Source organism: Asticcacaulis biprosthecium C19, assembly GCF_000204015.1.
Lineage (GTDB): Bacteria > Pseudomonadota > Alphaproteobacteria > Caulobacterales > Caulobacteraceae > Asticcacaulis > Asticcacaulis biprosthecius.
The window spans coordinates 449,700-497,733 of sequence record NZ_GL883077.1; the positions used below are offsets into that span (position 1 = coordinate 449,700).

The 48,034-nt window shown below is 61.9% G+C and carries 44 protein-coding genes; 18 read left to right on the top strand and 26 right to left on the bottom strand.

Annotation, left to right across the window (positions count from 1 at the left end; translation table 11 throughout):
- The first annotated feature begins 204 nt into the window (after positions 1-204).
- Positions 205-669 carry a hypothetical protein gene (locus ABI_RS02415; RefSeq protein WP_006271228.1) on the top strand — a complete coding sequence of 155 codons (465 nt, stop codon included), beginning with the start codon at positions 205-207 and terminating at the stop codon, positions 667-669.
- Positions 670-708: 39 nt separating this feature from the next.
- Here ABI_RS02415 and ABI_RS02420 read toward each other — a convergent pair whose 3' ends face one another.
- The 3 genes from ABI_RS02420 to mutS form a co-directional block, all read right to left on the bottom strand.
- The gene (locus ABI_RS02420) at positions 709-2,082 is read right to left on the bottom strand and encodes a cytochrome P450 (protein ID WP_006271229.1); all 1,374 of its coding nucleotides are present in this window, start codon (positions 2,080-2,082) and stop codon (positions 709-711) included.
- An 80-nt stretch (positions 2,083-2,162) separates the two neighbouring features.
- The gene (locus tag ABI_RS02425) at positions 2,163-5,009 is read right to left on the bottom strand and encodes a [protein-PII] uridylyltransferase (RefSeq protein WP_006271230.1); all 2,847 of its coding nucleotides are present in this window, start codon (positions 5,007-5,009) and stop codon (positions 2,163-2,165) included.
- 24 nt (positions 5,010-5,033) lie between these two features.
- Positions 5,034-7,742, bottom strand: a complete 2,709-nt coding sequence (gene mutS, locus ABI_RS02430; RefSeq protein WP_006271231.1) for a DNA mismatch repair protein MutS — start codon at positions 7,740-7,742, stop codon at positions 5,034-5,036.
- 375 nt (positions 7,743-8,117) lie between these two features.
- Here mutS and ABI_RS02435 point away from each other — a divergent pair, with 375 nt between their 5' ends.
- Positions 8,118-10,400, top strand: a complete 2,283-nt coding sequence (locus ABI_RS02435) for an NADP-dependent malic enzyme (RefSeq protein ID WP_006271232.1) — start codon at positions 8,118-8,120, stop codon at positions 10,398-10,400.
- Between the two features lie 107 nt (positions 10,401-10,507).
- On the opposite strand, the gene ABI_RS02440 is transcribed toward ABI_RS02435, so the two are convergent.
- The 8 genes from ABI_RS02440 to rdgB all read right to left on the bottom strand — a co-directional run bounded on the left by ABI_RS02440 (position 10,508) and on the right by rdgB (position 19,873).
- Complete coding sequence (locus ABI_RS02440; protein WP_006271233.1) at positions 10,508-12,316, bottom strand: AmpG family muropeptide MFS transporter; 1,809 nt, start codon at positions 12,314-12,316, stop codon at positions 10,508-10,510.
- A 58-nt stretch (positions 12,317-12,374) separates the two neighbouring features.
- Positions 12,375-13,889, bottom strand: coding sequence for a response regulator (locus ABI_RS02445; RefSeq protein WP_006271234.1), 1,515 nt, complete (start codon positions 13,887-13,889; stop codon positions 12,375-12,377).
- Positions 13,890-13,949: 60 nt separating this feature from the next.
- Positions 13,950-15,527, bottom strand: a complete 1,578-nt coding sequence (locus ABI_RS02450; protein WP_006271235.1) for a YifB family Mg chelatase-like AAA ATPase — start codon at positions 15,525-15,527, stop codon at positions 13,950-13,952.
- 188 nt (positions 15,528-15,715) lie between these two features.
- Positions 15,716-16,663, bottom strand: coding sequence for a glutathione synthase (gene gshB / locus ABI_RS02455; RefSeq protein WP_006271236.1), 948 nt, complete (start codon positions 16,661-16,663; stop codon positions 15,716-15,718).
- 57 nt (positions 16,664-16,720) lie between these two features.
- Positions 16,721-17,098, bottom strand: coding sequence for a YraN family protein (locus ABI_RS02460; RefSeq protein WP_040308512.1), 378 nt, complete (start codon positions 17,096-17,098; stop codon positions 16,721-16,723).
- Positions 17,095-17,952 (bottom strand): 16S rRNA (cytidine(1402)-2'-O)-methyltransferase, encoded by an 858-nt coding sequence (gene rsmI / locus ABI_RS02465; RefSeq protein ID WP_006271238.1) that lies wholly within the window; start codon positions 17,950-17,952, stop codon positions 17,095-17,097. Before rsmI ends, ABI_RS02460 begins: the two co-directional genes overlap by 4 nt.
- 3 nt (positions 17,953-17,955) lie before the next feature.
- Positions 17,956-19,092 (bottom strand): radical SAM family heme chaperone HemW, encoded by a 1,137-nt coding sequence (gene hemW, locus ABI_RS02470; protein WP_006271239.1) that lies wholly within the window; start codon positions 19,090-19,092, stop codon positions 17,956-17,958.
- 166 nt (positions 19,093-19,258) lie between these two features.
- Positions 19,259-19,873 carry an RdgB/HAM1 family non-canonical purine NTP pyrophosphatase gene (gene rdgB, locus ABI_RS02475; protein WP_006271240.1) on the bottom strand — a complete coding sequence of 205 codons (615 nt, stop codon included), beginning with the start codon at positions 19,871-19,873 and terminating at the stop codon, positions 19,259-19,261.
- A gap of 92 nt (positions 19,874-19,965) precedes the next feature.
- Here rdgB and ABI_RS02480 point away from each other — a divergent pair, with 92 nt between their 5' ends.
- Both ABI_RS02480 and ABI_RS02485 read left to right on the top strand, forming a co-directional pair.
- A complete protein-coding gene (locus ABI_RS02480) occupies positions 19,966-20,487 on the top strand; it encodes a DUF2975 domain-containing protein (RefSeq protein WP_006271241.1) in 522 nt (173 codons plus the stop codon).
- 29 nt (positions 20,488-20,516) lie between these two features.
- Positions 20,517-20,705: a helix-turn-helix domain-containing protein gene (locus ABI_RS02485; protein WP_006271242.1), complete on the top strand. Its 189-nt coding sequence runs from the start codon at positions 20,517-20,519 to the stop codon at positions 20,703-20,705.
- A gap of 7 nt (positions 20,706-20,712) precedes the next feature.
- Here the strand turns inward: ABI_RS02485 and rph are convergent, their stop codons facing one another.
- The 3 genes from rph to ABI_RS02500 are packed head-to-tail and all read right to left on the bottom strand — an operon-like array spanning position 20,713 to position 22,122.
- Entirely contained in the window at positions 20,713-21,465 is a 753-nt protein-coding gene (rph, locus tag ABI_RS02490) for a ribonuclease PH (protein ID WP_006271243.1), read from the bottom strand.
- Positions 21,466-21,524: 59 nt separating this feature from the next.
- Positions 21,525-21,824: a hypothetical protein gene (locus tag ABI_RS02495; protein ID WP_006271244.1), complete on the bottom strand. Its 300-nt coding sequence runs from the start codon at positions 21,822-21,824 to the stop codon at positions 21,525-21,527.
- A 1-nt stretch (position 21,825) separates the two neighbouring features.
- Entirely contained in the window at positions 21,826-22,122 is a 297-nt protein-coding gene (locus ABI_RS02500; protein ID WP_006271245.1) for a hypothetical protein, read from the bottom strand.
- A gap of 106 nt (positions 22,123-22,228) precedes the next feature.
- On the opposite strand from ABI_RS02500, the gene hrcA reads away from it, so the two are divergent.
- The 3 genes from hrcA (at position 22,229) to ABI_RS02515 (ending at position 25,509) form a co-directional block, all read left to right on the top strand.
- Positions 22,229-23,323, top strand: coding sequence for a heat-inducible transcriptional repressor HrcA (gene hrcA, locus ABI_RS02505; protein ID WP_006271246.1), 1,095 nt, complete (start codon positions 22,229-22,231; stop codon positions 23,321-23,323).
- A gap of 27 nt (positions 23,324-23,350) precedes the next feature.
- Positions 23,351-23,968 carry a nucleotide exchange factor GrpE gene (gene grpE, locus ABI_RS02510; protein ID WP_006271247.1) on the top strand — a complete coding sequence of 206 codons (618 nt, stop codon included), beginning with the start codon at positions 23,351-23,353 and terminating at the stop codon, positions 23,966-23,968.
- 179 nt (positions 23,969-24,147) lie between these two features.
- Entirely contained in the window at positions 24,148-25,509 is a 1,362-nt protein-coding gene (locus tag ABI_RS02515) for a M28 family metallopeptidase (RefSeq protein WP_006271248.1), read from the top strand.
- 60 nt (positions 25,510-25,569) lie between these two features.
- Here the strand turns inward: ABI_RS02515 and ABI_RS24840 are convergent, their stop codons facing one another.
- Both ABI_RS24840 and ABI_RS24845 read right to left on the bottom strand, forming a co-directional pair.
- Positions 25,570-25,818 (bottom strand): dienelactone hydrolase family protein, encoded by a 249-nt coding sequence (locus ABI_RS24840; RefSeq protein ID WP_050808175.1) that lies wholly within the window; start codon positions 25,816-25,818, stop codon positions 25,570-25,572.
- Positions 25,797-26,510, bottom strand: a complete 714-nt coding sequence (locus ABI_RS24845) for a dienelactone hydrolase family protein (RefSeq protein WP_050808176.1) — start codon at positions 26,508-26,510, stop codon at positions 25,797-25,799. The genes ABI_RS24840 and ABI_RS24845 overlap by 22 nt, the downstream gene beginning before the upstream one ends.
- Before the next feature lie 433 nt (positions 26,511-26,943).
- On the opposite strand from ABI_RS24845, the gene dnaK reads away from it, so the two are divergent.
- Both dnaK and dnaJ read left to right on the top strand, forming a co-directional pair.
- The gene (gene dnaK, locus ABI_RS02525) at positions 26,944-28,848 is read left to right on the top strand and encodes a molecular chaperone DnaK (RefSeq protein ID WP_006271249.1); all 1,905 of its coding nucleotides are present in this window, start codon (positions 26,944-26,946) and stop codon (positions 28,846-28,848) included.
- Between the two features lie 201 nt (positions 28,849-29,049).
- Complete coding sequence (dnaJ, locus tag ABI_RS02530) at positions 29,050-30,216, top strand: molecular chaperone DnaJ (RefSeq protein WP_006271250.1); 1,167 nt, start codon at positions 29,050-29,052, stop codon at positions 30,214-30,216.
- A gap of 109 nt (positions 30,217-30,325) precedes the next feature.
- On the opposite strand, the gene ABI_RS02535 is transcribed toward dnaJ, so the two are convergent.
- Complete coding sequence (locus ABI_RS02535; RefSeq protein ID WP_006271251.1) at positions 30,326-31,132, bottom strand: CHAD domain-containing protein; 807 nt, start codon at positions 31,130-31,132, stop codon at positions 30,326-30,328.
- A gap of 159 nt (positions 31,133-31,291) precedes the next feature.
- Between ABI_RS02535 and dapB the strand changes: the two genes are divergently transcribed.
- Positions 31,292-32,047 carry a 4-hydroxy-tetrahydrodipicolinate reductase gene (dapB, locus tag ABI_RS02540; RefSeq protein ID WP_006271252.1) on the top strand — a complete coding sequence of 252 codons (756 nt, stop codon included), beginning with the start codon at positions 31,292-31,294 and terminating at the stop codon, positions 32,045-32,047.
- Between the two features lie 37 nt (positions 32,048-32,084).
- Here dapB and ABI_RS02545 read toward each other — a convergent pair whose 3' ends face one another.
- The 4 genes from ABI_RS02545 to coaBC all read right to left on the bottom strand — a co-directional run bounded on the left by ABI_RS02545 (position 32,085) and on the right by coaBC (position 35,049).
- Positions 32,085-32,423 (bottom strand): hypothetical protein, encoded by a 339-nt coding sequence (locus ABI_RS02545; RefSeq protein WP_006271253.1) that lies wholly within the window; start codon positions 32,421-32,423, stop codon positions 32,085-32,087.
- A 325-nt stretch (positions 32,424-32,748) separates the two neighbouring features.
- Positions 32,749-33,123 (bottom strand): hypothetical protein, encoded by a 375-nt coding sequence (locus ABI_RS02550; RefSeq protein ID WP_006271255.1) that lies wholly within the window; start codon positions 33,121-33,123, stop codon positions 32,749-32,751.
- Positions 33,124-33,342: 219 nt separating this feature from the next.
- Positions 33,343-33,804 carry a dUTP diphosphatase gene (gene dut, locus ABI_RS02555; protein WP_006271256.1) on the bottom strand — a complete coding sequence of 154 codons (462 nt, stop codon included), beginning with the start codon at positions 33,802-33,804 and terminating at the stop codon, positions 33,343-33,345.
- 54 nt (positions 33,805-33,858) lie between these two features.
- A complete protein-coding gene (gene coaBC, locus ABI_RS02560; RefSeq protein WP_006271257.1) occupies positions 33,859-35,049 on the bottom strand; it encodes a bifunctional phosphopantothenoylcysteine decarboxylase/phosphopantothenate--cysteine ligase CoaBC in 1,191 nt (396 codons plus the stop codon).
- Between the two features lie 79 nt (positions 35,050-35,128).
- Here coaBC and ABI_RS02565 point away from each other — a divergent pair, with 79 nt between their 5' ends.
- Both ABI_RS02565 and ABI_RS02570 read left to right on the top strand, forming a co-directional pair.
- A complete protein-coding gene (locus tag ABI_RS02565) occupies positions 35,129-35,767 on the top strand; it encodes a hypothetical protein (RefSeq protein WP_006271258.1) in 639 nt (212 codons plus the stop codon).
- The gene (locus ABI_RS02570; RefSeq protein ID WP_006271259.1) at positions 35,757-36,239 is read left to right on the top strand and encodes a hypothetical protein; all 483 of its coding nucleotides are present in this window, start codon (positions 35,757-35,759) and stop codon (positions 36,237-36,239) included. Before ABI_RS02565 ends, ABI_RS02570 begins: the two co-directional genes overlap by 11 nt.
- Before the next feature lie 6 nt (positions 36,240-36,245).
- Here ABI_RS02570 and ubiB read toward each other — a convergent pair whose 3' ends face one another.
- The 4 genes from ubiB to ABI_RS02590 form a co-directional block, all read right to left on the bottom strand.
- Positions 36,246-37,763 carry a 2-polyprenylphenol 6-hydroxylase gene (ubiB, locus tag ABI_RS02575; RefSeq protein WP_040308515.1) on the bottom strand — a complete coding sequence of 506 codons (1,518 nt, stop codon included), beginning with the start codon at positions 37,761-37,763 and terminating at the stop codon, positions 36,246-36,248.
- Positions 37,764-37,765: 2 nt separating this feature from the next.
- Positions 37,766-38,554: a class I SAM-dependent methyltransferase gene (locus ABI_RS02580; protein WP_006271261.1), complete on the bottom strand. Its 789-nt coding sequence runs from the start codon at positions 38,552-38,554 to the stop codon at positions 37,766-37,768.
- Positions 38,555-38,695: 141 nt separating this feature from the next.
- Entirely contained in the window at positions 38,696-39,070 is a 375-nt protein-coding gene (locus ABI_RS02585) for a GxxExxY protein (RefSeq protein ID WP_006271262.1), read from the bottom strand.
- Between the two features lie 81 nt (positions 39,071-39,151).
- On the bottom strand, positions 39,152-39,745 hold the full coding sequence (locus ABI_RS02590) for a TetR/AcrR family transcriptional regulator (RefSeq protein ID WP_050808248.1): 594 nt from the start codon (positions 39,743-39,745) through the stop codon (positions 39,152-39,154).
- A 147-nt stretch (positions 39,746-39,892) separates the two neighbouring features.
- Here ABI_RS02590 and ABI_RS02595 point away from each other — a divergent pair, with 147 nt between their 5' ends.
- Complete coding sequence (locus ABI_RS02595; RefSeq protein ID WP_006271264.1) at positions 39,893-40,603, top strand: DUF4386 family protein; 711 nt, start codon at positions 39,893-39,895, stop codon at positions 40,601-40,603.
- Between the two features lie 9 nt (positions 40,604-40,612).
- On the opposite strand, the gene ABI_RS02600 is transcribed toward ABI_RS02595, so the two are convergent.
- Positions 40,613-41,389, bottom strand: a complete 777-nt coding sequence (locus ABI_RS02600) for a LytTR family DNA-binding domain-containing protein (RefSeq protein WP_006271265.1) — start codon at positions 41,387-41,389, stop codon at positions 40,613-40,615.
- Between the two features lie 97 nt (positions 41,390-41,486).
- Between ABI_RS02600 and ABI_RS02605 the strand changes: the two genes are divergently transcribed.
- The 5 genes from ABI_RS02605 to ABI_RS02625 form a co-directional block, all read left to right on the top strand.
- Positions 41,487-41,915 carry a DUF2306 domain-containing protein gene (locus ABI_RS02605; protein ID WP_006271266.1) on the top strand — a complete coding sequence of 143 codons (429 nt, stop codon included), beginning with the start codon at positions 41,487-41,489 and terminating at the stop codon, positions 41,913-41,915.
- A gap of 274 nt (positions 41,916-42,189) precedes the next feature.
- Positions 42,190-43,395: an ADP-forming succinate--CoA ligase subunit beta gene (sucC, locus tag ABI_RS02610; protein ID WP_006271267.1), complete on the top strand. Its 1,206-nt coding sequence runs from the start codon at positions 42,190-42,192 to the stop codon at positions 43,393-43,395.
- 5 nt (positions 43,396-43,400) lie between these two features.
- On the top strand, positions 43,401-44,288 hold the full coding sequence (gene sucD, locus ABI_RS02615) for a succinate--CoA ligase subunit alpha (RefSeq protein WP_006271268.1): 888 nt from the start codon (positions 43,401-43,403) through the stop codon (positions 44,286-44,288).
- Positions 44,289-44,564: 276 nt separating this feature from the next.
- Positions 44,565-47,546, top strand: coding sequence for a 2-oxoglutarate dehydrogenase E1 component (locus ABI_RS02620; RefSeq protein WP_006271269.1), 2,982 nt, complete (start codon positions 44,565-44,567; stop codon positions 47,544-47,546).
- Between the two features lie 87 nt (positions 47,547-47,633).
- Positions 47,634-48,034: biotin/lipoyl-containing protein (locus tag ABI_RS02625; protein ID WP_040308516.1), on the top strand; the 401-nt coding region annotated here is incomplete at its 3' end.

Genomic DNA, 48,034 nt, shown 5'->3' on the forward strand with positions numbered 1-48,034 from the left:
TGAAGCGCAATCCGATAAAGTGTGCAGCACTTTTCGGTAAAATTGCGCGACACAACAAAAACCTAGAGCGGGCTTTTGATTCCATCAAAACGCAGCCCGCTCTAGCGGCAAGTCCCTAGGACCAAAACTCGACAGCGCTGATTCCGGGGATTGCCGCAACTGGCTGTGTGGGTATAGTGGCCTTGCACATCAGAGGGGCAAACCATGAGACTGAAACTCGGCGCCATCGCGTTCGCAGCGGCATTTTTGGGAACGGCGCCCGCGCACGCCGGCGCCTACAGCGACGAACTGACCAAATGTCTGGTGGCATCGGCCACCGCCGACGACCAGAAGAGCCTGATGCTGTGGGTATTTTCAGCCCTGGCGCTGCATCCCGACATCAAAGCCTATTCGAACATCACGTCCGAACAGAGAGACGGTTTCGACAAGAAGACCGGCCAGCTTTTCACCCGGCTGATCACGGTCGATTGCCGCAAGCAAACGATCGACGCCGTCAAGCACGAAGGCGAGGAATCCATCCAATCCAGCTTCAACGTTCTGGGTCAGGTCGCATCAAAAGGGCTGTTTTCGGCACCCGAAGTGTCCCAGGGCATGGCCGGCCTCATCAAGCACCTCGACCTGAATGCGCTGGCGGCCGTCCTCATGGAAGGTGGCGTTACACCCAAGTGACCTGAGGGTTGCAAGCCGTACCATTGAAACGCCGTCTATCTATGCTGCTGGCAAGGCTTGAGTCAGGCGAAACAGTGGATCTCGGTCTGGCACGGTGGTAACCCGGAATACCGGCAGGACCGGTTGGTTATCTGTGGCTGTGACCGTGAATCGCGACAAGAGGTGCGCCAGCAGGATCTGGCCCTCCACCATGGCAAAGCTGGCGCCGATACAGATGCGCGGCCCGGCGCCAAAAGGCAGATAGCCTTCCATCGTCGTCCAGGGCGCATTCACGCCGGCGAATCGATCCGGCATAAATGCCGTTGGCTGATCCCAGAATTTGCGATGACGATGCAGCACGAAGGGGCTGATCCAGATTTCGGTGCCGGCGGAAATCTGGTGACCGTCGATCACATCCGCGCCCATGGCCCGGCGGGTCACGTAGGCGGCCGGCGGATAAAATCGCAGCGCCTCCAGCAAGGTGTTGCGCAGTCGTGGCCAGTGGGCCAGATCCTCCATGCGGGTAACGCGATCGGGGGTGAATGCCGCGATTTCCGCCCGCAGACGGTCCTGCTCTGCCGTATCAAGCGATAGAAGATAACTGGCCCAGAACAGCATCCGCGACGTCGTCTCGAAACCGGCCGCCAGCATGGTCGAGCACTGATCGCGGATTTCGGCGTCAGTGAGACCTTCGCCGGTTTGCGGATCGCGGGCGCTGAGCAACAGGTCGAGCAGGTCGCCGCGGGCGTGGGCCTGATCCCCGCCGGCCGTACGGCGTTCGGCGATCACACCGTCCACCATGGCGGTCCATTTGCGGCTGAAGGCCTTGCGCGACGCCTGAGCCCAGCCGAAGTCGTCTTCTGTCCGGGCCATGCCGTCCAGCGGATTGGGCCGGCCAGCGCCACCCAAATATTGACGCACCATAACCGGAATATCGGCATGGTGGCCCTCGGCCTTGAGCGAAAACAGTGCTTTCAGCACGGCATCCAGAGCGGCTCGGTGAAACACTTCCGACAGCCGGACATTCCCGCCCTGACCCAGACGCGACAGCATCTGTTCGCCGGCCGTCTGGAAATGCGGGATCAGGTCGTTGATCGCGGCGGGGCTGAACAGGGGTGCCAGCATCCGCCTTTGCCGCCGCCACTCCGTCCCCTCTGCCAGAAAAACGCCCCGGCCCATGGCCGGCCGGAATAGCCGCGCCAGCACCACCGGCCGTTCATAATTGGCCATGTTGTCGAGCAGGACGTGCTTGATCCCGGCGGGATCATTGATCGACAAGGTGTCGATACCGAAAGCCTCGGAGCGCGCATACAGGCTTTCGAAGGCCTGTTCGGAATAGATAGACAGCGGATTGATGAAAAACTGCGGCAACCACCGCCATTTCGGCAGCGGGCGGGGATGGATCTTGTGGGCCGGCGGATGGATCAGTGCCATGGCGGCATAGTCTGCCGCTTTTGTGCCGGTATCAAGGCGCGGAATGCCGCAGCTCGATAGAAACAGGGCGTCACAACGCTCTATCGTGCCAGAGACGCCCGCGCCTGGGTCAGGGGCTTCTTCGGCGGCTGTTCGGCGCGCTCCAGGACCTGGAGCAACTGCTTTTTCAGCACCTGTTTCTGGCCGGCGGTCAGCTGCGACTTTTTGAAGTGATCCGTGACGTAAAAGGCGTCGACGGCGCGTTCGCCATAGCAGTCGATGTGCGCCGAAGCGATGTCCATGCGCAGGCGCGCCATAACATCGACCAGATCCGCCAGAAGACCCGGACGGTCACGGCCCGACACCTCAATAATCGTCGCATTGGCCTTGCTGGCGTCGTCGAAGGCTACGGTCGGCGCAATGGCAAAGGCCGCGGTGCGCCCGGCCAGTGCAGACCGGTAGGCCACCGGCGGCGGCAGATGGCCCAGAGCGGCCTGTTCCAACTGCTGTTCGGCCTGTTTCATGCGCTGCGCATCGTCGTGGCCAAAGGGCAGGCCCTGGCTGTCCTGAACGTAGAAGACGTCCAGGGCGTGGCCGCTGGAGGAGGTAAAGACCTGGGCGCCGACGACGTTGCCGCCCATATTGGCAAAGGCGCGCGACAGGTCAGCGAACAGGCCCGGCCGGTCATCGGCCGAGATCGAAAAGGCGGTGGCGTTGCGGCCGATGTCGATGCGGGCCTTGGCCGCCGGTTCGGAATCGAAGGTCGACCACACCAGGGCGGCATGGCTCTTGATGTCGTCGGCCGAAAACGAGAACAGATAGGATTCGTCCATGGTCTCAAGCCAGGCGGCCATGTCGTCGTTCTTGTCACTCAGTGACGCGCGGCGCTCCTGAGCGCGGCTGCTCAGTTCCTGGCGCACCTGGGCGACGGCATCATTGCCGCGGCCGCCGCGGAAGGCGCTTTCGGTGGCGGAGACCAGGTCGCGCATCAGCTGGCCCTTCCAGGCGTTCCACACGCCCGGCCCGACGGCGCGGATATCGGCCACGGTCAAGATCAGCAACAGACGCAGACGTTCCGGCGTTTCGACGATCTGGGCAAACGCCGCCACGGTTTCGGGATCGGAGACGTCTCGCTTCTGAGCGTAGTCGCTGAGTACCAGGTGATGGCGGACCAGCCACGCGACCTGCTCGATCTTCCAGTCGGGCATTCCGAGACGTTCGCACGCCTTCTTGGCCGCGATCTCGCCGCCGATTTCCTGGCCGTGCTCGCCGCCCTTGCCGGTGTCGTGCAGCAACATGGCCAAGTACAGGCTCTCCTTGTCGACCAGTTGCGGCATGATCAGGGTGGCCAGCGGATGTTCGTCCTTATACCGGCCGGTATCAATGCCATGGATGACATCAACGGCACGCAGGGTGTGCTCATCGACCGTATAGGCATGATACATGTTGAACTGGGTCTGGGCGACGATGCGGCCAAATTCCGGGATATAACGCCCGAGCAGTCCAGTCTCCGACATCATGCTCAGCGTCTTGTACGGATTGCGGCCGCGCACCAGCAGGTCGAGAAAAAGCCGTGCCGCCTCAGGGTTTCGCCGCAGAGACGGCGTCACCAGTTTCAGGTTGCGCGCGATCGCCGTGAAGGCGTCCGGGTGCAGGTCCAGCATCAGGCGGTCGGCCATCTTGAACAGCAGGAACATGGCCACGGGTGACTTCTGGAAGATGTCGGGGCTGTTGACGCTGAGACGGCCCTGCGTGACGACGAAGCCCGGATGGTCGGCCTTGTTAAGGTTCATCAACCCCGACTGCAGCATGTTGGACAGGCGGGCCAGGGGTTTGGCCTGCTGGGCTTCCAACTTCGTGCAGAAGGTGCGTGTCAGGGCGCCGACTTCCTTGGACGTCACGAAATATCGGCGCATGAAACGCTCGACGTTCGGTTCACCCTGACGATCGACAAAGCCCATGCGGCGGGCGATTTCGGGTTGCAGGTCAAAGCTGAGCCGTTCTTCGGCCCGTCCGGCGGCCTGGTGCATCAGGATGCGCACCTTCCACAGGAAGTCGAAGGCACGCAGGAAGATATCGCGTTCCTTGTCGGTCAGCAGGCGGTCCAGTACCCCCCAATCGGCCTTGCGCTTTTCCCCGACGATGCGCGGCTTGGTCTGGCCGGCATCCGCTGCAGCCATGTATTGCGCGACCCAGAACAGGGTGTGCAGGTCGCGCAGGCCGCCCTTGCCTTCCTTGATGTTCGGTTCCACCACGTAGCGCGTTGCACCGGCTTTGAAATGGCGGCTGTCACGCTCTTCCAGCTTGGCGGCGACAAAGTCGAACATGTTCGACTTGAGCCCTTCCGACGCCATGCGGTCTTCCAGTTGCTGGACCAATTCGCTGTCGCCGGCAATGTGGCGGCGTTCCAGCAGGGCGGTCATGATGGTGTGGTCGCTGCGGGCGAATTTCAGTGTCTCGTCGACCGTGCGCGACGAATGGCCGACCTTTATGCCTAAGTCCCACAGGGTATAGAGGATGAACTCGATGACCGATTCCGAGTGCGAGGTTTCCTTCCAGGCGCGCAGAAACAGCAGGTCGAGATCGGATTGCGGCGCCAGTTCGCCGCGGCCGTAGCCGCCGACGGCGACCAGACTGAGGCGTTCGCCTTCGGTGGGGTTACGGGCGCGATAGACGTGGGTAAGGGTAAAATCCCACAGCGCTGAGACGACTTCGTCGGCCACCTTGGCCAGCGACCGGGCGGTGGCCAGGCCGCCCTTGCCCTCATCGATATGGCTCAGGATGCTGGCACGGCTCAGGTCCCACGCTTCTTTCAGGATACTGACCGCGCGACGGCGCAGGTCGGAGGTATCACCGCTGGACTCCTCGAACGCCTGGGTCAGGGACTGACGCAGGGCGCGGCCGTCGATACGATAGGCCGGCGCCGCCGGTGTAGTCAGGGTCAACATACGGTTCTTTTTACCTGGATTTACTCAGCCGTCGGTTTTAACCAACTTGTGTAAATTATAGATAACTTCCAAGGCTTCTTTAGGGCTTAAATCGTCAGGATTCAGCGATTTCAAAAGGGTTTCCGCCTTGGAGTGCTCACGCGAGACGGGTGCCGGGGCCCGGGTGTGCGAGAACAGCGGCAGATCGTCCAGGCGCAGCTTGGTCTGGTTGTCTTCTTCCAGGCGCGTCAGGATATCGCGGGCGCGGGTAACCACCCCGCCGGGCATGCCGGCCAGGCGCGCCACCTGCACGCCGTAGGAGCGGTCGGCCGAACCGGCGCGGACCTCATGCAGGAAGATCAGCTCGCCATTGTGCTCGCGTGCCTGGAGGCTGAGATTGCTGAGCGCCTTCAGGCGTTTATCCAGCACGGCCATCTCGTGATAGTGGGTGGCGAACAGGGCACGGCACTGGATGCGGTCGTGCAGGTCCTCGGCACAGGCCCAGGCGATGGCCAGGCCGTCATAGGTGGCCGTGCCGCGGCCGATTTCATCCAGGATGACGAAGGACCGCGTCGTCGCCTGCTGCAGGATGGCGGCGGTTTCGACCATCTCCATCATGAAGGTCGAGCGGCCCTGGGCCAGGTCGTCACCAGCGCCGACCCGCGAAAACAGACGGTCGACGACGCCCAGATGCATGGCCTTGGCCGGCACGAAAAGTCCGGCCTGGGACATGACGATCAGCAGCGCGTTCTGGCGCAGGAAGGTCGACTTACCCGCCATGTTCGGGCCGGTGACAAGCGACAGCCGCGCCGATATCGCGCCTTCGGCATCGAGGGCCACATCGTTGGGTGTAAACGGCTTACCCTGGGACTTGAGCACGGCGCAGACCACGGGGTGGCGGCCTCGGCTGATCTCGAGGCGTTGAGTATCGTCGATGACCGGGCGGGTGGCGTCGAACTCTTCGGCCCAGCACGCATTGGCGCAGGCAACGTCCAGGGCGCAGATGGCGTCGTGGGCGGCCTGGATCTGCGGCGCGACGGAACGGACCTCGTCACGAAGGGTCTCAAAAAGTTCCATTTCGAGGCCGAGCGCGCTGGCGGCGGCGCGCTGGATGCGCGAGTCGAGGTCGACCAGTTCGGTGGTGACGAAGCGGACCTGATTGGCGAGGGATTGCCGGTGGATGAACTGTTTCGCCGTATCCTGCGCCACCAACTGTTCGGCCAGCTTCTGGCTTAGCTCGATGAAATAGCCCAGGACGTTGTTGAACTTGATGCGGATGGCGATGCCGGTTTCGGCGGCCAGGCGTTGTTCCAGGTTCAGGACGATCTGGCGGCTGTCGTCGCGCAAGCCGCGCATTTCGTCCAGTTCGGCGCTGTAACCAGCGCGAATGAAACCGCCGTCCTTCAAGGAGAGCGCCGGCTCTTCGACCAGGGCGCGTTCCAACCGGGCGCGCAGGGCGGCCACGGGCGGGGAGGGGATCAGGGCGGTGATAACGCTGTCGATTTCCGCCGGCAGCACCGGGTCGATACCGTCATGGGCGGCATCGTTCAACGTCGCGGCCAGGGTTTCGCCGACGGTCAAGCCATTCTGGATGACGGTTAAGTCGCGCGGTCCGCCGCGGTTCAGCGACAGGCGCGACAGGGCGCGGACCTGGTCGCTTAAAGACCGCATCAGGTGGCGCAGGTCGTTGCGGGCATCGCGGCGCGGCAGCAGCCAGGCGACGGTGTCCAGCCGGGCATTGATGGCGTCGGGCTGGAACAGCGGCCGGGCCAGGCGCGCTGCCAGCAGACGGCCGCCGCCGGAGGTGACGGTCATATCGAGCGCAGCGATCAGCGAGCCTTCGCGCTTGCCCTGTTGCGTTCTGTCAATCTCGAGCGAATTACGCGTGGCGGCGTCGATCGCCAGGTGGTTGTGCGAGATTACCTTTGCCGGCGGTTTCAGGACCGGGCGTTTGCCGGCCTGGGTGACGTCGATATAGGCGGCCAGCATGCCGAGTGCCGACATTTCGGACGCCGAGAAACTACCGAAACCATCGAGCGTGGCCACGCCGTACAGGTAGAGCAGGCGCTGTTCGCCAGCGGAGGGATCGCTGAGCGACGACGGTTGCGGTTGCAGGACGCCGCCATATTGTTTGAGCAGCCCGAAAACGGCCTCGTCCTGCAGCAGCCGATCGGCGACCAGGGTTTCGGACGGCCGCAGCGCCGACAGGTGCGAGCTCAAGGTCTCGGGCTCGATTTCGAGGCATTCGACATCGCCGGTCGACAGTTCGACGCTGGCGATCGCCATCACGCCGCCGCGTGAGGACAGGGCGATCAGCCGGTTGGCGCCGCGGTCTTCCAGCAGGGTGTCTTCGGTCAGGGTGCCGGGCGTAACGACGCGGACAACGCCGCGTTTGACGACGGACTTGGAACCCCGTTTCTTGGCTTCGGCCGGGTCTTCGAGCTGGTCACAGACGGCAACGCGAAAGCCCAGGCGGATCAGCTTGGAGACGTAGGCGTCCAGGGCGTGGGCCGGTACGCCGGCCAGAGGTATGTCCTTGCCCTGATAGACACCGCGCTTGGTCAAAGCGAGCGACAGGGCCTGAGACGCCACCACGGCGTCATCGAAGAAGATTTCGTAGAAGTCGCCCATACGGAACAGCAACAGAGCGTCGGGATGTTCCTGCTTGGTCTTGAGATATTGCGCCATCACCGGCGTGGCGTCGGCGAAATCCGTGGCGTCTTTGGGCGAATCGATCGGGACCTGGGCGTTCATCGGATGAAATTAACCCTTGTTAACGCTTGTGGAAAGACGACAGGCAAAAACGTTCACAATTAACCATTAGAACAAAATAAGAACACAATCAAGTTCCGTTACGTTATGCCCGTTGGAAGTCACTGAGTCGCGGCGCATAGCGTCTTAAAAAATCAGCGTAGTTTCCATTGGGGTAAGGTGTCAGTGACTTTCCAACAAACCTTAGGGAAGAATTCGATCCCAAAAAGTCACACCTCGTGCGGCGTTTCACTTTCCGGTCTACAAAAATACACGCCAAAGGCAGTTGCGGCTTTATCCCTTGGTCATTGTGTTCTAGTAGCTTTAGCCAACAAAATCATAATCATAATACAAATTGCCACACAGAGTTCCGGACCCATGCCGAGCGAAAAACAGACTTTCAGCGACGACGAAGCCCTTTATCTGCACCAGTATCCGCAGCCCGGCAAGATCGCGCTCCTGCCGACCAAGCCGATGGCGACCCAACGCGACCTGGCCCTGGCCTATTCGCCGGGCGTGGCCGTTCCGGTGCGGCGCATCGCCGAAAATCCGGAGACTGCTTACGACTATACCGCCAAGGGCAATATGGTCGCGGTGATTTCCAACGGCACGGCCATTCTGGGTCTGGGCAATCTGGGGGCCTTGGCCTCCAAGCCGGTGATGGAGGGCAAGGCGGTTCTGTTCAAGCGTTTCGGTGATATCGACAGTTTCGATATCGAAGTCACGACGCAGGATCCGGACGAATTCATCACCGTGGTCAAGAACATTACGGCGTCGTTCGGCGGCATCAATCTGGAAGACATCAAGTCGCCAGAATGCTTCATCATCGAAGCGGCGCTGCAGGACCTGGCTGATATTCCGGTCTTCCACGACGATCAGCACGGCACGGCCATCATCGCTGCGGCCGGCCTGATCAACGCGCTGGAAATCACCGGAAAGCGCATCGAAGACGTCAAGGTGGTGCTGTGCGGCGCGGGTGCTGCGGGCCTGTCGTCCCTGTCGCTGATCAAGGCGCTGGGTGTGCGCCACGACAATACGACCGTCGTCGACATTCATGGCGTGGTTTTCGAAGGCCGCAAGGTCGATATGGATCAGTGGAAATCGGCCCACGCCACCCGGACCAACAAGCGCACTTTGGCTGAAGCCATGGTCGGCGCCGACGTGTTCCTGGGGCTGTCGGCCAGGGGTGTGCTGACCTCGGACATGGTGGCCACCATGGCCGCCAATCCGATCATCTTCGCCATGGCCAATCCGGACCCGGAAATCACGCCGGAAGATGTCGCCAAGGTGCGATCTGACGCCATCGTGGCGACGGGCCGGTCGGACTATCCGAACCAGGTCAATAACGTCCTGGGCTTCCCGTACATCTTCCGTGGCGCGCTGGACGTACGCGCGCGCCGGGTGAACCACGAGATGAAGCTGGCCGCCGCCAAGGCTCTGGCGATGCTGGCGCGTGAGGATGTGCCGGACGAGGTCGCTGCGGCGTATCAGGGCCGGCACCTGAAGTTCGGCAAGGACTACATCATCCCGTCGCCGTTCGATCCGCGTCTGTTGTGGTATGTGCCGCCCTTTGTCGCCCAGGCGGCGATGGATACGGGCGTGGCGCGCAAGCCGATCACCGACATGGACGCCTATCGCAAGTCACTTGAGCAGCGGCTTGACCCGTCGGCGGGCCTTTTGCAGAACATTACCTCGACGGTGCGGTCGCGTCCGGCCAAGCGCATCGTGTTTGCCGAAGGCGAGGACATTTCGGTTATCCGCGCGGCGCATGCCTTCAAACAGTCGGGTCTGGGGATTCCCTTGCTGTGCGGTCGGGAGAACCTGATCCGGGACAATATGCGCGTCGCCGGTCTGAACCCGGACGAAGAAGATATCGAGATCATCAACGCCCGCAAATCGCACCGGCGCGACGCTTACGCGCAACTGCTGTATGCGCGGTTGCAGCGCAAGGGCTATCTGAAGCGCGACGTCGAGCGGCTGATCAATCTGGATCGTAACTCGTTCGCCGCGGCCATGCTGATGTCGGGTCATGCCGACGGTATGGTGACAGGTGTGACGCGGGCCTTTGACCAGGCGTTCGAGGAAGTGATGCGCGTGGTCGACCCGGCGCCGGGCGGTCGGATCATGGGTATGTCGATCGTTCTGGCACGCGGCAAGACCCTGTTCATCGCTGACACAACGGTGTCGGAGCTGCCGTCACCTGAGGAATTGGGCGACATCGCCATCGAAGCGGCGACGGCGGTGCGCAATATGGGCCATACGCCCCGTGTGGCGTTTATGAGCTATTCCAACTTCGGCAATCCGGCGGGTGAGCGGTCGGAGCGGGTGTCGCAAGCCGTGCGGCTGCTGGAGCAGCGCGGGGTCGATTTCGAGTTCGAAGGCGAGATGTCGCCGGAGATCGCTTTGGATTCCGCCCGTTGGGTCAACTATCCGTTCCAGCGTTTGACGGCGCCGGCGAACGTGCTGATCATGCCGGCCATTCATTCGGCGTCGATCTCGACCAATCTGATCGAGGCGATTGGCGGGGCAACGGTGGTGGGACCGCTGTTGCTGGGCCTAAGTAAGCCGGTGCAGATCTGCCAACTGTCGGATTCGGTGAGCAAGATCCTGACCATGGCGACGTTTGCGGCATATGACATACGTGCGTCGGTCAAAGTGTAACGCTGTCGAGTTATGGGGTGAAGGGGCCCGAGGCCCCTTCTCTTAAATACAAGAAAAAGACCGGCCCACTTAGGGACCGGTCTTTTTCTTGTTCCTAAGGCAAGGGGTCACGACCCCTTGACCCCATCACCGTCCGTGTCATCCTTCTGTCGTTGCACCGTAATCAGCCACAAACTCAGCGCAATCGCGGCTATCCCGATCAGCGAAGAGTAGGTGAAAAACACGATGTAGCCGGTCCCCAAGGCTTCGCGGGTGACGCCCATAACCTGGGCCGGCTTGGCATAGGCGGCTTCCGGCAAAGCGCCAAACCAGCTTTTCAGGCTGAACCCGCCATTGTCCGCCGCCTTGGCCGAAGATTCCACGATCCGGCCGGACTGTGAGGCCAGAAGCTTACCCGGCAGGGCGTACAGCGAGGTAAACAGGGCATATTGCTGGGCGGCATAGCCCTTGGAAATCAAAGACGACATGTAGGCGATCAACACGGTGCCGGCGACGCCGCCGGAGGCGTTGTCGATGCCCAATGCGACCGAAAAGGCGACCGGGAACTCCCACACACTGCCCCACGGCATGGTGAGATGCACCATATCATTGCCCTGGGTCGCCAGCCAGGCATAGGCCAGGTTCGAGAACGACCCAACCACCGCGCCGAAGATCAGTGCCGTCTTCATACCGAAACGGGCCATCACGATCCCGCCCAGCGCCACGCCCAGCATGGTCATGATCACGCCGAATATCTTGCGGACCTCGGCAATGATCGCCAGGTTATAACCCAGGTCGACATAGAAGGCGCCGTTGACGTTCAGAAGGAAATCCGAAACGCGGTACACGCAGATGGTGGCGAACATCAGCCAGGCCAGGTTCTCATAACGCTCGAAAAAGGCCGCGACCGGCACGATAAAGGTCTGTTTCAGATAGGCGCCCGGCCGGGTCAGCCTGCGGTCGGCCCCAGGCTTCTCACCTTCCGATACGATCAACTTGCCGCGCAACGGGATACAGGCCAGCCCCACCAGACCCAACCCCGTTAGCACGGCCGGAACCTGGATAAAGACGCCCAGGGCCTTACTGGTCCACAGCCCTTTGGCGGCATCGAAGGCCTCCGGTGACGGGAACAGCCATTTAAACAGGTCGATATTGGCCGTCAGGCCACACCCTATCAGACAGATGCCAACCGCCATGACCGCAAGCCGCGCAACCCATTCCACCAGTTCGAGGCTTGGATTGGCCACGGCATTGCCGTAGTCGATGGGCCGAACCCGATGTTCCCCCTCCTTGGGTGCCAGGAGAACGCCGATGATTCCCAGAATCATCAGCGCTGCCATTATCGCATAGGCAACGCCCCACCCCCAACCCAGTCCCTTTTCTTCATCCGCAATCAGCAGCGGTATGACACCCGACACGAACGGCGCGATGCGCGCCCCCCAGGCGGTGGCAGTGGCCATGATTGCCTGGCGATCGTCGGACTCGCCGGCCGTTTCAATCCGCCAGGCGTCGATAACGATGTCCTGAGTGGCACCGGCAAAGCCGATGACGATGGCGGCTATGGCCATCAACCCCAACTGAGTCTGTGGGTTCATGGTTGAAATTGCCCACAGCCCCAGCATGATGACCGCCTGGCTGAGGAGGATCCAGCTACGGCGGTGGCCCAGCATGCGCGTCAGACCCGGCAGACCGACGCGGTCCAGCACCGGCGCCCAGACAAATTTCAGACTGTAGACAAAGGTGACCAGCGAGAAATAGCTGATCGTGGTCAGCGACAGGTCCGCCGTACGTAGCCACACCGACAGGGTGTCAAAGATCAGGGACAACGGCAGGCCGGACGAAAAGCCCAGCAGGATCATCACCAGGGCCGGCCGGGTAAAGAAGGGTTTCACGCTCTGGATGAACGTCTTCCTTTCCGCCTTTGGTGATTCGGACATATGGGCCTCCCAGTTACTTCGCCGGAGAGCCTAGACCAGTTTACCGAAACGGCAAGCCTTAGGCGCTTTTGACCTGAGGCCGGGCGCCGGTCCAGGTTTGCAATCGCGCCTTCAGCGCCACCAGCTCGATAGGTTTGGTGAGAAAGTCGTTCATACCGGCGGCCAGGCAGGCGCGGCGGTCTTCCTCGTAGGCATTGGCGGTCAGGGCGATAATCGGGGTGCGCACACCGAGGGCGCGGACCTCACGTGTCGTTCCCAGACCATCCAGGCCCGGCAAGCCTAGATCCATAAAGATCAGGTCGAACTTGCGGTCTTTCAGGACGTCGATGGCTTCTTCGCCCGATGATGCCCGCTCGACGCGGCAGCCTTCACGCTGGAGCAGAATCTGAGCCAGCAGGGCATTGACGGGGTTATCCTCGACCAGCAACACTGCCTTGTCCTGGCCGGACTCCGTGATGATGCGGTCGTCGTCATTGTGCGCCGGCGTGACGCCCTGGCCCTGGAGCGCTTCCAGCCGTTCAATCAGCGAGGCGCGACGCAGAGGCTTGATGAGATAGCCCGCCCAGCCGTGTTCGCGCCATTCGGCGATTTCGTCGCGTTGTTCTGGCGTAAGAAGGACAAGACTGCGCGGTGACGGTGCCATGACGGGGCCAGCAAAGGCCGCGCGGTCGGCCAGGATCAAACCCTGCGAAGCGTAACAATCTTCGACGCCCGGGACATCACGCAGTCGGACGTCGTGGGCTGCCAGGTGGCTGCGGGCGCCGTCGACCAGGACCGGATTGGCGCTGATCAGGGTGACGGTGCGCGGATGCTTCGGCGCCGCGCCGCGCAGACGCAGGCCATAGGACGCCCGGAATTCGACGCTGAAGGTCGACCCCTTGCCGATTTCGGACTCAAGGCTCAGCGTGCCGTCCATGACTTCGACCAGCTTCTTGACGACCACCAGGCCCAGGCCGGCGCCGCCATAACGGGTGGCGTGGGTGGGATGGACCTGGCCGTACTCCTCGAAGATGCGTTCGCGAGCTTCCGGTGGGATGCCCGGACCGGTGTCGCGGATGCTGAAGCGGATAAGGTCGTCGTCGGTCAGGCCGACCTGGATCAGAACCCCGCCGGTCGCGGTGAATTTGATGGCATTGCCGGCCAGGTTGAACAGAATCTGGCGCAGCCGGCCCTCGTCGGCCTGGATGAAGTCCAGGCGGGGGTCCAGGCTCCATGCGATCTCGATATGATTGGCGTGGGCGCGCGGCGACAAAAGTTCGGCGACGCTTTGTAGCAGGGGTTCGAGATGGACCTCGCCGGTTTCCAGTTCGATGCGGCCGGCATCGATGCGCGCATAGTCGAGCAGGTCGTTGACCAATGTCAGTAAATGCTCACCGGAATGGCGTGCGGTAGTAAGGTAGGAATTCTGATCGGGGCTCAGCGGCGTCTTGGCCATCAGGTCCAGCATGCCCATCAAACCATTGAGGGGGGTGCGGATTTCGTGGCTCATCAGCCGGAAGAAGTCCTCACGCGCCTTAAGCTTTTCTTCGGGCGAAGGTGTGTGGCTTTCTGAGTCGGTACGCAGGGGCGACATTCGGTCTGTACATCCATCGTTCTGATGGGCACCACATTAGGGTACAAAGATTAAGTTAGCTCAAAGACGCGACGACGCATGGACTGGCGCCTGTGCAAAACCGGCGGGCGAATCTTCGTTAAACGGCCCAGTGCGACGGTAGACCAGGGCTTCGGCGACGTGGCGGCGCAAGACGGAGCCCGATTGTTCCAGGTCGGCAATGGTTCGCGCCAGGCGAAGCGTCCGTGTCCAGCCGCGTGCCGACAGGCCCGTTTGCTGTGCGGCCTGGGTCAGTAGCGTCTTGGCTGTGGGGTCAAGATTGCAGATCTGCTCCAGGCCCGATCCGTGGGCGGTGGCATTCAGGGCATTCCCCGGGGCGAGGTCGAGGCGATGGGCGCGTTCGGCCTGAAGTTGGCGGGCGGATTCGACGCGGAGACGAACCTCGTCCGAGCCTTCAGCGGGGGCGGGCAGGGCCATGTCCATAGCGGTCACGGCGGGCACATCGATCTGCAGGTCGATCCGGTCCATCAGCGGTCCCGATACCCGGCCCTGATAATCCTTCAGGCAGCGCGGCGCCTTGCCGCAGGAACCGCGGCCGACCCCGCCGTGGCCGCACTTGCACGGATTCATGGCGGCGACCAGTTGCACGCGGGCTGGGTATTTGATGTGGTGATTGGCGCGGGCGACGACGATTTCGTTGGTTTCCAGCGGTTGGCGCAACGAATCCAAAGCCTGGGGCGAGAATTCGGGCAGTTCATCGAGGAACAGCACGCCATTATGCGCCAAGGACATTTCACCTGGCTTGGCGCGGACACCGCCACCGGTCAGGGCGGCCATCGACGCTGAATGGTGCGGGGCGCGAAACGGCCGTTCATTGGTCAGTTCGCCGCGGGCGATCAGTCCCGCCATCGACCAGATTTGCGAGGTTTCCAGCAGCTCCAGGTTTGACATCGACGGCAATATGCCCGGCAGGCGCTGGGCCAGCATCGACTTGCCAGAACCCGGCGGACCTACGAACAGCAGGTTGTGACCCCCGGCGGCAGCAATTTCCAGGGCGCGTTTGGGAACTTCCTGGCCCTTGACCTCCTTGAGGTCCATGGCCTTGTGAGGCTCGGCGCGTTTGCCGCGCACGGGCGGTTCGAGGACAAAATGGCCTTTGAAGTGGTTGATCAGGGCAATGATCGAGCGCGGGGCGAGAATTTTGACATCGCCGGCCCAGGCTGCCTCCGGACCATTGTCGAAAGGACAAATCAGTCCCATGCCGTAGCTCGAGGCGGCGATGGCGGCGGGTAAGGCGCCGGCGACCGGGGCGATGCTGCCATCCAGCTTCAACTCCCCCAGGACCACATACTCATTGAGGGCGTCTTCGGGGAGGATGCCCATGACAATCATCATGGCCAGGGCGATCGGCAGGTCGAAATGGGTGCCTTCCTTGGGCAGGTCGGCCGGTGACAGGTTGGCGACAATGCGTTTGCCCCCCGGCAAAGACAGGCCGACACCTGCAAAGGCGCCGCGGACGCGCTCACGGCTCTCGGCCACCGCCTTGTCACCCAGGCCGACGACCGAGAAGGCGACAGGTCCCTTGGTCAACACCACCTCGGCTTCGACTCGGCGGGCTTCTGCCCCTTCGAATGCGACAGTGGTGATCCTGGCGGGCATATCTTGTGGCTCCTGAGCGCTGAAACTCTAGACCTTGGGTAAGCAGGGGAAATTATCCACAAGCTATGGCAGAGTTTGAGACAAATCAAGAACAAAATGCAAACAAAACCGAAAACACGGTTTTTGACCTTCGTCAAATTTCCGCAAGATACGGATTGTTAACACTTTTGCGACGGTGAGCGATGTTCTCAGGAGGCGAGTTTGGCCTCAATCCGTTCCCACAGGGTCACGCCGACGTCGATGTTTTCGAAGGCTTTCAGCTGCACGGCGCCGGTCGGCGAAGTGACATTGATTTCGGTCAGAAAGTCGCCGATGACGTCGATGCCGACGAACATCAGTTCCTTCTCTTTCAGGACGGGTTTCAGTATTTCGCAGATTTCGCGATCGCGGTCGGTCAGGATCAGGGGCTCAGCGCGGCCGCCGACACGCAGGTTGGAGCGTACCCCGCCTTCGGCCGGGACACGATTGATACCACCGGCGATTTCGCCGTCGATCAGGATGATGCGTTTGTCGCCGGCGCTGACGGCCGGAATGAATTTCTGCAGGATGACCGGCTCGCGGCTGATATTGCCGAACAGCTCGACCAGGGAGTCAAGATTGCGGTCGCCGGCCTTCAGCTTGATAATGCCGTTGCCGGCGGCGCCGTGTAGCGGTTTCAGGATACAGTCGCCATGACGGTCGAAGAAGTCGTTCAACGCCTCGAAATCCGACGAGATGATGGTTGGCGGTTGCAGCCCTTCGAAACGGGTGGCCAGCAGCTTTTCCGGCGCGTCGCGGACCGAGGTCGGATTGTTGACCACCAGGGTCTTCGGATGGATGGTTTCGAGGAAATAGGTGGCGGTGATGTAAGCGATGTCGAAGGGCGGATCCTGACGCATCAGGACCACGTCGATATCGTCAGCTAAATCCAGCTTTTGGTAGTCGCCGGCGGTCACATGATCGCCCTTGACCGGGCGCAGGGTGACCTTGCGGCCGCGGGCGGAGACCCGGCCGTCTTCAAGGGTCAGGTGCTGCGGCTCATAGACCCAGAGTTCGTGACCACGGTCTTGCGCGGCCATCATCAGCAGGAAGGTGGTGTCCGAGGCGATGTTGATCTTCTCGATCGGGTCCATCTGTACGGCAACGCGGAGGGTCATGGGCGGCTTCCTGTCATATCCCGGCTCATATGTGGGGCGCGCTGCGGTAGCGCAAGCCTAAAAGCGTTCGACGGTCTCGAAGGCATCGATGATATGAACCGGCCACCGGCCCGGTGCCAAGGTGTAAAGATCAATACTGAGATCGAGGTGGCGCAGGTTGGGCCGGTTCTGTTGCAGGGCCAGGCCCGCCTGCCAAAGACGGTGCTGCTGTACGGACGATACGGCGATGGCGGCGTCTTCGTGCCGTTGGCGTTGTTTGACCTCGATGACGGCCAGGCGTTTGCCCTTGCGCGCCAGGATGTCGATCTCGCCCTGAGGCGTTTTCAGGCGAAAACCCAGGATGCGGTAGCCCTTCAGCATCAGGTGAACCATGGCAACGTATTCGGCCATGCGACCGGATGTGCGTGCCCTGGCTCCCCGGAGGCTGCGGTTCATTTGCCTTTGAGCTCCAGGGCCATCTGATAGATGACCTTGCGCGGCATACCGAAGACGTCCGCCAGTTGCCGGGCGGCATCCGAAGGTGAATAATGCTCCAGGGCCAGCTTCAGGGCGCCATCCAGCGACTCGGCCGATGGTTTTTCCTCGACCGGCGGAGCGATGACGATGACGATTTCGCCCCTGGGCTCCTGAAGCTTCGGATCGGCGGCCAGGGTGGACAAGGTGCCGCGATGGCCGGTCTCGTACAGCTTGGTCAGTTCGCGGCAGACACAGGCGTCACGGTCGCCAAGAACTGTCACCATGTCGGTCAGGGTATCGTGGACGCGTGGTCCGGTCTCAAAGAAAACCAGGGTCGTCCGTAGACTGACGAATTCACCCAGGAAGGTCTGGCGTGCCGCCGACTTGACGGGCAGAAAACCGGCGAACATGAAACGGTCAGTGGGGAGTCCGGCCAGGCACAGGGCCGCCAGGACGCTGCTGGCGCCGGGGATGGGGTGAATGTGTGCGCCGGCCTCACGCGCGGCTTCGACCAGACGGAAGCCGGGGTCGGAGATGAGGGGCGTCCCGGCATCGGAGATCTGGGCGATGATCTGACCGCTGCGCAGACGATCGAGGATTTCGGGCACCACCTGCGGGCCGGCATGGTCGTCGTATCGGATCAGCTTCTTCTTCAGGTCATAAGCCGAGAGGAGTTTGGCGGCGACACGGGTGTCCTCGGCCAGGACGACATCGGCGGCGCGCAGCACGTCGAGCGCTCGCAAGGTGATGTCGCGCAGGTTCCCGATGGGCGTGGCCACGATATAGAGGCCAGGACTGACGGGTTTGGGCGGCGGGGCGAAAAGGGATTCCATGACCTAGGATAGAAGCTCCATGAGCAGTCTGTCCAGCAGCACACGGCCTTTTGGCGTGGCGCGCAGATGCGTGGGAGTCAGTTCCATAAAGCCGCCGTCTATCAGAGGCGCGGCCTTGACGGGTAGATCCAGAAGTTTGAAGCGGCTTAAGGCCACGCCTTCGGCCATGCGCAGTCCCAGCATGGCCGCCTCTTCCTCAGCTTCCAGCGGAGTCAGGGTTTCGCTTTCGTGACCGACGCCAATGTCAGCGACACGGGCGGTATAGGCCTTCAGCTCGGACAGGGCGGTGGTGGCGTGGCGCTGGCCATCGATTGTCAGACGACCATGGGCACCTGGACCGACGCCGATATAGTCGACACCTCGCCAGATATGAACATTGTGCATCGCCTGAGCATTGATACCGCGAGCGTGATTGGAGACTTCGTAGGCGTCGAAGTTGAGGCGTTCCAAGGTGTCCTGAGTCTCGAAATAGAAGGCTTCGGCAAGGTCCTGGTCCGGTGGTGACCATCGACCGCGGCGCACCGCCCGCCCAAAGGCGGTGGTCTGTTCGATCGTCAATTGGTAGGGCGAGATATGTTCGATGGAGAGGGCTGCGGCGCGGGTCAGTTCTTCGCGCCAGTCATGCGTGGTTTGTTCGGGTCGGGCGTAGATCAGGTCCAGAGACACCCGTCCGAACACGGATTGGGCGGTTTCAATACCGGTAATGGCTTCGCGGGCGGAGTGGTTGCGGCCGAGGAATTTCAGGGCTTCGTCGTCGAGAGATTGGACGCCCAGGGAGAGCCGGTTGATGCCGGCATCGCGGAAGGCGCGGTAGCGGGCGATCTCGGCATCGGTCGGGTTGGCTTCCAGCGTGATTTCGATATCGTCCGTGGACGGAAAGAGCTGTTTGGCCGTGGCGATCAGTTCGGCGGTCCAGTCCGGGGGCAGCAGGGAGGGCGTGCCGCCGCCGAAAAAGAGGCTAACCAGGGTTCGTGGGCCGAGAAGGGCTGACTGGCTTTTCAGGTCGGACAGGATTGAGTCGAACAGGCTGCGTTGCGACGCCTGCCCGCGATCGCGCGTGACGTTGAAATCGCAATAGGGACAGATACGCGAACAGTAGGGCCAGTGGACGTAAAGGGCGATGAAATCTTGACGGATCATCTGCTTAGCCGGCGGCCAGCAAGGCTGAAAATGAAGTAAGAAACCCCACCACCGCACCTCACTCGTTCCGACCCTTGGCCTTTGGCCTCAGGTCTCCACTCATTCGAGCGGTCCCCCTCCCCAACAAGTGGGTAGGAGAAGGGAAAAGCGAGCACGTCTATTTTTCTCAAAACAACGCCGCCCGCAGTTGTTCGAAGGCCAGGTGACGGTGGCTGATGGCGTCCTTGGCGTTGGGGTCCATTTCGGCGAAGGTCGTGTCATAACCGTCCGGGCGGAAAATGGGATCGTAGCCAAAGCCCTTGTCGCCGCGGCCGGGCAGGACGATTTCGCCATGGACCACGCCCTCAAAAACCGCGGCCGGGCCTTCCGGCCAGGCGACCGCCAAGGCACAGGTGAACCAGGCCTTCAGCGTAAAGGCATCCCCTAGCTCTTCGCGGGCCTTGCGCAGCTTGTGGCCGATCACCTCGCCGGCGCGGGTAAAGTCCTTGTCCGGTCCAGCCCAGCGCGCGCTGTAAACGCCGGGATCGCCGTTCAGCGCGGCAATGCTGAGGCCGGAATCGTCGGCCAGGGCGGTCATGCCGGCCTTGGTGGCGGCGTGACGGGCCTTCAGTATGGCGTTGCCGATGAAGCTGACCTCGGTTTCGTCGGGTTCGGGCAGGTTCAGCGACGCGGCGGTCACGACCTCAAACCGGCCGTCGAGCAGGGCGGAAATCTCCCGCGCCTTGCCGGGATTGTGGGTGGCGGCGATCAATTTCTGACCGGGGATCAGGGAGAGGCTCATAGCCGTGCCTTGTACCCCATCAAGGCCAAATGAAAAGGTTGTTTTTTCGCTGCGAACTTGGGAAAAGGGAGGTTGTTCACAAGGGTCTGCCTATGCGATTTCTCGGGCCGCGTTCGATTTCCAGCCTGCTGAAGACGGCGCTCGACGTCGTCTATTACGGCCTGTACGCCATCATCTTCATTTTCGTGCTGGCGGCGATCTGCGTTCTGGTGGTACCCAATATCGCCGCCGAAGTCGTGCGCCAGATGAACATCAACACGGCCCTGAGCGCCGGCTCCCAGGCGGCGATGTTTGTCGCGGTGGCCTTGTCGCTGACCGGCTACCTGATGATCATGCACTGGACGCGCCAGGTGTTTCAGACCCTGGCCGAGGGCGACGTCTTCCACCCCGACAACACCCGCCGGCTACGCTGGATCGGATTCGGTCTGGGGGGGCTTGAGGTGTTCGGCTATGTCGTGCGCCTGTTTGCCGAAGGGATCTTTCAGCTCCATTTCGAGCCGGTCTACGGCCTGCGCGCGGTGACGACCTGGTTCTCGGTCCTGGTGGTGTTCGTGCTGGCCGAGGTGTTCAAGGAAGGCGCCCGCCTGCGCCGTGAAGCCGACCTGACGATCTGACCATGGCAATTCGAATCAAAATTTCAGACATGTTGGCGCGGCGACGGTTGTCGATTGTCGAGCTTTCGGATCGGACGGGGATTTCCGTGCGCGATCTCGAAATCCTGCGCGATCAGAAGGCGATGGCGCTGAGACTCAAGACGCTCGATGCGCTATGCCGCGCCCTGCATTGCGAACCGGCGGATCTGATTGCTTACGGTGAAAACGAGGTCGAGTGAGGGGCGATTAACGCCCCAACACCTGGTTCTGCAGTGCGAACAACTCGCTCGTGCCTTTCAGCGCCAGGTCGTACAAGGTGTCGAATTCCTGCCGGCTGAAACCGCGCTTTTCGCCGGTCGCCTGGATCTCAACGGCATGGCCCGAACCGGTGATAACGAAGTTGGCGTCGGTCTCGGCGTTGGAATCCTCATCGTAATCCAGGTCCAGCACCGGTACGGCCTCGAAGATGCCGCACGAAATGGCCGCCACCTGGTCCAGGAGTGGTGACTTTTCGATGATCTTGTCGGCGACCAGCTTGTCACAGGCCGCGGCTAAAGCCACCCAAGCGCCGGTGATCGACGCCGTGCGCGTGCCGCCGTCGGCCTGCAAGACGTCACAGTCAAGGGTAATCTGACGCTCGCCGAGGGCCTTTAGATCGATCACGGCGCGCATGGAACGACCGATGAGACGCTGGATTTCCTGAGTGCGGCCCGACTGCTTGCCGGTCGCGGCTTCGCGGCGCGAACGGGTGTGGGTCGAACGCGGTAGCATGCCGTATTCCGCCGTCACCCAACCCTGGCCCTTGCCCTTCAAAAACGACGGCACACCGGTCTCGACAGAAGCCGTTACCAGGACGCGGGTATGACCGAACGTCACCAGACACGAGCCTTCTGCATAACGAGTCACACCGGTTTCCAGGGTGACATTGCGCATCTGGTCGGGCTTGCGGTTGGACGGACGGATGGTCTTGAGCGCGGCCAAGGCATCGAAGTGTGACATGAAGAACCTCTTGAAAGCGCGCCTGCCCTAACAGGTCACGGGCCCCATGCAAACTCTTTTTAGAACTGCCGCGGCTTGTCCTGGGCGTTGGGTGGCGGAGAACTGCGTTCGCGTTGCGCCACCGTGCATTCCGGATTGGCACAGACCCAGGTCTCGCTGCCGCGTTTGCCCGTCCGTTCGCCTTCGTCGATGACCTTGTTCGCCGGCACATAAACCATGCTGTCGATTCCTGTGCCACGCGACGACGAGTCGTGCTCGGCGAGAACCGGCATGGGCGCCCGTGCTTCGTCATAGGCCAGATCGGCGCAAGCCGAAACCGACACAGCGAGCAGGGCGAGCAGGGGCAGGCCTTTGCGCATCTCAACTGCCTCCGAGGCGGCCTTGTTCCTGGTCCAAAGGGGTCCGCGTCGTGTAGACCGGCGTCGTGGTCTTGCATTTACGATCGGCGCAGGCAAAACCGCGGTGTTCGTCATCGCGTTCCTGGGTTTGCGCAACCCGCGCCGCAGGGCGAATCAGACCGGCGCGGGTGTCATAAACCTGTTTTCCATCCGACGTCTGAAGCGGCGCATAGGCCGCGGCTTGCGACGGTTGCGGGCCATAGGGTTGTTCCGGTGCGTCGCTGTTCAAAACGGCGGCGAGCAAGGCGGCTTCCAGCATGATAGTCCCTCCCAAGGTTGCCCTATCAACTTCCAACTTTATGGCGAATTAAAGACTCTTGGAAAGGCTATTGGCGTTCCACGCGGACCTTTGTAGAATAAGCCCTATGAAGACCTATCCGCCGCCCACCCTGTCCGGCCTGATGACGTCCGGCGCATCCTTAAGCGAGCTGGATTCCCGCGCCCGGGACATCTTCCGCCACGTCGTCGAAGCCTATCTCGAGACCGGCGAGCCCGTGGGGTCACGCACCCTGTCCAAGGGCGGTGTCCACCTGTCGCCGGCCTCGATCCGCAACACCATGCAGGACTTAAGCGCGCTGGGCCTGCTGTCGGCACCGCATACCAGCAGCGGCCGGATGCCGACGCATCAGGGACTGCGACTTTTCGTCGACGGCCTTCTTGAGGTCGGCGACATCAGCGACGACGACAAACGCGAGATCGAGGGGCGTCTGACCGGCCAGGGCCGCAGCTTCGATGCCGCCCTGCGCGAGGCCTCAAACCTGCTATCCGGCCTGGCCGGGGGCGCTGGATTGGTCACGACGCCGTCGCTGGAATCCGGGGTCAAGCACGTCGAATTCGTCGCCCTCAGCACCGAACAGACCTTGGCCGTCCTTGTCTTCGACGATGGCCGTGTGGAAAACCGCCTGATGCCGGCCCAGATCGGTATGACACCGTCGGTGCTGTCAGAAGCCTCCAACTATCTTAATACCCGTCTGAAGGGCCGTTCGCTGAGCGAGGCGCGGCTTTTTCTGAAGACCGAGTTGGACCAGGAACGCCTGCGTCTCAACGAAACCGCCGCGGCGCTGATTGAGGCCGGTCTCGCCGCCTGGTCTGGCGGCGCCGACGAAAAACGTGCCCTGATCGTGCGCGGCCAGGCCAACCTGTTGCAGGCCTCGGCACTGGAGGATCTGGAACGGGTGCGGTCCCTGTTCGAGGATCTGGAGCAGAAGGAAGAGCTGATCGACCTGCTGGACGACGTGCGTCAGGCCCAGGGGGTGAGAATTTTCATCGGATCGGAATCGAAACTGTTTTCTTTGTCGGGCTCGGCTGTTATTGCAGCGCCCTACATGGTGTCGCCCCGGGCGGGTGGACCCAAGGTCATGGGTGCGATCGGCGTGATCGGCCCGGCCCGGTTGAATTACGCTCGGATCATCCCACTTGTGGACTACACCGCGAAATTGCTGGGCCGCATGCTCGACTGAGCGCGCCCCTTTTGTGACGAGAGAGCTATGACTGACGAAACCGAAGTTCCCGAAACCGCCGGCGAAGGCGATGTGCCAGAAAACTTGAATCCGTCGCTGAAGGCGGCTTTTGACAAGCTGAGCGAGGAAAACACTGCACTGAAAGAACAGGCGCTGCGTTACGCCGCCGAAGCCGAAAACACCAAACGCCGCGCCGAGCGTGAAGCCAATGACGCCCGCGCCTTCGGCATCCAGCGCTTCGCCACCAGCCTGCTGGGCGTCGCCGACGTGCTGCAACGCGCCCTGTCGTCCGTTCCGGGCGAAGTCGCCGATCCGGCGTTCAAGAACTTCGTCGATGGCATCGCCATGACCGAGCGTGAACTGGCCGGCGCCTTCGACAAGAACGGCATCAAGAAGATCAGCCCGCTGAAGGGCGACAAGTTCGACCCGCACCTGCACCAGGCGGTGATGGAACAGCCCTCGACCGAGGTCGAAGGCGGCGCTGTCCTGTTCGTGATGCAGGCGGGTTATGAGCTGTTCGGCCGGGTCATCCGTCCGGCCATGGTGGCGGTAGCCGCCAAGACGGCTGCCGCGCCTACGAAGAACGGCTACGACTCCGGCGCCGGCGAGCCCACCGGCGAAGCGGTGAATACGCAGGCGGAATAATCTCTTTGAAGACTTTCCTTGCTTCTCCTCCCTACGAAGTGGGGAGGGGACCCGAAGGGGTGGAGGGGTATCTTTCTATCGAAAGACCATCCCCTAAGTTCCGCCATTTTAAGTACCGGTTGACGCTTTACCTTTCCGTTCCTAACACTGGGCGCTTCAATGGCTGTTGAGGCGCCCAAATGTTGTTCCGTACCTTCCTGTCCGTATCCGCCGCTTTAGTGATCGTTTCCACCCCGGCCCTGGCCGAACCGTGGAAAGTCAAACAGGAATGGGTCAGCAGCCATACCAGCTTCCTCGCCTCCGAAGCCCTGCAGGGCCGCACCAGCGCCACCCGTGACGAAGCCATCGCCGCCGCCTATATCGCGGCTCAGTTCGAAGCGTTCGGTCTGAAACCGGCGCCGGGCATGACGTCCTACATCCAGACGGCGGCCATCGACCATCCTGAGCTGGACGGCAAGGCGCGCCTGACCGCCGGCGGTGTCGATGTCGCCCAAGGCCAGGGCCTGACCCTCTACTATTCCCACGGCCAGACCATCACCGGCAAGATCGCCGTCGCAAAAAGTAGCGACCCGGCCCAGATGCCGGATGGCGATATCCTGATCATCACCCCCGACGCCAAGTTCACCCTGGGCGCCTGGTGGCGGGCCGCGGTGCAAAAGGGCGTGAAGCTGCTGATCGTGCGCGAAAGCGACGACACCAAAAAACGCATGGAAGGCATTGGCGGCGAGACCATGGTGCCGGCGCGCCTGGTCGAACAGCCGGTCGAAAAGCCCCGTGCCGACATTGCCTTTGTGGCGGCCGACGCCTTCGACAAGCTGATGAAAGCCGACGGTCAGGACATCACCTTTACGGTCGGCCAGGTGAAAAAGCCGCAGCAGATAACCAGCAACGCCATCGGCTGGCTGCAAGGCTCGGACCCGAACGCCGGGGTGATCCTGATTTCGGCCCACCTGGACGCCATCGGCGCCCATGACGATAAGGTGGTTTTGGGCGCCAACGACGATGCTTCGGGTGTGGCGGCGGTGCTGGAACTGGCGCGCGCCCTGTCGGCCGGTGGTCAGCCCAAGCGCAGCGTGATGTTCGTGGCCTATGGCGCGGAAGAGATCGGCCTTCTTGGCTCGCAGTATTTCGCTATGAAGCCCCCGGTGCCGCTGGAAAGCATCGTCGCCAACCTGGAGATCGAGATGATCGGCCAGCAGGATCCGAAAATGCCGGCCGGGGTGATGATGATGACGGGCTTCGACCGGTCGGACTTTGGCGAATCCCTGAAGGCCAAGGGCGCCCTGATCGCGCCGGACCTCTACCCCGAGCAGAATTTCTTCGAGCGTTCGGATAACTACCAGCTGGCCCTGCAGGGCATTGTCGCCCACACGGTGTCGGGCTGGGCGGTGACACCGACCTACCACTCGCCGGATGACAACATTGCCAACCTGAACCTGCCTTTCATGACCCAGGCCATCCAGTCCCTGGTCGAACCGGTGACGTGGCTGGCCAATGGCGACTATACGCCGAAGTGGAAAGAGGGCGGACGGCCGAAATAAGCGTTTGCGAAGTGAAGACGAAGGGGCCTCAGGCCCCTTCACCCCGACACACGACAGCGCTTACAAATACTTGCCAAACCACGCTGTCGCCTTCGCCCATCCGAGGTTCGCCTGTTCGGCGTTGTAACTGGCACGGTAATCGGCATGGAAGCCGTGGCTGGTGCCGGGTAAGATGTCGATATGTGACGGCGTCAGCCTTGCTGCGGCCAGGGCGTCGTTCATCCGCTGCACCGAGGCTACCGGGATGTTGCCGTCGTTTTCGGCATATAGCCCCAGGACCGGGCGGTTCAGTGATCCGGCGATCTCCACCGGCCAGGGACGATTCTCCCCCCCATAAACTGGTCCGGCGCTGGCTTTTCGAGCCGGCCGTACCACGCCACCCCGGCCTTGACGACAGGCATGGTCGCGGCCGCCATCCACACAATGGCGCCACCCCAGCAAAATCCGGTCACACCGACGGATTCCATGTCGGCAAAGCCCTTGTCGCTCAGGACCTTCTTCGGCTGACCGATGTCGGGTCGGCTGTCCAACCACATGCTGGCCGCTTTCAAATCGCCCATCACCTGCTGGTACGACGCGGCCTCGACCAAGGCCTTCACCGTATCGAAATCGGGCGCGGCGGCGGCATTGCCCTTGCGCGCGAAAAAATCGATCGCCAGGGCGCAGTAGCCCAACTGCGCCCAGCGGCGGCAGACATCGCGAATATACTCATGCAGCCCGAACACTTCCGACACCACCAGGATGACCTTGAACTGCCCCTTTTTGGCCGGCATAGCGACATAGCCCGGAATTTTGTACCCGCCCTCATCGCTCAGCGGTGGGATCAGCACATCCTTTGTAAACAAGCCATCTGCAGGGGTGGTGATGGCCTGGGCATTGACGGGGCCGGTGCTCAGCGCGTAGCCGGCAAAGAACAAACCGGCCAGGCCGCGGCGGCTGAGGTGGAAATCGGACGCGAGCGACCCTTCCGGGCGGGTCAGCGGCAATTGCGTATCGGCCATGGCGGTTTTCCTGAACAGTTTAAGCCCTATATACCCCTGCAACGGGTTTTACGCTTTCATTCGCTCAAGGCAAGCGCCGCGAGCCTGTTTTGAAAATTTGGCGGGTTGAGCCGAAAAGGGTTGGTTTCGAGAACCGGAGTGGAGCGTACTTCAGTACGTGAGCACCGGAAGCGCAGAAAACGACCCTTTGCAGGCCGGCCTGACGAATTTGCAATCAGGCGGGCAATAGCCCTAAAAAATTTACGCTATCCCTTGAAGGACAACCAGCCTTCACCATATCGGCTACAGCTTTCGAGCACCCGGTCACGCAGCCCGCTGCAATCGGGGACTTGAAATTTCGTTTGTATTCATCTTAACGGGGATGGACAAACGCGGCGCTTGATTTCAAAAGGCCGCAACGCCCATTCGCCTTAACGGAGCAGATTTAACACCCATGGCTAAAATCATCGGTATCGATTTAGGGACGACCAATTCCTGTGTGGCCGTCATGGACGGCAAAAACCCCAAGGTCATCGAAAACGCCGAGGGCGTGCGCACCACCCCGTCGGTCGTCGCGATCGTCGATGACAGCGAGCGTCTGGTCGGTCAGCCGGCCAAGCGCCAGGCCGTCACCAATCCCGGCAACACCTTCTTCGCCATCAAGCGCCTGATCGGCCGCGCCTATACGGATCCGATGGTCCAGAAGGACAAGGGCATGGTGCCCTACGACATCACCAAGGGTCCCAATGGCGACGCCTGGGTCCGCGCCCATGGCAAGGACTACAGCCCGCAGCAGATTTCGGCCTTCATCCTGCAAAAGATGAAAGAAGACGCCGAAGCCTATCTGGGCGAAACGGTCACACAAGCCGTCATCACCGTCCCGGCCTACTTCAACGACGCCCAGCGTCAGGCCACCAAGGATGCCGGCAAGATCGCCGGCCTGGAAGTGCTGCGCATCATCAACGAGCCGACTGCGGCTGCCCTGGCCTATGGCCTGGACAAGGATACCAACAAGAAGATCGCCGTCTATGACCTCGGTGGCGGTACCTTCGACGTCTCGATCCTCGAAATCGGCGATGGCGTTTTCGAAGTGAAGTCGACCAACGGCGACACCTTCCTGGGTGGTGAAGACTTCGACATGCGCATCGTCGATTACCTGGCCGACGAGTTCAAGAAAGAGAACGGCGTCGACCTGCGTTCCGACAAGCTGGCCCTGCAACGCCTCAAGGAAGAGGCGGAAAAGGCCAAGAAGGAACTTTCGACGGTTGCCCAGTACGACCTGAACCTGCCTTTCATTTCGATGAACGCTTCGGGCCCGCTGCACCTGAATCTGAAGATGACCCGCGCCAAGCTGGAAAGCCTGGTCGAGGACCTGATCTCCAAGACGATCGGCCCCTGCCAGCAGGCCCTCAAGGACGCCGGCCTCAAGGCTTCGGACATCGATGAAGTGGTCCTGGTCGGCGGTATGACCCGCATGCCCAAGGTTCAGGACGCGGTGAAGACCTTCTTCGGCCGCGAACCGCACAAGGGCGTCAACCCGGATGAAGTGGTCGCCCTGGGCGCCGCCATCCAGGCCGGCGTTCTGCAAGGCGACGTCAAGGACGTCCTGCTGCTCGACGTCACCCCGCTGACGCTCGGCATCGAGACTCTGGGCGGTGTCTTCACCCCGCTGATCGAACGCAACACCACCATCCCGACCAAGAAGTCCCAGGTCTTCTCGACCGCCGACGACAATCAGTCGGCCGTGACCATCCGCTGCTTCCAGGGTGAACGCCCGATGGCGGCGGACAACAAGATCCTTGGTCAGTTCGACCTGACCGGCATCCCGCCCGCACCGCGCGGCGTGCCGCAGATCGAAGTCACCTTTGACATCGACGCTAACGGCATCGTCCATGTCAACGCCAAGGACAAGGCGACCAACAAGGAGCACTCGATCCGTATCCAGGCCAATGGCGGCCTCTCGGATAACGACATCGAGGACATGATTAAGCAGGCCGAAGCCAACAAGGGCGAAGACGAGAAGCGCAAGGCGCTGATCGAGGCGCGCAACCACGCCGACGCCCTTATCCACTCGACCGAAAAGTCGCTGAAGGAATTCGGCGACAAGGTCGGCGCCCCGGAGAAGACGGCGATCGAAACCGCCCTGGCCGACCTCAAGGCGGCCAAGGACGGTGAAGACGCCGACGACATCCGCACCAAGACCAACGCCCTGGCCCAGGCGTCGATGAAGCTGGGCGAGGCTATGTACGCCCAGGCCGGCGGTGACGACGACGGCGATGGCCCCAGCGCCCGCGCCGAGGATGACGGCGTCGTGGACGCCGACTTCGAGGAAGTCGACGACTCCAAGAAGAGCGCCTAAGGCACACAGAATGGACGCCCCGCTTACCTTTTCGGATGTAAACGGGGCGTCCACTTCTCTGCCCTGGCCGGCGAGTGGATTTGACTCCCCGCCGTCACTGCATCACAACATCATATCAACAAGTCGACATCAGGCCGTAGAGCCGGTAACGCGCGTGAAAGGCATTTCGCGTAGCGTCTGGCTGACATCGGGGCGTTAAGCATGAGCAAGCGTTGTTATTACGAGGTTCTGGGTGTTGAGCGCACCGCCGACGAGGCGTCGCTCAAGGCTGCCTTCCGCAAGAAGGCGATGGAACACCATCCCGACCGCAACCAGGGTGACGCCGCAGCCGAAGGCCGCTTCAAAGAGGTCAATGAGGCCTATGGCGTCCTTTCCGATGGGCAGAAGCGCGCCGCCTATGATCGCTATGGTCATGCCGGCATGAATGGTCAGTCCGCCGGTGGTGGTGGATTTCAGGGTGGCTCCCAGGGCTTTTCCAATGTCGAAGACATCTTTTCCGAGATGTTCGGTGACATTTTCGGCCAGCAGCGCCGTCCGTCCGGTCCGCAACGCGGTTCCGACGTCCGTTTCGATTACGAGATCACGCTCGAGCAGGCCTATAAGGGCGCCGAGGTCGAGATCACCGTCCCCACTACCTTCTCCTGTGAATCCTGCAAGGGATCCGGCGCCAAGGCTGGTACCAAGCCGTCGACCTGCATGACCTGCGGCGGCCAGGGCCGCGTGCGCACCTCCAACGGCTTCTTCGCCGTCGAACGCAGTTGCCCCGCCTGTAACGGTCAGGGCAGTGTGATCAAGGATCCGTGCCCGGATTGCCGTGGCCACGGCCAGGTTCGCCAGAACAAGACCATGAAGGTCAATATCCCGGCCGGCGTCGATGACGGCGCCCGTATCCTGTTGCGCGGCGAAGGCCAGGCCGGCGGCAAGGGCGGACCCAAGGGCGATCTGTATATTTTCCTGAGCGTCGCCGATCACGAAATTTTCGAGCGCGATGGCCTGGACCTGCATTGCTCGATCCCGGTGCCGATGACCACGGCCATATTGGGCGGGGTTCTGGAAGTGCCGTGCCTGATGGGTGGGCAGAACTGCGACGGCCAGTGCAAGCTGGAGGTGACGGTCCCTGAGGGCGCCCAGACCAACCATAAGGTCAAGCTGAAGGGTCGCGGCATGCCGGGCCTGAATTCGAAGCAGAAGGGTGATCTGATCGTCGAGCTGTTCGTCGAGACGCCGAAACACCTGAATCCGCGCCAGAAGGAGCTGATGAAGGAATTCGCCGCGATCTCTGAAGCGCAATCCTATGCGCAGTCGCAGGGCTTCATGCACAAGGCCCGCCGTTTCTGGGACGACATCACCGGCACCGCAGCTCAGTAAGGGCCGAAGGACCCTTAAACGGGACTCGCGACAGCGCTTTCTTTTCACCTCTCCCCGCCTGCGGGGAGAGGACGAGAGCGGAACGAAGTGAACGCGATCGGGTGAGGTGCTACTCCGAAAGCTCCCCCACCAACCCCTCCATAAATTCCCGCGGCTTGCGGCCATACAGTTCCTGGCCCAGATCCCGCGCCTTATCGGACAGCGCCACTTCCTGCCGCTCGATCACATCGAGAATCTCCACCACCGTCACGCCCGCCGCCCTGACCCGGTCCTGCAAAAGCGACAGGTCGTGATGATGTCCCAACACCTTGGCCAGCTTCTTCAAACGCTTGCGCCAGGCGGCATCCTCCGGCCCGGTCTCCTCCATTGCCGCCAGTGCAAAGCGTAGATACTTCACCTGCTTGCGCCATTCGTGCAGGTCATCAGCCGTCCGGCTGTCGACCGCCTGACCGAACAACCGGCACCCCTCACGGTACAGATGCTTGACCTCGCGCTCCATCCTGACCTTGCCGCGCGACGTATCGAGGAACCGCGCCTGGGCATCACTGACCGCTGCCATCACGGCGCTTAAGCTGGTCGCTGTCTCATCCTGCGGCGGCGCCACCTCCGCCACCTGGCGCAGGATATCAACCCCAAACCCAACCAGAAACGGCTGATCCTTCAGCAGCTTGTCGACGGTCGCCTGAGCCACTTCCGAATTCCGTACGGCGCCGAACGGCCGGCCCAGGTCGCGAAAGAAGCGGTTCTCGCGTTTGAAGCGCTTGACGCCCAGCACAGCCCGCAACAGCCGCAGATAGCTGCGCACCCGTTTGCAGCCCAGGTGAATGCGGTGCGCCCGGTCGTCATCCACGGTCGCGGCGGCGCGCAGAATGCCAGCCAGCTCATCCAGCACCAACCGGTGCAGGTCAAGGGTCACATTGGCGTCGGGATCAAGTCTCAGGAGTATGATGTATTCCGTATAAGGACGGTTTTGATAGTGTGATGCGGAAAATAAAGAAGCAATTTCTGAGATTCGCCTTGACCTGACGGGCACTTCCCCTATCGGTCGAAACCCGGATTTCAGGAGCTTTCTATCATGGCCGCACCCGCCACCCGTTTTGCTGTCAATGGCTACAAGGGCCGCATGGGTCAGGCTGTCATCAAGGTTCTGGACGAAACCAAACACACCATGTCGGCCAAGTACGAAAAGGGCGACATGTTCGACCTGACCCGCACCGATGCGGTGATCGACTTCTCGACGCCGGAAGCCTCGCTGTCTCTGCTGGAAGCCTGCGCCGGCGAAGGGCTGGCACGGCCGCGTCCCCTGGTCCATGTCATCGGCTCCACCGGCTTTACGCCGGAACAGCGCGATGAACTGATTCGCTTCGCCGACGAGGTGGTGATCATCCAGTCGGGCAATTTCTCGCTGGGGGTCAATCTGCTGATGGGGCTGCTGAAACAGGCCGCGGCACGCCTGGCGGCGGAAGACTGGGATATCGAAATCGTCGAAGCCCACCACAGGCGAAAGGTCGACGCCCCGTCGGGGACAGCCCTGATGCTGGGCGAAGCGGCCGCCTACGGTCGCAATGTCCGCCTGGACGAGGTCAAGGTAGCCGCCCGTGATGGCATTACGGGCGCGCGGCGGGCGGGTGACATCGGCTTTTCGGTGATCCGCGGCGGCGGCATTGTCGGCGAGCACAGTGCTGTGCTGGCGTCGGAAGACGAGATTCTGACCCTGTCGCACTCGGCCCGCGACCGGACCTTGTTTGCCCGCGGCGCCATCCAGGCCGCCCTGTGGGGCCGTACCCAAAAGGCCGGCTTCTACGATATGCAGGATGTATTGGGGCTGTAAGAAAAGGACCCGCCGGGTTCAGCGGGCCTAGCGGTCTTTAAGCTTTCTTGCCTTCGAATTTGAGGGCCGTTTTCAGCGAACCCAGCAGGCCTATCGTGCCGTAGGCGATGACCAGCAGGATGAAGAGCTGGACGATGGATTGCAGACGGCTGAAATCCGGGAAATTCATCGGACGACCCAGCAGCGCCGGCCACACGGCCTGAATGGCAAATGCCGCCACGACGGCCAGGGTCGCCTTGAGCAGGTAGCGATCCGGCTTGGGCTGGAGGAAGCCGATGATGATGCCGATAATCAGGACCGGAAGCGGATTGACGCCGTTCAGCGCCGCGTTCAGACCGTCGCTGAGGTCTTGGAAGAAGTTCCAGATATCATTCATTGAGCTGGTCCCTTGTCTGGTTTTAAACACATGGCCGGGTACGCGCCGTTAACTAGGATCGCGGTCGATTTCGGCAAAAAAGCGGCTGCGAGGCGTAAAGAAGCGATACGTTTTAGCGCCATAGGCGACAGAAACGGCCGATTTGCGAAAATTGTCAAAAAGAATCAACGACGTGTAAGCTTGCGGCGACAGGGCGGTGCCAAGAAATCCCCCACCGTCTCATTTGCTAACCGCAAATGATCCACCTCCCCGTATAACGGGGAGGGATAAGATGAGTATATTCAGTATATTAGCACTAACGATGGCGTAGCAATTCGGGAAGGAACTAGTGGCCGTTGGTGCGGGCTTCCGGCTCGCGGGTGCCGAGCGTCAGAGTGGCCTTAACCATATACAGCAGGCGGATGATGAGCCAGGCGATCATCAGCATGGTGAGAAGCTGGATCTGGGTTTCCATCTGGGTGACGTCCGGCCAGATCGGCGTATAGCCCTGGGTCACCGGCCACAGGGCGACCATCAGCACGGCGGGAACAAGGGCAACGAGCGCTTTGAAAATATACCATCCGCGCTGGGGCTGGACGATACCGAAAAAGGCGCTGGTGATCAGGACGGGAATGGGATTGAGCCCGACCAGACTGGCCCTGGCAGCATCCCATAGTGCGAAGCCGAACTGTACAGCGTCGCCGCCGAGATTGTCACTCATAACCCTGCCTCCTCCGCCCCCATGGCGGTCGCTTATCTGAAAGCCTTTGGGCCGGTTCAGCGTGCGTTCTGGCATCTGGCGTGTCGCCGCATCAAGATTCGATACGTTAAACGCGCCTTTCAGGCTGTCCTGCTTCGTTGCAATAGCCTAATGACATAATGTGGTTATGTGATCACAGTTGTGTGTCGGAAGGCGAGTGGTGTTCGCGTGCTTGGCGAGCTAACCTCTCCCCGTCGATCCGAAGCCGCCTTCGCCGCGGGCGGTGGTGTCGAGCGAGTCCTGAACCTCCCAGACGATGCGGGCGTGCTGGGCCACCACCATCTGGGCGATGCGGTCGCCGCGGTTGATGACAAAGTCCTCGCCGCCGAGATTGACCAGGATCACCCCGACTTCGCCACGATAGTCGCTGTCGATCGTGCCTGGCGAATTCAGGCAGGTAATGCCGAACTTGAGCGCCAGGCCCGAGCGCGGGCGGACCTGGACCTCATAGCCGAGCGGTACGGCGATCTTCAGGCCGGTCGGAATCAGGGCGCGGCCCAGCGGCTTAAGGGTCACCGGCGCATCGGCCGCAATGGCGGCACGCAGGTCCAGGCCAGCCGAGCCTTCGGTCTCATAGGCCGGCAGCGGCAGATCGGCGGCGTGCCCCAGTTGCTGGACGAAAGCGGTGGTCTCAACGGTCATGACGGCTCCTGTTACGTTATCACTGGCACGATTCCGCCGCGCGCCACAGGGCCGTCAGCCCAGACGCTTGTGGATATATCGCGCCACGAAGTTGGCGACATCGGCCTTGGTGGTGCCTGGAATGGCGGTGAAGCCGTCGAGATCGGCCAGGCTGACCTGGTTCTTCGCCGAGCCGAAGACATCGTCCGACACGTCATTGGCCAGGATGGCGTCGCAGCCCTTCGACGCCAGCTTGGCTCTGGCATAGGCTTCCAGTTCGCTGGTCTCGGCGGCAAAGCCGATCACCAGTTTCGGGCGGAAATCGAGGTGTTTCGACACGGTTTCCAGGATGTCCGGATTCTTGACGAAGGTGACGCTGAGTTCGGCGTCGGGGCCCTTCTTCTGCTTTTCCGTGGCGGCCTGCTTGGGGCGCCAATCGGCGACGGCGGCGACGGCGACAAAGACGTCGCACGGCAGGGCATTGAGCGAGGCTTCCAGCATCTGGTCTGCTGTTTCAACATCTATGCGGCGGACACCCCCGGGCGCCGGCAAAGCGACGGGACCTGAAATCAGGGTGACGTCGGCGCCCTTGCGGGCCAGGGCTTCGGCGATGGCGTAGCCCTGGCGGCCGGAGCTGCGGTTGGTCATGCCGCGCACAGGATCGAGAGGCTCGAACGTCGGGCCGGCGGTGACGACGATCCTGCGGCCGTTCAATGGGCCTTTATGTGGGCCCAACTGCGACTGGATGGCGCCGAAGATGGCGTCGGGTTCGCTCATCCGGCCCAGGCCGAACTCGCCGCAGGCCATGTCGCCTTCGTCGGGGCCAACGAATTCGACGCCATCCCTTTTGAGGGTCTCAAGATTGCGCTGCGTTGCCGGGTGGTGCCACATGCGGACATTCATTGCCGGCGCCATCAGGACCTTCTTGTCGGTGGCCAGCAAAAGTGTCGAGGCCAGGTCATTGGCCTGGCCGTGGGCCAGTTTCGCCATCAGGTCGGCGGTAGCCGGGGCGACGACGACAAGGTCGGCCTGGCGCGACAGGGTAATGTGGCCCATCTCGGCTTCGGTGGTCAGGTCGAACAAGTCCTGGTGGACCTTGTCATTGCTGAGCGCACCGGCCGTCAGGGGGGTCACGAACTGTTCGGCGGCCTTGGTCAGGACGACGCGGACCGCGATGCCGCCCTTGCGCAGCAGCCGGATCAGTTCGAGGGATTTGTAGGCTGCTATGCCGCCGCCGATGATCAGGAGGACTCGGGGTTCGCTCACGGGTAGCTCCTTTAGATCTGGCTTTTTTGGCGCCGCGCCTTGTGCCATAGGTAGGAAGGACGAGGCAAGGGGGCAAGATATGGGCGGACTTGGGGGCCGGTTCGGTCGCACATTACTGGCTTTGGTTGTCATCGCCGTGACGGTGGGCTGCGATGCCGGGCCGTCGGCGGTGTTGCCCGATGGCGGCGGCGAAACCGTCGTCGTCGAGGAGAAGAAGGCCCCGGTCTGGGCCGAGCGCCAAAAAAACGCCAAGGCCGAGCCGGAAGGGCTGGAACAGGCCTCGATGGCGGTGATCGATCCGCCGGCGGCTGAGTCGGAAGCGCAGAAAGCGTCGAAGGTTGTCATTACCGAGACGCGGTATGGCGACTGGCCGCTGTGGTCGAAGAACCGCAAATATTCGGCCTATGAGAACGCCACCTATCATTATGAAAAGCACGGCGCGGAGTTCGGCGCTGCCTCCTATGACGACTGGGTCGTGAAGGTCCACGGCTTTATCCATAGCCCCCCCAAGGGTACGCAGACGCTTAGGCGCAAGAACGGCGACACGCTGTTTTATGATCCAAAAGGCAATGTCTTTGCGGTGATGACCAAACAGGGCGCGCCGCGGACCATGTTCCGCCCGGATAATGGCGCGGCCTACTGGCAGAAACAGAAGCAGATCGAGGCCGACCGCAAGCTTGGCCGCGATCCGAGTGGAGATGGTGGCGATGGGCGCTGACATCTACTGCTTTATTGAAACCAGCTACGACGGTGAATACTGGTCAAGCTTCGGGAGCCTTTCACCTGCGCAGGACTATGACCTGTTCGGGCTGTTGGCCGGTGTACGCGGTAGCCGTCAGCCGATGATACCGCCACGCGGATTACCATTGGATCTGGCCGCGGAAGCGGCGGTTGCGACCTTCTTCTACATCACGGAAACTGGCGAAGGCGAAGGAGAAACGACGCGGAAAAAAGCTGCGGCTTGGGTGACGGCCGGCGTAAGCCAATGGCGAGACGAGGAGCAGGCGTGGGTCACGCATTACGGCCTGCGCGGCCACAGTTGGATGACGCCGACGGAGTGGCGACGGTGCATCGAACTACCCAGTACATTCGGAGGTTCGCGTGATCCTTCCTACTTTGCCGTCGCTGCCGCCATGGAAGAGTTCGAACGCCGTGGTTTGAAAGTCCGTGTCGTTTTCTGGTTCGACTGATAGTTGCTATCGTACAGCCACCCAAATAATCACGCCCAGCGAGATCACTGACACGATCAGCGCAATCAGGCCGAAGGTACGGCCTTGCTGGGCCACCACCTTCAGGGCCTCAAGCTCCAGGTATCCGCGGCGGGACGTCCCCGCTTCGCCGTCGTCGTCCAGGCGCAGCTTATGGACCAGGCGCTCGAACAGGCGCCGGGCTTCGACCACGGGGGACAGTTCGCGCGAGATCCAGGCGCGCACCACCGGGCGGGCGGCTTCCCACAGGTTATGTTCGGGGTAGATGCGGCGGGCTACGCCTTCGACGCTGACCATGGTCTTTTGCAGCAGCACCAGTTCCGGGCGCAGGTGCATCTCGAACTGGGCTGTGATTTCAAAGAGCTGCGACAATAGCCGGCCCATGGAGACTTCGGTGGCCTGGCGGCCGAGAACGGGTTCACCGACGGCGCGCAGGGCCTGGGCGAAGCTGTCGACATTCTGGTGCGCGGGCACGTAGCCGGCTTCGAAATGGACCTCGGCGACGCGTTTGTAGTCGCGGCGCAGGAAGCCCCACAGCATTTCCGCCAGATAGCGCCGCTCCTTGGGGCGCAGCCGGCCAATAATGCCGAAATCGATGGCGGTCAGCTTGGCCGGAGCGGCGACGAAGAGGTTGCCTTCGTGCAGGTCGGCGTGGAAGACGCCGTGGTCCAGGGCCTGGCTGAGGAAGGCGCGGATCAGATTGTCTGCCGTTTCCTTCTTGTCGAGACCGGGTAACTCCAGGGCTTCGGGACGGCTCAAGGGGATGCCGTCGGCCCATTCAATGACCAGGACTCGGCGCGAGACGTGATGCCACACGATTTTGGGCGCCTTCATCCACGGCTCTTTGTTGATGATCTGACCCAGTTCGTCGGCGGCCGAAGCCTCCAGACGCAGGTCCAGTTCCAGCAGCAGCGAGGTCGCCACGGTGGCCACGAAGGCCTCGGGCTCCAGGCGTTTGGCGGACGCGAAGAAGAAGGCAACGATGCCGGCGCCCAGGGTGAGCATGGCGATATCGGCGGCGATGATGCGTTCGATGTTCGGCCGCAGGATTTTGACGGCGACCTTGCGGCCGTCCTTCATCTTGGCTTCGTGGGCCTGGGCGATCGAGGCCGAACCGATGACATCGCCGAACTCGGCGAAGATTTCGCCGGGAGGGGCGCCCAAAGACTCGAGAATGGTGGCCTCGGCGACTGACTTCGGAAAGGGCGGCAGGCGGTCCTTCAGGTGGGCCAGGTCGCGGGTGAAGCGTTCGCCGAAGATATCGCCGCGCGTCGACAGGATCTGGCCCAGCTTGATAAAGGCCGGTCCCAGGTCGTGGAAGGCCTTGGCGTAGCGTTCGCCGGCGCGTTCCTTCGTTTTTTTCGCGAAGATTGCGCGTAAAGCGCCGGCCAGGAAGCGAGGTATCGGCGGCAGGAGGTGCTCGGTTTCCTTCGGCAGCAACGCATCATGGCGCAGCAGGATCATGCCGGTCCGGATCAGGCGTGCCCAGGAGTCCAGTGATGCCACGGTCAGGCGCGGCCTTCATGCAGGGCGCAGATGCCGCCGGAGAAGTTGCTATAGTTGACCCTGTCGAAGCCGGCGCGGATCATCATTTGCTTGAAGGTCTCCTGGTCGGGGAAGCGCTGGATGCTTTCGACCAGGTACTGGTAGCTGTCGCGATCATGGGCGATCATCTGGCCCATGAAGGGGATGACCTTGAAGCTGTAGGTCTCGTACACCTTGTTGATGACCGACGATTTCGGGTGGGAGAATTCGAGGCAGAAGAAGCGACCGCCCGGTTTCAGGACGCGTTTGGCCTCGTTCAGCGCGGATTGGACGTCGGCGACGTTGCGGATGCCGAAGCTGATGATGTAAGCGTCGGCGGTGTTGTCGTCGAGGGCCAGGCTCATAGCGTCGCCGACGGACCAGGATATTTCCGGTTCGTGCAGTTTGAGGCGTTCGGACTTTTCGCGGCCGGCCATGATCATGGCTTCGTTGTAGTCGATGATGCGGATATCGGCGTCGGTAGCCGAATTGCCGCGGCCGGCCCGGCGGGCCTTGGCGGCGCGTGCCAGCTTGGCCAGGCGACGGGCAATATCGCCGGTGCCGCCGGCGACATCGAGGATGACTTCGCCGGGTTGCGGGTTGAGCCGGGTGCAGGCAGCATCCTTCCACAAGTGGTGGATACCGCCGGACATGACGTCGTTCATCAGGTCATAGCTGGAGGCGACGCTTTTGAACACGCCGTGGACCATGGATACCTTGTCGCGGGCATCGACGTCCTTGAAACCAAACGGTGAAGTGGCTGTCTCGCTCATGCGATCGGTTCTAGCGCGAAGGTCTTAATTTGGCGAAACAAAAAACGGTAAAAGGGTTTTGGGATCTGCGGACATATCGTCGCGGGGGAACCTTATGAAGGTAAAGGGGATCCACAGATTACACAGATTTCACAGATTTTTTCAGAGCGAGAACCGGCGATGCAGGAGGCTCTGCGCACCAAAGTTAATCAAAAGGGCCCGGTTATGGCCGGAGGCCTTCAGATAATTGATGACTTGGGCGTCCTCATTGCCAGATAGGCTGGTCAAGGCTTTTAGCTCAAGCAAGACCGAATCGAAGCAGACAAAGTCGACACGGAAGGAACACGGAAGCAGCGTGCCTTTGTACATGATCGGTAATGGCGCTTCGCGCCGAAAGGGCAGGCCGCGGCCAGTTAGTTCTATGGCCAAGGCCTCATGGTAGACCGACTCGAGAAAACCGCACCCTAAAGTTCGATGAACCTCCATCGCAGCGCCAATGATAGCATAAGTTTCCGGGTCGCGAGTGTCGGTGTTCATAGTCAATAAATCCCTCTTAATCTGTGTAATCGGTGTAATCTGTGGACCCACTTTAAGAGGGTGGCCGCGAGTCGAGTCAACTTAAGAGTACAACCGTAATACAAGGCTGCGGAGACCGGCGCGCAGGTGGTCCCAGTCGGCGTCTTCGCGCAAAGGCAGGCCCGAGAAACTCCCCGAAACCGCCGCCGACAACACGAACTGCTGGATTGCCGCCACCAGCACCGCATTTATCAGACCCGCATCCGTCGGCATCTCTAGCTCGCCACGCGCGGCGGCCACCCACTGCATCATCGCCCGGCTGCGCGCTTGGGTGAGGGGTGCCAGCGTTCCCGGTGCCGCCGACAGCTCCCACAGGATGAGTTTTTGCAGAAGCGGGTTGGCGCGCAATGCCATCATGTAGGCATCGGCCAGATTGGCCGCCCACTCGCCATAGGTCGTACCCGGTACTGCCGTCGGCGGCGCGCCCAGCCACGTGGCGACGTCGCCGCCCATCGCCTCCAGCAAACCGTCCAGCCCGCCGAAATAACGATAGATCAACTGCTTGTCGCAGCCGGCCTGGCGCGCCACGGCATTGACGCCGAAGTTTTGAAAGCCCTGTTCGGCCAGGGTGATTTTCGCCGCTTCCAAAAGGGCAGCGTGGGTGGCTTCGCGGTTGCGGGTACGGGTTTCGACCATGATGAAATCCTTATACGGCAAGGCCATAGGCCGGTTTTGGGGCGGCGGCAATCAAATTATGTCACCGGGCGGTGATTTAATTGTTGACTCCGATAGGAGCGGCGCATAATCAGCATGTCACTCTCTGGTGACATAAAGGACGTGACGATGACGATTTCGAGCAAACTGACCGGCGCCGGCGCGGTCGCCCTGGCCGTGGTGTTCAACCTGCCTTACGGCTATCTGGCGCAGAACTTTGAGTATCCCGATATCCTGCGCCGCCCGTCGGCGGAGGTGCTGGCAGCGTTTGCCGCTGGTGGCGAAGGCCTGGTGTGGGCATGGTATGTTTTTGGCCTGTCGGCCCTGGCCTTTGTGCCACTCGCGATGGCTCTGTCGTTGACGCCGGAGCGGATTCACCGGTCACCGGGTGTAGCGATCGGCGCAGCCTTGGCCGGGGTGCTGGCCGGGCTGGTTCAGGCGATCGGGCTTTTCCGGTGGGTCTTCGTGGTGCCGGGTTTGGCGCGGCAGGAAGACCTGGGCGCGGCGGGTGCTCAATTCGACCTGATGAACGCGTTTGCCGGCGTCGCCATTGGCGAACATATGGGGCAGATTTTTACCGCGCTGTTCGTGGGCCTGGTGGCGGCCCTGCAGTGGGGAGAGCGGGCGCGTTTGAGCGCCGTCATTGGCACCGTGACCACGGGATTGATGGTAGCCGGCGCCGGCGGGGGGCTGGCCCTCGCCCAGGGTCAGTCTGACGAGATGTTCGCTATGCTGTCGATCGGCGCCTATCTCGGCCTGACGCTGTGGCTGATCACCACGGGGATCGGGCTGCTGGGTTTTGCCCGGGCGCGTCCCGCCAAGCCGGTGGTCTATGTCTGAGGTGCAGGGTTACAGCCAGCCATCGCCTTTCAATGCCTTGGCATAGCTGCGGCTGACAGGGGCGGCCACGCCGTTCTTCAGCGCCAGGGCAACGCGGCCGTCGTTGCGGCGCACGTCGGCGACGGCATCCTTTGCCACCCACCACGACCGGTGGATCTGCGAGCCTTCGATGCCGTCCAGCTCACGAATGGCATCGTACAGCCGCATCAGGATCAGAGTCTCGCCCGCCGAGGTATGGACCCGAAGGTAGTGGTCCTCTGCCGACAGGGCCAGGATGTCGGCGTGGCGGTATTTGAACCCCAGACGTTCACGGAACGTCTCGCCCGGCTCAGTGATCCGAGCTTCGGGATAGGTATGGCTCTGGACCGGGATGCGGTTCACCTGCATGTGCAGGAAGGTCATGACGGCGGAAATGATGGCGACCGGCGGGACGAAATAGGGCAGACGCCGCCACTGGGGTGTCTGCTGCTCGAAGGCTGCGGTAATCAGCCAAACCGTCACGCTGATCAGCGGGATGATGATCGCCAGCATGAAGGCGACCTCTTGCCAGGTGTTCAGCCGGGTTTGCCGCTCCAGGAAGATACCGACGACGCTTGACACCAGGCTGCCCGCCGCCATCACCGTCACCCAATAGGCCAGCCGCCACAGCCACGGCATGTCTCCCGTGCCGGCAGCGCTGAAATAGGTCAGGAAACCGGCCATGGCCAGGGCGATCAGCACGCCGCGTACCCACGACGATGCGTAGGCGGGCGCCGCTGACGAAGCGCGAACGGCAGGGTTGGGCATTTCACGAAGGGAAGGAGTCGAGTCGCGCATCGGGCCGGACAAGGATGAGGGTGTGGGGTGGTTATGCGGCATCCCATCTGAAAAAGGAAGCCGCCTCATGGACCTGCTCGACGCCTTTGCTCACCCGCACGCACCCGACTTCAGCGTCATCGCCCGTTTGTCTCCGGTGATCCAGATTCACCTGCTGGCGGCATTGGCTGCCTTCGCGGTGGCTACCTGGCAACTGATCGGGCCCAAGGGCACCATCCCCCATCGCGTCATCGGTTGGGCCTGGGTCGTCGCCATGTTCACTGTGGCCGTCTCGAGCTTCTTCATCCAGGAGATCAATCCCGGCAGCTTGAGCTTCATCCATATCCTGTCGGTCCTGACCCTGATCGGTCTGGTGCGATTGGTGTGGGAAGCGCGCCGACACAACATCAAGGGGCATCGCGGTCAGGCCCTGGGGCTGTACATCGGCGGACTGGTTGTCGCGGGCGTTTTCACCTTTCTGCCCGGCCGCGCCATGTGGCATATCTTTTTTGCCTGACAGCGCTGTCTTGGCTTAGCGAGCAATAGTTAGCGCTACCATCGCTTATAAAATATGGACTCGCGTCGTGGAGAAAATTCATGGTGCGGGTCAATTTTCTGTGACTGAGCGGTTGCACAAAGCCCCCCATCTCATTATAAAGCGCGCGATCGATGGACGAGCAACGGCGTTCGCCCTGATGTCTAACCACAACATCAGAGCCCCTCACGCTCAATTTGTATGAATTGGACGGGCGGGCTCTGCCGTTCATTCACACTCTGTCAAGACCGGTTCCATGAACATTCACGAACACCAAGCCAAGGCCGTCCTCAAGGAGTTCGGCGTCGCCGTTCCGCGCGGCTTCCCCGCCTATTCACCTCAGGAAGCCAAGAAGGCCGCCGAAACCCTTGCCAAGGAGGCCGGCTCGAAGGTGTTCGTGGTGAAGTCGCAGATCCACGCCGGTGGCCGCGGCAAGGGCCGCTTCGAAGGCCTGGGCCCCGACGCCAAGGGCGGCGTCCGCGTCGTCAAGACGCCGGACGATGTCAAGAGCAATGCCGATGAGATGCTGGGCCGTGTCCTGGTGACCATCCAGACCGGCCCCGCCGGCAAGCAGGTCAATCGCCTGTACATCGAAGAAGGCGCCGACATTGCGAAGGAACTGTACCTGTCGCTGCTGGTTGACCGGGTATCGTCCAAGGTTTCGGTCGTTGCCTCGACCGAAGGTGGGATGAGCATCGAAGACGTCGCTCACGACACCCCCGAAAAGATTCACTCCTTCACCATCGACCCGGCGACCGGCGTATGGCCGACCCACGCCCGTGCCCTGGCCCAAGCCCTGAACCTGAAGGGCGACCTGGCCAAGCAAGGCGCCAAGCTGCTGTCGCAGCTTTATGCCGCCTTCACGGCCAAGGACATGGATATGCTGGAGATCAACCCGCTGATCGTCACGGGTGATGACAAGCTGCTGGTCCTGGACGCCAAGTGCTCGTTCGACAGCAACGCCCTGTTCCGTCATCCGGACATGGTTGAGCTGCGCGACGTCACCGAAGAGGACGAGAAGGAAATCGAAGCCTCCAAGTACGACCTCAGCTACATCGCCTTGGACGGCGAAATCGGCTGCATGGTCAATGGCGCCGGGCTGGCCATGGCCACGTTGGACATCATCAAGCTGTACGGTTCCGAACCGGCCAACTTCCTCGACGTCGGCGGCGGCGCCACGACCGAAAAGGTGACAGCGGCCTTCAAGATCATTACGTCCGACCCCAAGGTGAAGGGCATCCTGGTCAACATCTTTGGTGGCATCATGAAGTGCGACATCATCGCCCAGGGCGTGATCGTGGCCGTCAAGGAAGTCGGGCTGAAGGTGCCGCTGGTCGTGCGCCTGGAAGGCACCAATGTCGAACTCGGCAAGAAAATTCTCAATGAAAGCGGCCTGAACGTCATTGCCGCCGACGACCTGGCCGATGCCGCGGCCAAGATCGTCAAGGCTGTGAAGGGTTAAGTTTAATGTCCGTTCTGATCAATTCCGAAACCAAGGTCATCTGCCAGGGCCTCACCGGCTCGCAAGGCACCTTCCACACCGAACAGGCCATCGCCTACGGCACCAAGATGGTCGGCGGCGTCACGCCCGGCAAGGGCGGCCAGACCCATGTCGGCCTGCCGGTCTATGACACCGTCGCCGAGGCGAAGGATCGCACTGGCGCCACCGCCACCGCCATCTACGTCCCGCCCCCCTTCGCCGCTGACTCGATCCTCGAAGCGATCGAAGCGGAGATGGAACTGATTGTCTGCATCACCGAAGGCATTCCGGTGCTGGACATGGTCAAGGTCAAGAAGGCTTTGCAGGGTTCCAAGTCGCGCCTGATCGGGCCGAACTGCCCCGGCGTTCTGACGCCCAACCAGTGCAAGATCGGCATCATGCCGGGAAATATCTTTAGCCCGGGCAGCGTCGGTGTGGTATCACGGTCCGGCACGCTCACCTATGAAGCGGTGTTCCAGACGACCAATGCCGGCCTCGGCCAGACGACGGCTGTGGGCATCGGCGGCGACCCCGTCAAGGGCACCGAATTCATCGACGTGCTCGAGATGTTCCTGGCCGATGACGCCACCAAGTCGATCATCATGATCGGTGAAATTGGCGGCCAGGCGGAAGAAGACGCGGCGCAGTTCCTGCGCGACGAAGCCAAGAGGGGCCGTATCAAGCCCATGGCCGGCTTCATCGCGGGCCGCACGGCGCCTCCGGGCCGCCGCATGGGCCATGCCGGCGCCATCATTTCCGGTGGCAAGGGTGGGGCCGAAGACAAGATCGCGGCTATGGAAGCCGCGGGCATCCGCGTCGCGCCGTCGCCGGCCGCGCTGGGTGAGACCCTGCTGAACGTCCTGAAAGGACTGTAGGCAAAAAGACTTCGCCCGGGTGGGGTTTCCACGTGAAATCCCGCCGGGCACAATGAAGACTACTTCGCAGAGGGATCGTGAGGAGTCTCGCGTTCCTTAAGCGAGACCCTCCGCAGCGCAGCTGCGGTAAGGGCGACTGCCCGCCCGAGCTTATGCGAGGAAAGCCCTCGCGGCGCTTGAGCGAAAACTAACCAGGGTGTCGTAATTGGCCCTGGTCACATTTTAGAAATGGAAAGGCAGACGGTGTCGTAGTTGGCCGTCTGGGCGGTACATAACATGGCGGATGATTCCGGCCGGCTGAACCAGGTCTTCGCGGAGACCTCCTTCCTCTACGGCGCCAATGCGGTGTTCATAGAGATGATGCAGGAGAAGTGGGCACAAGACCCCAACTCCGTGCCCCCCGAGTGGCGGGCCTTCTTCGACTCCCTGATGGACAAGCCCGATACGGTCAAGGCCAATGCCGAGGCCGGTTCGTGGGCCACCGATGTCACCGCCCCGCGCGATGAGAACATCTCCGCCATGGACGGCTTCTGGCCAGCGGTGCAGGCCAAGGTCGAAAAAGGCATTGCCCAGAAGGCCGAAGCGTCGGGCAAGCCGGCGTCGCAAGCCGAACTGCAGGCCGCGTCGCGCGATTCGATCCGCGCCCTGATGCTGATCCGCGCCTTCCGTATTCGCGGTCACCTGCAGGCCAATCTCGACCCGCTGGGTATCGAACAGCCCGCCCAGAACCCCGAATTGACCCCCGAATACTGGGGCTTCTCGGCCGCCGACATGGACCGCCCGATCTTCATCGACGGTGTGCTGGGCCTGGAATCGGCGAGCCTGCGTGAAATCATCCAGATCGTGCGCCGCACCTACTGCGGCAATATCGGCGTCCAGTACATGCACATCGCCGACCCGGCTGAAAAGGCCTGGGTCCAGGAGCGCATCGAAGGCCGCGACAAGGAAATCACCTTCACCAAGGAAGGCAAGATCGCCATCCTGAAGAAGCTGATCGAAACCGAAGGTTTCGAACGTTTCTGCCATCGCCGCTTCCCTGGCACCAAGCGCTTCGGCCTCGATGGCGGCGAAGCCATGATCCCGGCGCTGGAGCAGATCATCAAGCGCGGCGGCGCCCTGGGCGTCAAGGACATCATCTTCGGCATGGCCCACCGCGGCCGCCTCAACACCCTGGCCGGGGTGATGGGTAAGCCGTATCGCGCCATCTTCCACGAATTCCAGGGTGGTTCGACCCTGCCGACGGACATCGAAGGTTCGTCGGACGTGAAGTACCACATGGGCGCTTCGTCTGACCGCGCCTTCGACGGCAACACCGTCCACCTGTCGCTGACCGCCAACCCGTCGCACCTGGAAATCGTCAACCCGGTCGTTCTGGGCAAGACTCGCGCCAAGCAGTCCTTCCACCACAAGGCCAATCCGGCCCTGCTGGCCGGCGAAAAAGGCCCGGATCGCGGCAGCGCCGTCGGCCTGCTGATCCACGGCGATGCGGCCTTTGCTGGCCAGGGCGTCGGCATGGAGTGCTTGGCGCTGGCGGACCTCAAGGGGTACAAGACCGGCGGTACGATCCACTTCATCATCAACAACCAGATCGGCTTCACCACCAGCCCGCGCTTCTCGCGTTCGTCGCCCTATCCGTCCGACGTCGCGCTGATGGCTCAGGCGCCGATCCTGCACTGTAACGGCGACGACCCCGAAGCCGTGGTGTTTTCGGCCAAGATGGCGACCGAGTTCCGCCAGAAGTTTGCCAAGGACGTCGTCATCGACATGTTCTGCTACCGGCGCTTCGGCCACAACGAAGGTGACGATCCGACCTTCACCCAGCCGATCATGTACGCCAGGATCAAGGACCATCCGTCGACGCGCGACCTGTACGCGCAACGTCTTGTCAAGGAAGGCACCTGCACCCAGGCCGAGTACGACCAGTGGCTGAAGGACTTCGAAACCTTCATGGACGAAGAGTTCGACGCCGGTAAGGCCTATCGCGCCACCAAGGCCGACTGGCTGGACGGCAAGTGGTCGGGTCTGGGTCTGCCGGAAGAGGACGAGCGCCGCGGCATCACCGCCGTGCCGCGCGCCAAGCTGGTGGAAATCGGCAAGAAGATCACCACCATCCCCAACGACCTCGATGCCCACCGTACCTTGAAGCGGGTCATCGAAGCGCGCAGCCAGATGATTTCGAGCGGCGAGAACCTCGACTGGTCCACCGCCGAATCGCTGGCCTTCTGCTCGTTGCTGGATGAAGGCTTCCCGGTGCGTCTGTCGGGTCAGGACTCGATCCGCGGCACCTTCTCGCAACGCCATTCCGGCTTCGTCGACCAGACGACCGAAGAGCGCTATTTCCCGTTCAACCACATCCGTGAAGGCCAGGCGCTGTACGAAGGCATCGACTCGGCCCTGTCGGAAGAGGCGGTTCTGGGCTTCGAATACGGCTACTCGCTGGCCGACCCGAACACCCTGACCCTGTGGGAAGGCCAGTTTGGCGACTTCGTCAACGGCGCCCAGGTCATTATCGACCAGTTCATCAGTTCCGGTGAACGCAAGTGGCTGCGCATGTCCGGCCTGGTCATGCTTCTGCCGCATGGCTACGAAGGCCAGGGTCCGGAGCACTCCTCCGCCCGCCTCGAACGGTTCCTGCAGATGTGCGCCGAGGACAATATGCAGGTCGCCAACTGCACGACGCCGTCCAACTATTTCCACATCCTGCGCCGCCAGATCCACCGGCCCTTCCGTAAGCCGCTGATCCTGATGACGCCGAAGTCGCTGCTGCGTCACAAGAAGGCGGTCTCGCAACTGAGTGAGATCTCCGAGGGTTCGTCCTTCCACCGCGTCCTGCATGACGACGCCGAGCGCCGTCCCGACGTTGCCGGCCTCAAGCTGGTACCTGACGACAAGATCCGCCGCGTCGTGCTGTGTTCGGGCAAGGTCTATTACGACCTGCTGGAGGACCGCGAAAAGAAGCAGATCAAGGACGTCTATCTGATGCGCCTTGAACAGTTCTATCCGTGGCCGATGAAGTCACTGATGACCGAGCTGGGCCGTTTCGCCAATGCCGAACTGGTCTGGTGCCAGGAAGAGCCGAAGAATATGGGCGGCTGGGCTTTTGTCGATCCGTGGCTGGAACTCACCCTGGACCGCCTGAAGGTCAAGGCCAAGCGGGCGCGCTATGTCGGCCGCCCGGCCTCGGCTTCGACGGCCGCCGGCCAGATGAGCCGCCACCTCAAGGAACTCGAGACGTTCTTGAACGAAGCTTTCGCGTAGTCATTCCCCAACACGCCGCTCCCGATATTGTGGAGCGGCTCCCCACTTTCTGCGCTCAGATAGCGCAAACAAAATGGAGCCTGAATCATGGCTGATATCCTTACTCCCGTCCTTGGGGAATCCGTTGCCGAAGCCACCGTCGGCCGTTGGACCAAGAAGTCCGGTGACACCGTCAAGAAGGACGAGGTCCTGGTCGAACTCGAAACCGATAAGGTCGCTCTGGAAGTGTCGTCACCGGCCGATGGCGTCCTGACCATCCTGGTCGCCGAAGGTGAAACCGTCACCCCGGGCACTGTCCTGGGTTCCGTCGGTGGCGCCGGCGCCGCTGCCGCCCCGTCGGCTCCAGCCGCGGCCCCTGCACCCGCTCCGGCACCTGCCGCAGCTGCCCCGGCTCCTGCGCCGGCCGCCGCCCCGGCATCCAGTGACAAGCCGCTGTCGCCCGCCGTCAACCGCATCGTGTCCGAAACCGGCCTCGACCCGAACAAGGT

Coding starts and splice junctions, on each gene's coding strand:
- ABI_RS02415 (WP_006271228.1), top strand. CDS start 205: ATGAGACTGAAACTCGGCGCCATCGCGTTCGCAGCGGCATTTTTGGGA.
- ABI_RS02420 (WP_006271229.1), bottom strand. CDS start 2,082: ATGGCACTGATCCATCCGCCGGCCCACAAGATCCATCCCCGCCCGCTG.
- ABI_RS02425 (WP_006271230.1), bottom strand. CDS start 5,009: ATGTTGACCCTGACTACACCGGCGGCGCCGGCCTATCGTATCGACGGC.
- mutS (WP_006271231.1), bottom strand. CDS start 7,742: ATGAACGCCCAGGTCCCGATCGATTCGCCCAAAGACGCCACGGATTTC.
- ABI_RS02435 (WP_006271232.1), top strand. CDS start 8,118: ATGCCGAGCGAAAAACAGACTTTCAGCGACGACGAAGCCCTTTATCTG.
- ABI_RS02440 (WP_006271233.1), bottom strand. CDS start 12,316: ATGTCCGAATCACCAAAGGCGGAAAGGAAGACGTTCATCCAGAGCGTG.
- ABI_RS02445 (WP_006271234.1), bottom strand. CDS start 13,889: ATGTCGCCCCTGCGTACCGACTCAGAAAGCCACACACCTTCGCCCGAA.
- ABI_RS02450 (WP_006271235.1), bottom strand. CDS start 15,527: ATGCCCGCCAGGATCACCACTGTCGCATTCGAAGGGGCAGAAGCCCGC.
- gshB (WP_006271236.1), bottom strand. CDS start 16,663: ATGACCCTCCGCGTTGCCGTACAGATGGACCCGATCGAGAAGATCAAC.
- ABI_RS02460 (WP_040308512.1), bottom strand. CDS start 17,098: ATGAACCGCAGCCTCCGGGGAGCCAGGGCACGCACATCCGGTCGCATG.
- rsmI (WP_006271238.1), bottom strand. CDS start 17,952: ATGGAATCCCTTTTCGCCCCGCCGCCCAAACCCGTCAGTCCTGGCCTC.
- hemW (WP_006271239.1), bottom strand. CDS start 19,092: ATGATCCGTCAAGATTTCATCGCCCTTTACGTCCACTGGCCCTACTGT.
- rdgB (WP_006271240.1), bottom strand. CDS start 19,873: ATGAGCCTCTCCCTGATCCCCGGTCAGAAATTGATCGCCGCCACCCAC.
- ABI_RS02480 (WP_006271241.1), top strand. CDS start 19,966: ATGCGATTTCTCGGGCCGCGTTCGATTTCCAGCCTGCTGAAGACGGCG.
- ABI_RS02485 (WP_006271242.1), top strand. CDS start 20,517: ATGTTGGCGCGGCGACGGTTGTCGATTGTCGAGCTTTCGGATCGGACG.
- rph (WP_006271243.1), bottom strand. CDS start 21,465: ATGTCACACTTCGATGCCTTGGCCGCGCTCAAGACCATCCGTCCGTCC.
- ABI_RS02495 (WP_006271244.1), bottom strand. CDS start 21,824: ATGCGCAAAGGCCTGCCCCTGCTCGCCCTGCTCGCTGTGTCGGTTTCG.
- ABI_RS02500 (WP_006271245.1), bottom strand. CDS start 22,122: ATGCTGGAAGCCGCCTTGCTCGCCGCCGTTTTGAACAGCGACGCACCG.
- hrcA (WP_006271246.1), top strand. CDS start 22,229: ATGAAGACCTATCCGCCGCCCACCCTGTCCGGCCTGATGACGTCCGGC.
- grpE (WP_006271247.1), top strand. CDS start 23,351: ATGACTGACGAAACCGAAGTTCCCGAAACCGCCGGCGAAGGCGATGTG.
- ABI_RS02515 (WP_006271248.1), top strand. CDS start 24,148: ATGTTGTTCCGTACCTTCCTGTCCGTATCCGCCGCTTTAGTGATCGTT.
- ABI_RS24845 (WP_050808176.1), bottom strand. CDS start 26,510: ATGGCCGATACGCAATTGCCGCTGACCCGCCCGGAAGGGTCGCTCGCG.
- dnaK (WP_006271249.1), top strand. CDS start 26,944: ATGGCTAAAATCATCGGTATCGATTTAGGGACGACCAATTCCTGTGTG.
- dnaJ (WP_006271250.1), top strand. CDS start 29,050: ATGAGCAAGCGTTGTTATTACGAGGTTCTGGGTGTTGAGCGCACCGCC.
- dapB (WP_006271252.1), top strand. CDS start 31,292: ATGGCCGCACCCGCCACCCGTTTTGCTGTCAATGGCTACAAGGGCCGC.
- ABI_RS02545 (WP_006271253.1), bottom strand. CDS start 32,423: ATGAATGATATCTGGAACTTCTTCCAAGACCTCAGCGACGGTCTGAAC.
- ABI_RS02550 (WP_006271255.1), bottom strand. CDS start 33,123: ATGAGTGACAATCTCGGCGGCGACGCTGTACAGTTCGGCTTCGCACTA.
- dut (WP_006271256.1), bottom strand. CDS start 33,804: ATGACCGTTGAGACCACCGCTTTCGTCCAGCAACTGGGGCACGCCGCC.
- ABI_RS02565 (WP_006271258.1), top strand. CDS start 35,129: ATGGGCGGACTTGGGGGCCGGTTCGGTCGCACATTACTGGCTTTGGTT.
- ABI_RS02570 (WP_006271259.1), top strand. CDS start 35,757: ATGGGCGCTGACATCTACTGCTTTATTGAAACCAGCTACGACGGTGAA.
- ABI_RS02580 (WP_006271261.1), bottom strand. CDS start 38,554: ATGAGCGAGACAGCCACTTCACCGTTTGGTTTCAAGGACGTCGATGCC.
- ABI_RS02585 (WP_006271262.1), bottom strand. CDS start 39,070: ATGAACACCGACACTCGCGACCCGGAAACTTATGCTATCATTGGCGCT.
- ABI_RS02590 (WP_050808248.1), bottom strand. CDS start 39,745: ATGGTCGAAACCCGTACCCGCAACCGCGAAGCCACCCACGCTGCCCTT.
- ABI_RS02595 (WP_006271264.1), top strand. CDS start 39,893: ATGACGATTTCGAGCAAACTGACCGGCGCCGGCGCGGTCGCCCTGGCC.
- ABI_RS02600 (WP_006271265.1), bottom strand. CDS start 41,389: ATGCCCAACCCTGCCGTTCGCGCTTCGTCAGCGGCGCCCGCCTACGCA.
- ABI_RS02605 (WP_006271266.1), top strand. CDS start 41,487: ATGGACCTGCTCGACGCCTTTGCTCACCCGCACGCACCCGACTTCAGC.
- sucC (WP_006271267.1), top strand. CDS start 42,190: ATGAACATTCACGAACACCAAGCCAAGGCCGTCCTCAAGGAGTTCGGC.
- sucD (WP_006271268.1), top strand. CDS start 43,401: ATGTCCGTTCTGATCAATTCCGAAACCAAGGTCATCTGCCAGGGCCTC.
- ABI_RS02620 (WP_006271269.1), top strand. CDS start 44,565: ATGGCGGATGATTCCGGCCGGCTGAACCAGGTCTTCGCGGAGACCTCC.